Source organism: Arthrobacter sp. AG258 (assembly GCF_004364695.1).
Classification (GTDB): Bacteria; Actinomycetota; Actinomycetes; order Actinomycetales; family Micrococcaceae; genus Arthrobacter.
The window spans coordinates 503,832-561,502 of sequence record NZ_SOBI01000003.1 but is presented as its reverse complement, the minus strand read 5'-3'; the positions used below and the strand labels follow the sequence as shown (position 1 = coordinate 561,502).

The following is a 57,671-nucleotide window of genomic DNA, read 5'->3' as shown; positions in this document are numbered from 1 at the left end:
GCCATCGCCCGCGCCCTGGCCATGGAACCCGAAGTGATGCTCTTCGACGAGGCCACCAGCGCCCTGGACCCCGAACTGGTCAAAGGCGTCCTGAACCTCATGGCCGGCCTGGGCCGCCGCGGCATGACCATGCTCGTCGTCACCCACGAAATGGGCTTCGCCCGGAAAGTGGCAGACCAAGTGGTCTTCATGGATGAAGGCGAAGTGGTGGAGGCCGGGACGCCCGCACAACTCTTCGACAACCCCCGCAGCGAACGCCTCCAGCGCTTCCTTTCCGAGGTGCTCTGATGGGTGCGGTTGCAGCGGCACCCATCCGGACCGCCGTCGTCGGCTTTGGAATCTCCGGCAAGGTCTTCCACGCGCCCCTGGTCGCGGCCAACCCGGACTTCTCGCTGGACGTCATCGTCACGGCCCAGCCGGACCGTGCGGCGGAGGCGGCACGCCTCTATCCGCAGGCACGGATTGCCGGCACCCCGGAGGAGCTGTTCGCCCTGGCAGCGGACCTGGACCTCGTCATCCTGGGAACCCCGCCGCACACGCACTACGGCCTGGCCGCGACAGCCATCGCCCACGGCCTGCACGTGGTGGTGGACAAGCCTTTCGTCCCCACCTCCGCCTTGGGCGCGGAGCTGATCAGCAGGGCGGCCGACGGCGGGGTGCAGCTGACGGTGTTCCAGAACCGCCGGTGGGATGCAGACTTCCTCACCCTCCAGAAAGTGTTGGCGTCCGGAGGCCTTGGCAGGATCACCAGCTTCGAATCGCGGTTCGAATGGTGGCGGCCCGAAGGCTTCGGCAACTGGCGTGACACGGTGTCCCTTTCCGAGGGCGGCGGCATCCTGCACGACCTCGGCGCGCACCTGGTCGACCAGGCCATCCACCTTTTCGGCCCGGTGGAACGGAGCTACGGCGAGACTGCCAATCGCGGTCCGCATCCGGACGCGGCGGATACCGAAGCCTTCGTGTCGTTGCTGCACGCCTCCGGCGTCCGCACGCGGCTCTGGATGAACGGCATGGCCGCCCAGGCCGGGCCGCGGTTCCACGTCCTCGGTTCCCGCGCCGGCTACACCAAGTGGGGCCTGGACGGACAGGAACCTGCCCTCGCTGCCGGGATGCCGCCGTCGGACCCCGCCTATGGCGTGGAATCCCAGGAGCGTTGGGGGCTCCTGGGGGTGGACGGGGCAACCGCGCCGGTCCGCGCCGAACGCGGCGCCTACCCGCAGTTCTACGTCCGGTTGGCCACAGCCCTGCGCGGGAACGGGCCGCTGCCGGTGGATCCCGCCGAACCGCTTGAGGTGTTGAAGGTCATCGAGGGCATCCACGCCCTGGCCTAACGCCACACCTAACTTCCCCTGCTTTCCCTGACGCATCGTCAGCGTCTTCCGCAACCACGAATTCCACAGAAAGGGACACCATGTCCTCTCTTCCAGCCACCAAGCGCGTTGCCGTCATCGGCGGCGGCATCCTCGGGGTCTCCACCGCAGTGCACCTGCTCCGCGAGGGAGCGTCCGTGATCCTGCTGACCGAGCGCGGGCTCGCCAGCGAGGCCAGCGGCCGTTCGCTGTCCTGGCTCAACTCCGCCGGCGAACGGTCCACCCCGTACCACCAGCTGCGGGTGGCCGGTGTTGACCGCTACCGCACCCTCTTCGCCTCGGACCCCAGCCGCGACTGGCTGCAGTTTGGCGGCGGCCTGATGTGGAATGCTGCCGGGCAGGGCGAGGCCACCGCGGGCCGGCACGCCTACGAAAAGTCCATCGGCTACGACTCCCGGCTTCTCGCCCCCAGCCATATCGCAGCCACCACCCCCGGCATTGATGCGGACGCCGTGCCGGAGAATGCCATCTTCAATCCCGGCGAGGGCTGGGTGAGCCTGCCGGACCTGATCGACTTCCTCATGGAGGAGTTCCACGCCCGCGGCGGCGAATTGGTCCTGAACGCCGGAAAAGCCACCGTCATGGTGGAAGGCGGCCGCACCTCCGGCGTGGAGACAGCGTCGGGCGGGACATACCCGGCCGACGCCGTGCTGGTGGCTTGCGGCGCAGCGACGCCCGCCGTCGTCGAACCCCTGGGAGTGCACATCCCGAACGGCTCTCCCGTGTCCATGCTGGTGGTGACCAAGCAGGTGCAGCACGATGTGGCCGCGGTGATGAACACCCCGCGCGCAGCCTTGCGGCCCAACCCGGGCGGGACTTTTGCCCTGGACCACGACTGGTACGAGGAACGCATTACCGAGCACGCGGACGGCTCCTTCAGCATCCCCGATGAGGTGGTCCAGGAACTGGCCGATGAGGCATCGAAGCTTGTTGCCGGCAATCCGGAACTCAAGCCCGCCTCCTGGAAGATGGGCTACAAGCCCATTCCCGGGGACGGCGAACCCGTCCTCGGCGAACTGGGCCAGGTGCCCGGATGCTTCGTTGCCTTCACGCACTCCGGCGCCACGCTGGGACTCATTGCCGGTGAGCTCCTGGCCGGGGAAATCCTGACCGGCAGGAAGCACCCCATGCTGGCCACCTTCCGGCCGGGACGCTTCTCCTAGGCCGGGTCCAAGGGGCGGGGCCGTGCTGAGTGCGGCTCCGCCCCTTTTCCTGTGCCTGCCGGACCGGATGCCGTCCGGAATCAGGCGCCCAAATGCCCCGTGAGGCGGCGGTGGAACCCGGTGCTGCGCTCGTCCAGGCCTTCGATTGCCACTTCGGCGCCATGATCCGCGTACTTCGTCTCGATCGAGTCCAGGGCGGCAACGGTTGAAGCGTCCCAGATTTGGGCCCGGCTGAGGTCAATGGTCACGGAGGCGGGGTCGTCGGCGTAGGCGAAGTGCTCCACGAGGTCATTGCTGCTGCCGAAGAACAATGGCCCCACCACCTCGTAGCGGACGCTCCCGCCGTCGACCGCCAAGGTCCGCTCAACGGTGATGACGTGGGCCACGCGGCGTGCGAACAGCACCATCGCGAGGATGACGCCCACGAGAACCCCGTACGCGAGATTTCCGGTCAGGACCACGACGGCGACCGTGACACCCATGACGAGCGTCTCGGGGACCGGCATCCGCTTCAGCGTGGACGGTTTGACGCTGTGCCAGTCCACAGTGGTCACGGCGACCACCATCATCACGGCCGCCAGTGCCACCATGGGGATCTGTCCCATGATCGAGCTGAGCCCCGTCACCAGGGCCAAAAGGAAGATCCCCGCCACGAATGTCGAAATGCGGGTGCGGGCCTGTCCGGTCTTTACGTTAAGGACGGTCTGGCCGATCATGGCGCAGCCGGCGATGCCGCCATAGAGGCCGGAGAAGATGTTCGAGACGCCCAGGGCCCAGGACTCGCGGCCCTTGTGCGACGGGGTGTCCGTGATGTCGTCCACGAGTTTTGCGGTGAGGAGCGTTTCCATGAGCCCCACGAACGCCACGCTCAGCGCGGTAGGCAGGATCAGCTGGAAGGTCTCAACACTCACCGGGAACAGGAACGGGGTGATCCCGGGCATCTTGCCGGTGAGCGGGCCCTCGTCCGCGACGTTCGGAACGGCGAGGCCGGCGATGATGGCGATGGCGGTGACGACGACGATCGCCACCAGCGGCGACGGGACCGCCTTGGTGAAGCGCGGGAGGATGAAGATGATCGCGAACGTCAGGCCGAACAGGACGTAGGCGAGCCAGGGGACATTGAGGACGTGCGGTACCTGTGCCATGAAGATCAGCACGCCCAGGGCGTTGACGAAGCCGATCATCACCGAACGCGGGATGAACCGCATCAGCCGGGCCAGTCCGGCCAGGCCGAAGACGATCTGGATGACGCCGGCGAGGAGCACCGTGGGCAGGACATACTCGACGCCGTGCTCGTGGACCAGCGGCGCGATCACCAATGCCACGGAGCCCGCCGCCGCCGTCACCACGCCCGGCCGGCCGCCGAGGACCGACATGGTCAGGGCCAGCACGATGGAGGCTACCAGGCTGACCATTGGATCGACACCGGCGACGATCGAAAACGATATGACTTCAGGGACCAGCGCAAGGGTGGTCACCATGCCGGCAAGGACCTCGCGGGAAAGCTGCCGCGGGGAGCGCAGCGCGGTCAGGACCGTGACCGGCTTCCGAAGAAGGCGGGGATTGTCGGCGATGGACAAGGGGCGGCTCCAGGGACGTGGGCCCTCAGGGGAGGGTGGGTGGTCAACGTTTTGCGCGCCACGGTGCGCACGGGTCCAGCCCGGTCATGGAAGACAATGGGGATGGAGAGAGAATGCGCCGGGAACTCTCGGCTGCATCTGCAACACTACCCTAACGTGAGGGTTGAGCCGGATTGGTGACGTGATGGTGAACGAAATGACCGCTGAAGAAGTGGTGGCCACGATGCATATCGGGGAACTGGCCGACCGTTCCCAAATGTCGTTACGGACCATCCGCCACTACGACGAGGTTGGGCTGCTCAAACCGTCGGGGCGCACCGAAGGCGGGTTCCGCCTGTACACCGAGCGTGACTTCACGCGCCTGCTCCTGATCCGCCGGATGAAGCCACTGGGGTTCACGCTCGAGGCCATGTCCGGCCTCTTGCGGGTCATCGACGCGCTGGAGGCGGCCGAACCGGGCGTGGAGGACGCAAGTGTCAGGTCCGAACTGAACGAATTCATCGAGGAGGCTGCCCGGCGCCGGGCCAAGCTGGAGGAACAACTTGGCATGGCCGACGAATTCCTTGCGCTGCTTCGTGCCCGGCAGGATGGCCCGGGGCAGCAATAAGCATGGCTGATAAAATGGCCGGGTTGCAGGGCGGCCTTGAAGCTGGTTGAGCCAGGGCCGTAACAAGGTAGGGGACCACACACATCATGACGGCAGGCGGGTCACACCTCAGGACATCGGACAGCCGGCCGGGCGAACCGGCCGATGCTTCCGTGCCTGCCAAGGGCCGCGCCTACCTGGCAACCATTGAAGGTTTCATCGGCGCCCTGATGATGTTCGTCGGTTCGATCGGCACGGGTTGGATTGCCAACGGCTCGCCCATGATCCGCCAGCCCGTGGTGATCGCGCTCCGCACCGAGGGGTGGGGAGTGGCGGTCTCCACCGTCCTGTTGACCGCCGGGGCCATGCTGCTGATGCGCTCCTGGCTCCGGCTGGGCCAGCGGCTGGGGGACTGGGGCCATTCGTCGCTGCGGTCCGTGGTGGTGGCCATCTCCGCCTGGTCGTTGCCCTTGCTGTTCTGTGTCCCGGTCTTCTCCCGCGACGTCTACGCCTACACGGGCCAGGGCCGGCTGGTGATGGAAGGCCAAAACCCCTACGAGGTTGGCATCTCCACCCTCAACAACTGGTTCGCGCTTGGCGCCGACCCCGCCTGGGCGGAAAACCGGACACCCTACGGCCCCTACTTCCTGTGGCTGGCCCGCGGGGTGGTGGGACTGACCGGTGCCCAACCGGACGCATCCGTCCTGCTGTTCCGCCTGCTGGCCGGCGTCGGTGTGCTGCTCTGCGTCATCTACGTGCCCAAGCTCGCCGAGCTGCACGGCATCAACGGGGCGCGCGCACTCTGGGTCTCCGTGGCGAACCCGCTGTTCCTCATCAGCTTCATCGCCAGCGCGCACAACGACGCGCTCATGGTGGGGCTCGCCGTCGCCGGCGTGTACCTGGCCGCCACCCGCCGCTACCTCCTGGGCATCCTCCTGGTGACCGCTTCAATCGGCATCAAGCCCATCACGGTGCTGCTGCTGCCGTTCATCGGCCTGATGTGGGCCGGCCCGGGCGCCACCTGGCCGCGGAAGTTCCTCATGTGGGCGGCCACGGCGGGCATCAGTTTTGGCGTCCTGGCTCTCAGCGGCATCCCGTTCAACCTGGGCATCGGCTGGACCTGGGCCATCATGGACCCCACCCCCGGCTATACGGGCTATTCCCCCTCCGGCTTCCTGGGCCAGCAGGTGGAGATGCTGGCCAACGCCCTGGGCCTGCCGGGAGGAACCTTGGCCACCCTGCTGCGGACCGGCATGAAGTGGGCGGCCATCGGGCTGGTCCTGCTGCTGATGTTCCGCGGCGACTACTCGCGGGCGGTGCGGCGGATGGCCCTGGCGTTCACCGCCGTCGTGATGCTTTCCCCCATCATCCAGCCGTGGTACATCCTGTGGTTCCTGCCGTTCCTGGCCGTCACCGGCATCCGGGACGACTGGCAGATCCGCTCGCTGTACGTGGGCGTGACGTTCTTCGTGGTGTTCGGCGCCCAGGACCAGCTTTCGGTCTGGTCCTTCGTGGAGCTGCCCATCGACGCCTCGTCCCTGGCATTCTTCACCGCCCTGGCCTTCACGTTCTACCTGCTGGTCCTGGATGTCCACACCCGGAAACTGCTGATCGAAGGCAGGCCGCTGGATGTGGCGCGGCGGGCGTGGACGTGGGCGGTGGAACGTCGGGCTGCGCGACGGGCTGAAGCCCGCGCCGCCGTCGACCGCTCCGAGGCGCCCTAGGCTCCTGCCGGTACCTGCGCGGCGGTTATCCGGCCCAGCTCCGCGGTGCGCTTCACCGACCACCACAGCAGCACCACCAGGAGCACGTTGCGGGTGGTGAGGATGGCCGCCATGACCGGGTGGGCGTGGATGAGCGGCGTGTAGAACAGCGGGTAGATCACGAAGGTGGTCATGGCGATGCCCATCAGCAACGCTGCCGGGACCTTCCAACGCTCCCAGTCGTGGGTGAGGCCGGCGATGATCACCGGTGCCAGCCAGATGATGAACTGCGGGGAGCCCACCTTGTTGAAGACGATGAACGCGGTGACCATCATCAGGGCGCCTTCGAGGAACAATTCTTCCCGCTCGGCGCCGCGCCGCAGGGCACGCACCAGCAGGATGGCAGCGCCAAGGGCGGCGAGGATGAGCAGCGGCTGCATCAGGAACGCGGCCACGTCGGCCCCCGGCCCGTAGACCTCGGTGGAGTTGATGGCGGTGTTGTCCGCCATTTTCGAGCCGGCAATGTGGAAGACGCTGAGCCACACCCAGGGGGTGGAGAACGTGGCCTCGAGCTGCATGCCGCGCTCGCCCTGGTTGGTGAGGAAATCCATGATGTGCGGCAGGCCGCCGGTCAGCCAGGTTCCCAGGCCGACGACGGCGGTCACGGCGGCGCCGGCGAGCACCACCTGGACACGCTTGTGGCTGGCGATCACGATGGGCACCAGCACGGCTGCGGGCCACACCTTGATCCAGGTGGCGATGCTGAGCAGGACGCCTGCCACCACGGGCCGTTCCGCCACATAGAGCAGCGCGATCAGGACGATCGGGGCGGTGATCCCTTCCACCCGGGCAAAGCTGAGGTACCCCATGAAGACCGTGAAGAACAGCCACCACCAGGCCGGGGCAACACCGGTGACGGTCCGCGGTCCGCGGGTCAGGTAGAGCAGTCCGACGGCGTTCAGCGCCGTGATGATCAGGAACCAGACCAGCAGGTAGGGGCCGGGCCCGGCGATGTTGGCAAGGAAGATGGGGATCTGCGCCAGCACCGGGTAGACCCAGGGGCTGATCTTCCCGGTCAGGTCCGCCGGGTTGTAGCCGGCCATCGCCCACTGCCGGTACTGCTCGGTGTCGCTGAACGTATTGCCGTTCAGGAAGAAGGACGCCATCCAGCCCAGGAAATACACGTGCACGACGGCGAAGCCCCACCAGACACTGGACGGGCGGGCGAACCAGTCCACCACCGTGGCCGGGAGGACTTTGCTGCGGACCGTCACCAGGCGGTCAAAGAACCTCGTGGAAATCTCAGGTCTCCTTGAGCGCGGGGGCGGGTGCTGCGGTCTTCCTGCCCAGGGAGTACAGGCGCCGGACGCTCCACAGGAACAGGACCACGAGCAGGACGTTGCGGATGGTCAGGACCAGGGCCATCCACGGGTTGTCGTGGCTGAGGGCGTCGTAGAACAGCGGGTAGATGAAGTACGTGGCCACGGCGATGGCGATCAGCATCGCCGCCGGGACGCGCCATTCGCGCCAGCTGTGCGCCAGGCCGACGGCGACGGCAGGTCCCAGCCACACCATGAACTGCGGGGAGCCCACCTTGTTAAAGACCACGAAGGCGGCGGCCAGGGCGAGGGCGCCGGCGAGAAGCAGTTCAGTGCGGTCTACACCGCCGGCCACCTTGTGCTGCTTGCCGTTGTGCAGCGCCCAGAACGCAAGGCCTGCCACCAGCAGCGCGGCCAGGACCAGGAGCGGCTGCATCAGGAAGGACATGGTGGCGGTGCCCGGGCCGTCCACCTGCATGGAGTTGATGTCCGTGTTCATGTACATCCGGGAACCGCCCGCGTTCAGGACGGACAGCCAGAGCCAAGGCGTGGTGAAGGTGGCCTCAAGCTGCATGCCACGGTCGCCCTGCTGCGTGAGGAAGTTCAGGAGCTTGGGAACGCTGCCCAGGGCGGCCGCCAGCGCCACGACGCCCGCCGTCGTCGCGATTCCTGCCAGCAACACCAGCAGGCGGTTTTTTACCACCGCGAAGAGGGCCAGCATGATGGCTGCCGGCCACACCTTCACCCAGGTGCCGATGGCCAGCAGGACCGAGGCCACGAACGGGCGCTGGACCCCGTACGCCAGGGCTACCAGGACCAGCGGGGCGGTGAGTCCGTCCACGCGGGCGAATCCCAGCCAGCCCATCAGGAACGTGAAGGCCAGCCACCACCAGCCGGCGGGGATGGCGTTGGTGTTGCGGCCCCGCTCCGTGAGTTTCAGCAGCGCCCAGCCGTTGAGGAGCGTGGTCATGAGGACCCAGAGGAAGAAGAACGGACCCGGTCCCGCCACGCCCGCTATGGCCATGGGGATCAAGGCCAGGATGGGGTAGACCCAGGGGCTGGGCCCGCCGGAGAGGTTCGCGTCGTTGAAGCCGGCCATGGCCCACTCGCGGTAAATGAAGGTGTCGCTGAAGGCCTCGCCGCGCAGGGACAAGGATGCGCCGAACACCAGGAAGACCAGGTGCACCACGATGAAGCCGCCCAGCAGCCCGCGCCCGCTGTTCAACGCCGTACGCACCCTCGCCGGGAGGATGACGTCGCGGATCCGGGTGAGTTTGCCGAAGAGAGCGTCGGTGGAAATGGTGGATTCCTTGTCAGGTCGTTGCACTGTCAGCGGCGGCGCAAAATGGCTCGGGTCATGCCCCGAAGCGGGTCTCATGGAGATTGGAGGCCTTGGATTTCGGGTTCCAGTCCCGTTCAACTCTAATTCACGGCGCATCCCCGCCAACAATTGTTAGGACAAGCCAGGGACTCCACGCGCCTGACCTGCGGCCTTTATCTAAAGTTGCTGGCACTTATTTGCTCAGGCACCATGGTGCGAGGCACGTGAGTGCCTACCGCCTATGCAGCCAGGGGGAGCGCAGGGCGTCGTATGACCACCCCAACCCCACGAAAGACATAAGGCGCCATTCAATGAACTTCCCCCTGACCCTGACCGTGTCCGACCGCCAGAGCATGGACAGCGAACTCGACGCCGCCGTCGCAGCCGCCAAGGCCCACGCCCTCACCGGCAAGCGGCACGGTATCCTCGTCACCCGGCACGGCGTGGACAAATTCACCGTTGCCCTCAGCGAGGCGGTCCCCTTCGGCCTCACCCGGGAACACCAGGCCTGGTAGCCGCTTCTTTGCCGCCAATCCAGCGGCGCCGCTCCCGTTTGTGACGCGCGTTCTCCCGCGTTTGGGCTCATCCCGGCATGGGTACCTGCTGTTCGTCTGCCCTGAGAGCAGGGCAGGGTCAGGAGAATAGACGCATGGATAACTCGATGAGCGTGGCGGTGCTGGGGACCGGAATCATGGGAGCGGCCATGGCGCGCAACCTCCTCCGGGCCGGCCACAAGGTGTCGGTGTGGAACCGGGATCCGGCCAAAACTGAGCCGCTCGCCGCCGAAGGTGCCCTGCGGGCGGCCAGCCCCGCCGACGCGGTGGAAGCCGCCGACGTTGTCCTCACCATGCTGTACGACGCCGCCGCGGTGGCGCAGGTCATGCGGCAGGCGGCGCCCGGCATCCGCGCCGGCACGGCCTGGATCCAGTCCACCACCGTGGGAGTGCAGGACGTTCCCGCTCTCGCCGCCTTGGCCGCCGACCTCGGCCTGGACTTGGTGGAAGCACCTGTCTCCGGCACCCGCGCGCCCGCCGAGGCGGGCCAACTGCTGGTCCTCGCCGCCGGCCCCGAAGCCATCCGCCCCCGCGTAGCGCCGGTCCTCGATGCCATCGGCGTCCGCACCCTCTGGACCGGCGAGGACCCCGCCAAGGGTTCGGCCGTCCGGCTCAAGCTGGTGGTCAACAGCTGGGTCATTGCCGCCTCCAACGCCGCGGGCGAGGTGGTTGCGCTTGCCCAGGCGCTGGGCGTGGATCCCGGGCAGTTCCTCAACGTGCTCGACGGCGGTCCGCTGGACCTGCCCTACCTGCGCACCAAGATGGGACTCATCCTTGACGACGGGCTGGAGCCGGCGTCCTTCGCCGTGGACACCGCCCGCAAGGACGCCCACCTCATTGTCGATGCCGCCGCGGCCGAAGGCCTGAAACTCGATGGAGCCGAGGCGGCTGCCGCCCGGCTGGACCGGGTGGCTGACCAGGGCCGCGGCAAGCAGGACATGGCCGCCGCGTACCACGCCAGCCGGTAGCAGGGGCTCCGTTCCAAAGCGCCCCGGCCGCGCGGGATAGCGCTTGCCGTTGACGTTGTCCGCATCACCTTCTATATTGGATGAATCGATTCAAGAGTTGCCGCTCCTGCCCCGATCCGGCTCCGGCGCAGCACATCAAACCCTGAACATTGCCCACCAGCGGTTCCGGTTCCTTGCCAATGAAGACGAAGGACAAGCACATGAGCACCACCCCCACCCGCGCGCCCCTCACCAGCCAAGGGGCTGGAGCCGGCGTTCGGGACCCCAGGAAGGCCGCGATGAGCGGCTGGATCGGAAGCGCCCTCGAGTACTACGACTTTGCGCTGTACTCCCTGGCGGCAACCCTGGTCTTCCCCGCCATCTTCTTCCCGTCCGGGAACCCCACCGTCGCCATCATCGCCTCCCTGGCCACCTACGCCGTCGGCTACGTCTCCCGTCCCATCGGCGCCGTGGTGCTCGGCGCCTATGGTGACCGGCACGGCCGCAAGAAAGTGCTCGTGTTCGCGATGCTGCTCATGGGCTTCGCGACGTTCGCTGTTGGCCTGCTCCCCACGTACGGCCAGGTGGGCCTCCTGGCGCCCGCTCTGCTGGTGATCCTCCGGCTCATCCAGGGTTTCGCCGTTGCCGGTGAACTGGGCGGTGCCAGCGCCATGATCGTGGAGCATTCCCCTGACGCAAAGCGCGGGTTCTTCGCCAGCTTCAGCCTGCAGGGCACCCAGGTGGGCTCGATCCTGGCCACCGCCGTCCTCCTCCCGCTCGCCGCCCTCCTCCCGGCGGACCAGTTCAGCTCCTGGGGCTGGCGCATCCCGTTCCTGCTCAGCGCCGTCGTCATCCTGGCCGGGTACCTGATCCGCCGCCGCGTGACCGAACCCCCTGCGTACGCCGCGCAGTCCGGAGCGGCCCCGGCCAAGCAGCGCTTCCCGCTCATCGAACTCCTCCGCACCCGCCCCGGCGTCCTGGTCCGCTGCGTCGCCATGACGTTCACCAACGTGATCGGCATGGCCACCCTGATCTTCGGCGTCTCCTACGCCACCCAGAAGGGCTACGGCAACGGCTTCTCCAGCAGCGAGTTCCTGTGGGTGACCCTGGTAGCCAACATTGCTGCCGTCATCACCATCCCGTTTTTCGGTGCACTGTCCGACCGGATCGGCCGGCGGATGCTCATGGCGGCCGGCGGGGTCATTGGCGGCGTACTGGTCACCGGGTACCTGTGGGCGATCCAGCAGGGCAGCCTGCCGCTGGTCTTCGTGTGCGTCGTGATCGTGCAGGGCATCTTCTTCCAGATGTGGAACGCCACCTTCGCCACGTTCTTCCAGGAGCAGTTCCCCATGCGGATCCGGGTCACCGGCTTCGCCGTCTCGCAGAACATCGGGCTGATGATCGCTTCATTCTTCCCGAGCATCTTTACCGCGATCGCTCCTCCCGGTTCCACCAACGTGCCGCTCACCATCGGCCTGACCACGCTGGGGATCTGCCTCGTGTCCGCGGTGGCCACCCTGATGTCCTCGGACACGAAAGGCAAGTCGCTTGAGGACCTCGAGGGGCAAAAAGCCAGCTGAGGCCGCACCCGCGTCACGCAGGGCACGCTTTCAGGCAGCGCACGACGGCGGTGGGCAGGGTTTCCGGGGCTTCCCCGCCGATGGCGGGCCGAAAGCGTGCCGTGCGTGACGCCGTCGTACGCGTTACTAGGGAAGCCGCGACGGCCGCAGGAAACTCGACTCCCCGGCCCGGCCCGGATCCAGCGGCACCGGACTGGCCAGCACGGCAGGGCCCCGGTGCAGGAACCCGCCGGTCAGGGCGCGGCACCGGATGCCGCCGCGGCCCCGCATGGCCGGGTGGGCGCCCGGGGCGAGCATCCCGTCCATCCACGCGCAGGGCTGGGCATGCCTGCCGCCATGGAACTCCACCACGTCCCCGCCGGACTCCAGCGAAAAATCGTGGCCCAGCAGCGGCGCCAGCTGCGCCCCGCGGAGCACCACGTTCCGCCGGGTCAGCAGGGGATCGAACGGCTGCGCGCCCAGCTCGGCGGCGATGGCCTCAAGGGATTCGACGGCGAACAGGGTCACCGCTGCGTCCATGTGGGCGGCCTTGCCGAAGAACCGGTCACCCACGATGCCCTTCCCGGCCACCACCTCAGCCTGCGCAGCATCTTCGGTCGGAACATCGGCGGCACCGTCCCGGGCGCGGCCGAAGTAGGCGTGCGCGGGGGACACCAGCAGGTGCAGGATCTCGACGTCGTACCGGAAGCTTTCAGCCATACCGCCAGCGTATGCCGTTCCCCGCAATCCGGCCGCCCGGTGGAAAGATCAGACCCATGGATACCTCACCAACCGCAGCCCGGGTTCTGCCCGCCAGACACAGGACCGTCCTCTTCTGGGCGTCGGTGGCCTGTGCCGCCGCCCTCATCCTGGTTCCCGCGTGGATGCTTGCCGGCAATCCCGCAGTCCTGGGCGGACACCCCCTGCTGCCGGGCATCCTGCTGGTGGCGGCTGCGGCCGGCGTCGTCTGGGCCATCCTGCTGTGGGTGCGCCGCGATGTTCCGCGGCCCCGCTCCCGTGTCCGGGCCGTCGGCGCCTGGGCGGGCAGGATCGCCGTGCTGGCGCTCGCCGCCGGCCTGGCCTGGCTAAGCCCCTTCGCCTACCAGCCGGGCCAGGCAGCGGAGGCGGGCCCGACGTCGGACCTCGCCGTCACCGAGTCAGCCACCGCCATCACCATGTCACCTGAGGGCAGGACTGCCACCAAGGGGTTGGTTTTCTACCCGGGTGCCCGGGTGGACGCCAAGGCGTACCAGGACATCCTGGCCCCCGCCGTGGGGGCCGGGTACCGGGTGGTCATCCTGAAGGAACCGCTGGGGCTCAGCCTGCTGGACGGAAGCCAGGCCAGGAGCGCCATGGCCGACAACCCGGACATCAGGACCTGGGCGGTGGGCGGCCACTCACTTGGCGGGGTATCAGCATCGTCCTTCGCCCTGGCCAACACCGATGTGAGCGGCCTTGTTCTCTACGCTTCCTACCCGATCGAATCCCTGCGCGGGCGGACCGGCCTGTCCGTCCTGTCCGTCTCCGGCAGCCAGGACGGACTCAGCACCCCCGCCAAGATTCAGGCATCCCGGGACCTCCTCCCCGTGGATACGGAGTTCGCCGCGGTCCAGGGCGGGGTGCACGCGTTCTTTGGCGACTACGGGGCGCAGCCCGGCGACGGCGAACCCGGCATCAGCCGGCAGGCCGCACAGCAGCAGATCGCTGCAGCTACCGTGTCCTTCCTGGGGCAGCTCCAGCGAAACTAGGTTTCGACAGGCTCAACCACCCGCAGGCGCAACCGGCGCCGGGGTCAACCGCCGGCGGGCGCAACCGCCGGCACCGCCCGGATCAAGCTCCGACGTAGGCCGCCAGGTGCTGCCCGGTGAGCGTGGCCCGGCCGGCCACCAGATCCGCCGGCGTACCCTCAAAAACGATCGAGCCGCCGTCGTGCCCGGCTCCCGGGCCGATGTCGATGATCCAGTCCGCGTGCGCCATGACCGCCTGGTGGTGCTCGATGACGATGACGGACTTCCCGGAGCCGACCAGCCGGTCCAGCAGGCCAAGGAGCTGTTCGACGTCGGCCAGGTGCAGGCCCACCGTGGGCTCGTCCAGGATGTAGATCTCCCCGGCCTCGGCCATCTGCGAGGCGAGCTTGAGCCGCTGGCGCTCGCCGCCGGACAACGTGGTCAGTGGCTGGCCCAGGGTGATGTAGCCCAGCCCGACGTCGGCAAGCCGCTCCAGGACCTTGTGCGCCGCGGGCGTTTTGGCCTCGCCGTCGGCAAAGTACGCCAGCGCCGCGTCCACGGACAGGTCCAGGACGTCGGCGATATTCTTCCCGCCCAGGGTGTACTCCAGGACGGCGGCCTGGAACCGGCGGCCCTCACATTCCTCGCAGGTGGACTCCACCGTGGCCATGACGCCGAGTTCGGTGAAGATCACGCCGGCTCCATTGCAGGTGGGGCAGGCGCCCTCGGAGTTTGAGCTGAACAGCGCAGGCTTGACCCCGTTGGCTTTGGCGAAGGCTTTGCGGATGGGTTCCAGCAGCCCGGTGTAGGTGGCCGGATTGCTGCGCCGGGACCCCTTGATGGCGCCCTGGTCAATGACGATCACCCCGTCACGCTTCGCCAATGAGCCGTGGATCAGCGAGCTCTTGCCGGACCCCGCCACGCCCGTCACCACGCACAGCACCCCCAGCGGCACGTCGACGTCCACGTCGCGCAGGTTGTTGGTGGAGGCGCCGCGCACCTCCAGCGCGCCGCGGGCCGCCCGGACCGAGTCCTTCAGCCGGGACTTGTCACCCAGGTGCCGCCCGGTGATGGTGCCGCTGGCACGCAACCCGTCGACGTCGCCCTCGTAGACGATCTCACCACCGCCGGCACCGGCGCCCGGACCGAGGTCGACGACGTGGTCGGCGATCGCGATCATCTCCGGTTTGTGCTCCACCACCAGGACGGTGTTGCCTTTGTCCCGCAACTGCAGCAGGAGCGTGTTCATCCGCTCGATGTCGTGCGGGTGCAGGCCGATGCTTGGCTCGTCGAAGACATAGGTGACGTCGGTGAGGGACGAGCCCAGGTGCCGGATCATCTTGGTCCGCTGCGCTTCGCCGCCGGACAGGGTGCCGGCCGGACGGTCCAGTGACAGGTAGCCCAGGCCGATCTCCGCGAAGGAATCCAGGAGGTCCCGCAGCCCGGCCAGCAGCGGGCGCACCGTGGGCTCGTCCAGGCCGCGGATCCACTGCGCGAGGTCGCTGATCTGCATGGTGCACAGGTCCGCGATGTTCTTGCCGTTGATCCGCGAGTCGAGCACCTCCGGCGTGAGGCGCGTGCCGCCGCAGTCCGGGCAGGTGGCGAACGTGACCGCCCGTTCCACGAACCGCTTCACGTGCGGCTGCATGGCCTCCACGTCCTTGGACAGCATGGACTTCTGGATCTTGGGGATGATGCCTTCGAAGGTGAGGTTGACGCCCTCCACCTTGATCTTGGTGGGCTCGGCGTACAACATCGTGTCCAGTTGTTTCGCCGTGAACGTAGCGATCGGTTTGTCCATGGGCAGGCCCATACCCTCGAACAGCCGGCCGTACCAGCCGTCCATGGAGTAGCCGGGGACGGTGAGGGCGCCCTCGGCCAGGGACTTCGAATCGTCGTACAGGGCGGTCCGGTCGATGTCGCTGACGTTGCCCATGCCCTCGCACCTCGGGCACATGCCGCCGAGGTAGGTCACCTGGCGGACCACGTTCTTTTCCACCCGGCCCCCCTTTTCGGTGCTCATGACGCCGCTGGCCTTGCGGGTGGGCACATTGAAGGAGAAGGCGGTGGGCGGCCCGACGTAGGGCTGGCCCAGCCGGCTGAACAGGATCCGCAGCATGGCGTTGGCATCCGTGGCGGTGCCCACGGTGGACCGCGGGTTGGCGCCCATCCGCTCCTGGTCCACGATGATCGCCGTCGTGAGCCCCTCCAGCCGGTCCACATCAGGCCGGGCCAGGCTGGGCATGAAGCCTTGGACGAACGCACTGTAGGTCTCGTTGATCATGCGCTGCGATTCGGCGGCGATGGTGGCGAACACCAGGGAGCTCTTGCCCGAGCCGGATACTCCCGTGAACGCGGTGAGCCGCCGCTTGGGCAGCTCAAGGCTGACGTCCTTGAGGTTGTTTTCCCGTGCGCCCTGGACCCGGATGATGTCGTGGCTGTCGGCCAGATGCATTCCGGTGTGCGCGGCGTCGGTGCTGGTGTCGGTGCTCAAGGTGTCCCCCTGTGTCCTGGGCGGCACTGCGGGGAGGCTGCGCTGGCAGCCTCCCGCGGCGTCGTCCGTTTTATACGTTGCTGGTTATATGCCTAAGGCTGCTGGTTGATGCGCACGGTGTTGCCGGCCGGGTCGCGGAAGGCGCAGTCGCGGACTCCGTAGGGCTGGTCGATGGGTTCCTGCACGACGTCGGCCCCGGCGGCCTCCACCTTGGCGAACGCCGCGTCCACGTCCGGAGACGAGAGGACGATCGTGGCGTAGGTGCCTTTGGCCATCATTTCGGCGATGGTGCGGCGCTCGTCGTCGGTGATGCCGGGGTCCACCGCCGGCGGATGCAGGACGATGGAGACGTCCTTCTGGCCGGCCGGCCCCACGGTGATCCACCGCATGGTGCCCCGGCCAACGTCGTTGCGGATTTCGAAGCCCAGGGCGTCGCGGTAGAACGCCAGCGAGGCGTCGGGATCGGTGGCGGGAAGGAAGGTTGAGGAAATGTTGATGTCCATGGCAGTCATGCTAGTAACGGCTCAGGGGCGGGCGCTTCTCGATTCCTGACCGGTCTGGTGACCTGCTTCGCCACGCAGGCGGGGATCCCCGCCGTCGAGTTCGCTGCCTCCTGCTTGTAGACGCTGGGCGGCATCCCCACCAGTTCGCTGAAGCGGGTGCTGAAGGTACCCAGCGAGGAACAGCCGACGGCGAAGCACACGTCCGTCACGCTGAGGTCCCCCATGCGGAGAAGCGCCATGGCGCGTTCAATGCGGCGGGTCATGAGGTAGCTGTACGGGGATTCCCCGTAGGCGAGCTTGAACCGGCGGCTGAAGTGGCCCGCGGACATGTGCACGTCCCTGGCGAGGGATTCAACGTCCAGCGGCTGCGCGTACTCCCGGTCCATCCGGTCCTTGACGCGGCGGAGTTGGGTGAGTTCCCGGAGGTAGGGATCGGCGGCTGGACTGCTGGTCACAGCTCCGATCGTGCTACGCCGCGGGGGTCTTGTCCACCCTCTTCGGCGGCGGGGAACCGGGCGTCAAAAGTGCTCCGGGGTGCGGGGTATGATTATGCCGCCGGCCAGCGTATGAGGTCCTCGCCCGAACAGGGCTTGAGGCAACGCAGAGCTGGATGTGAGCGGTCCCGCGGGTCCGGCACGCGGCGAAACCAACCCTTGATTCACCATCTTGAGCCCTGCCCGGATACTGCGCAGGCACCACCTTGGAAGGACGCCATGGAACTGCTGTGGGAAATTGCCGGCTGGGCAGGCGCGGTTGCGATACTCAGTGCGTACCTGGCCGTTTCCATGGGCTGGCTGAAGGCAGGCAAGGGCTTCCAGACGGCCAACCTGTTCGGTTCCGTTGCCTTCATCATTAACGGAACCCTGCACGGGGCCTGGCCGTCCGTCGTCACGAACGTGGCCTGGTTCCTGATCTCCGCGGTGGCGCTGGTCCGGATGCGGCAGGAAGACCCGGCCCCCTCCCTCGAACCGGCGCAGGTCCAGTACCCGGGGGTTCCGGACGGCACCGGCCAGCTCGCTGTGGTGGAAGCCCTTACCGGGTCCCTGCCGGTCATGCCGTCGGTCCATCCCGCCGGGGACGGGCCGCGGCTGGCGCTTTAGGCTCATCGGGGCCAACGCCGCGTACACGATCGTCCATATAACCGCGCGTTTTTGCCATGGCCACCGCCTAGGGCGCCTTCATAGCCTTGGGGGGTGACCAACGAACTTACCCCGCCGGGCAGGATTGTGCTGCCCGATGCGCCGCAGGACCAGCAGGACATCCTGGATGCAGGCGGCGTGGCCTGCTGGAGCGAACCCGTCCTTATCGACACCTACGCCCCAGGGGAGCCGGACCGGTATCCGTTGTTCCTTGACCGGCGGGTGTACCAGGGCTCCAGCGGCAAGGTGTACCCCATGCCGTTCATCGACAGGATCGAACCGGACAAGAAGCCCAGGCTGTGGCAGGCCATCCACCTGGAAAACCGGTACGTCCGCCTGATGCTGCTGCCCGAAATCGGCGGCCGCATCCACGTGGGATATGACAAGACCGCAGGCTATGACTTCTTCTACCGGAACAACGTGATCAAGCCCGGGCTGGTGGGACTGGCCGGGCCCTGGATCTCCGGCGGAGTGGAATTCAACTGGCCCCAGCACCACCGGCCCGGCACGTTCCTGCCGGTGGAAACCGCCGTGGAGCCTGCCGGCGACGGCAGCGTCACCGCCTGGCACACGGACCTGGACCCGTTGCAGCGGATGCGCGGAACCCATGGCGTCCGCCTCCGGCCAGGCAGCTCCCTCATCGAGGTGGAGGCCCGGCTCTACAACCGTACGGACGAGCCCCAAACCTTCCTGTGGTGGGCGAACGCCGCCGCCCGCGTGCACGGGAACTACCAGTCCTTCTTCCCCACCGACGTGTCCCACGTGGCGGACCATGCACGCCGCGCCATCACGGCCTTCCCCCGCGCCGACCGGCCCTACTACGGCGTGGACTACCCCGCGCTCGCCGGACAGCATGGAACCCCGGATGCCGACCGGCTCGATTTCTACGCCAACATCCCCGTCCCCACGTCCTACATGGTCACAGACACGGCTGGCAGCTTCTTCGGCGGATACGACCACGACGCCAAGGCCGGCTTCGTGCATTGGGCGGACCGCAGCATTGCACCCGGCAAGAAACAGTGGACGTGGGGGAACGGTTCCGTGGGCAAGGCCTGGGACAAGCACCTAACGGACGACGACGGCCCGTACGTCGAGTTGATGGCCGGCGTCTTCACCGACAACCAGCCGGACTTCAGCTACCTCGCTCCTGGCGAGATGCGCACCTTCAGCCAGTACTGGTACCCCATCCGGCACATCGGCCCGGCGCACCAGGCGAACCTGGAGGCCGCCGTCGCGCTTACCCTTGACGATGCCGGCCGGACCGCCACGGTGGGTGTTGCCGGCACGGGCCATACGGAAAATGCCACGGTGGTCCTGGCCCTGCATGGCGAAACCCTCCACACGTGGACCGCCGGACTATCCCCGGACCGGCCCTTCACCGCCACGGTTCAGCTGCCCGCCCCGGCCGAGGAAACGGACCTGGCCCTCAGCGTCATGGACGGCGCCAGGGAACTCATCTCCTGGACCCCACGGCAGCCAACGGACCGTCCCGCAGAGCCCTGGGCAGCCACCGAACCAGCGCCTCCGCGGGAGATCGAAAGCGCTGACGAGCTCCATGTCACCGCAACCCACCTGGCCCAAAACCGGCACCCCACCAGGAGGCCCCAGCCCTACCTTGAGGAGATGCTCCGCCGGGATCCAGGGGATTCCCGCGCCGCCACCGCCCTTGCTGCCACCCAGTATCGGACCGGGGCCTATGCCGGGGCCCGGAAGCTCCTTGAAACCGCCCTGGACCGGCTGACCGGCCGCAACCTGAACCCTCCCAGCGGGGAGGCAAGCTACCGGCTGGGCCTGGTCCTGGAACGAACGGGCCGGCTCGATGAGGCCCGTGAACGCTTCGGGAAGGCCGCCTGGGACAGGGCCTGGGCGCACCCTGCCCGCCTCGCCTTGGCCCGGTTGGCCCTCCGGGAAGGTGAGCCGGCCACCGGGCTCCGTCATGCCGATGCCGCGCTGGCCCTGGAATCAACCAGCCCGGAAGCCAGGCATCTCCGGTACCTGGCCCTGGAAAACTTGGGCCGCAGGGCTGACAGCGCCCGGCTGCTGCAGGACATCCTGGCCGCGGATCCACTCGATCCCGTGGCCCTCTCGCTCGCCGGATCCCTTGACGTCGCAGACCCCAAGACCGGCCTGGCCGTCGCCTGCTGGCTGGCCCGCGCAGGCCAGTGGCAGCTCGCCCTGGACCTGACCGAAAGCGCGCCGCCCGCGGGTGCTGACCCGGCCTTCGGCAACCCCGCGCCCATCCGCCACTACTTGCGCGCCGGATGGCTGGAAGAACTGCTGGACCCGCAGGAGGCTGCCGCGCAACGGACAAAGGCGCGGCGGGCGGACACCACCCATGCCTTCCCGTACGGCCTGGACGAGTTCGATGCGCTGCACCGGGCCCTCGAAGCCGACCCGCGTGATCCCGTGGCGCACGCGCTGCTGGGTTGCTGGCTGCTTGACGCGGAACGGACCAAGGATGCGCTGGGCCACCTGCAGAAGGCGTTGATCCACGGGTCCACCGATCCCGTGGTGTGGCGCAATGCTGCGCTGGCCACGGTTAATACCGGTGGCGACCCCGCCGCCGCTGATGCGTATCTTGCCCGGGCCCTGGAACTAAGCCCGGATGACGCGCGGCTCGTCTTCGAACGGTCCGTCCTGTCGGAGCTCCGCGGGCTGCCCGCGGAGGAGCGGCTCGCCGCCATCGAACAGCATGGACCGGCCGTCCTGGCGCGGGACGATCTTGCCGTTCTCTACGCCAACCTGCTGACCGACGCGGGGCGGCCGCAGGAAGCCCTGGTGCTCCTGGGATCCCGAACGTTCCAGCCGTTCGAGGGGGGCGAGGGCCTGGTGCTCGCCGCCTACGACCGGGCAGCGGTGCAGCATGCGCGGACGTTGATGGAGCAGGACCCGACGGCGGCCGCCACCTTGCTGCGCACGGGCATCGAAGCGCCCGCGAACCTGGGCGAAGGCCGGCATCCCCGGGACAGCATGGCTGAACGCTTCGTGGCGCTCGGCGATGCGCTGGAACGTGCCGGGGACGCTCAGGCCGCGGTGGAGGCCTGGACTCGGGCCTGCCGGCAGGCGGGCGCCGTGGCAGTTGAACCCGACCCGGCCGGCCCGGCCGACTACTGGCGCGGCGTCGCCATGTCCCGCCTGGGCAGGGGTGGCGACGCCGAGGACGTATGGCGCCGGCTGGAGGAACGGGCCGACGAACTCGAAGCCGCCCCCGCCGCGCCCGACTACTTCGCCACATCCCTCCCGGAACTGTTGCTGTTCGCCACCGACACCGCTGCATCCCGCCGCACGGCGGCTCTGTCACTGCGGGACCTGGCCGGGCGGGGCCGCCTGCTGACCCGCAAGCCGCAGCTGGAAGGAACCGGTGCCCCGTGACGGAAGAACCCCGCTACCTCGGGTCCGGCACGGTGCACGGCGACACGCGCTCCCTGACGGGCGCACCGCCGTCGCACCTTCCGCCCCGCCTGGCCATCAGCCTCTGGGACTTCTCCTGGTACACCCGCGCCGAGGCGGGCGGACCCTACGCGGACCTGGACGCCGCCTGCGCACGGGCCGCCGGGCTCGGATACAACGCCGTCCGCATCTGCGCTGCGCCGCTGCTGCTCCATGGCGGGCTGGGGCTGGAGGCGCTCGCGGAGGACCTGGTGATCGAAGGACTGGGAACGGCGCCCGACGGCGGGATATACGGCAGGGGGACCCGCTGGTATGACGTTCCCGGCGGGTACCGGATCAACCTGCGGACCCGGCTCCTGGACCTGTTCGAGGCCGCCGCCCGGCACGGGCTGGTGGTGATCCTGGCCAGCTGGGAGTACCAGCAGTCACCCGCCTTCGCAGAATCGCCGGAATGGTTCGAAGCCATCGACGCCGTCCCGCTGGAAGGCCGGTACCGTGTCCTGGCCGACGCCTGGGACCGGCTGATCGGCGAGGTGTCAGATGCCGGGCACCGGGACCGCATCGCCCTGGTGGAACTGCACAACGAGGTGGACTTCTCCATCCTCCCGCCGCTCGCCAACGGCAGTGGTGAGGTGGCGCGGCTGCGCTCGCTGCATCCGGACCTGTTGATCACGGCCAGCTACGGCAAGCCGCCACACCTTGCCATGCATACGCTGCCCGATGGCCTGGGTGCGGCGCAGTTTCACGTGTACAGCTACGGGGTGCTGGACGCCCTGCAGCAGCAGATCGACATCCGTTCCGAAGGGAGCGGCGGGTTTCCCAACCGGGCACTGCGGGCTTTGCTGAAGCCTGGTGCTCCGTCGGTCGCGGAGTATGGCCGCCTGGCGGAATGGAAGTACCGCGCCACCGTGGTCACCGGCCAGATGTTCTACGGCTACGACTGGATCGATCCCGATGCCTGGGACACCTGGCTGTACAACGAATACGGGCCCTACCGGGAAGTGATGCGGCGCGAGATTGAATCGCGGGTGACCGCCATCGCCGCGTGGGCCCGCTGGAAGGACGTTCCCGCGGTGGTGGGCGAGGGCTGGATCGGCTACACACCGCTGCTGGGCACCTTCGAGGAGGGGCCGGTGGGCCGCGACCTCGCCGAACACGCCATCCGCACCGCCCTGGAGCACGGCGTGTGGGGCATGGTGCTGTGCTCCAACGCTGCGCCGCACCACCCCCTGTGGGCTGACGAAGACTGGCAGCGCCGCATGAACCACCTGATCCGTACCGCACCCGTGACCTGAAAGATCCGCCATGCCCTCCCCGAACACGGCCCTTGACCTCCTGACCGCCACCCACCGGCCGCACGGCAATGCCTTGCTGCGGCCGGCCATGAGCAACACCGAGGATCCGCACGGCAGGTGGCGGGTCACCAACCACTACTTGGAGTGTGGCGGACGCCCGGCCATCCCGGTCTCCGGGGAAATCCACTTCAGCCGGCTGCCCAGGAACCGCTGGGAGGACAGGCTCCGCCTGATGAAAGCCGGCGGTATCACCGTAGTGGCCTGCTACGTCTTCTGGATCCACCACGAGCCGGTGGAAGGTGATCCGCGCTTTGACGGCAACCTCGATGTTGCGGCGTTCGTCCGGCTCTGTGCCGCGCTGGACCTGGACGTCGTCCTGCGCATCGGGCCCTGGGCCCACGGCGAGGTCCGCAACGGCGGCTTTCCGGACTGGGTGCAGGCGGCCCCCGTCCGCCACCGCACCAATGATCCCGCCTACCTGGACATGGTGGAGCACTGGTACAACCGGCTGGGGGGCGAACTGCGCGGCTTGTGCGGGCCGGACAGCAACGTGATCGGCATCCAGTTGGAAAACGAGCTCTACGACCAGCCGGCCCATCTTTCCCGGTTGAAGGAGCTGGCCCGGGCGGCCGGGCTCGGCGCCCCCCTCTGGACCGCGACCGCGTGGGGCGGGGCGGACCTGCCCGGGGCCGAGGTGCTGCCGGTCTTCGGCGGTTACGGGGACGGATTCTGGGTGGATGCCGGCGCGCCGTGGGATCCGACGTTCCGCCAGCACTACTTCTTCAGCCACCAGTGGGACGATCCCGGCATCGGGGCCGACCTCCGCGAACACCTGTCCGGAAACGAGGCCGCGCCGCCCCGGTCCACCTCCGACCTTTATCCGGCGGCCACCTGCGAGCTGACCGGCGGCATGGCCACGGCCTATCAACGCCGGCCATGGCCAGCGGGCAAGGACGTGGCGGCCGTGTCCAACAACAAGATCGGCAGCGGCTCCGGCTGGCAGGGCTATTACATGTTCGCCGGCGGGACGAACCCCGCGGCCGGCCTGCAGGAGACCCAGGCGACTGGCTACCCGAACGACCTCCCGGAGTTCGACTACGACTTCCATGCGCCCATCGGTGCATCCGGCAGGCCGGCGCCGGGCTTTGCCCTGCTGCGCCGGCAGCACGCGTTCCTCGCCGCGTTCGGGGACCTCCTGGCGCCGATGCCGTCCACCCTGCCGGACCGGGAGCCGTCCGGCGTGGAGGACTCGGAGACGCTGCGCTGGGCGTTGCGCTCCGACGGGACGTCCGGTTTTGTGTTCCTTACCTGGCACCAGCCGCATATACCGCTTCCGGCATATAGTGGTGCGCAGTTCCGCGTGGGTCTGGCAGATGGGCCTGTGACGGTTCCGGACGTGCCCGTCGACATCCCCGCAGGCACCATCGCCGCCTGGCCGGTGAACCTGGAGGTTGGGGGCGTCCGGTTGCTCTGGGCCACCGCGTCCGCGCTGACAGTGCTCGATTCCGGGGGACCGCCGACACTGGTGCTCGCCGCGGAAGCGGGCATCGAACCGCGGCTGTGCCTGCCGGAGGGGACGGTCCTGGAAGGCGAGGCTGCTCCGCGGGGCGGGAATGCCTGGGCTGTCCGCCCCTCCCTGGCTCAGCTGACGGCGACGTGTTCCGGGGGTGCCTTGAAGATCCTGGTCCTCCCCGCTTCCTTCGCGGACCAGGCGTGGGTGCTGGAGACGCCGCGCGGCCGGGAGCTGGTGCTGTCCGCCGAACCGGTGTGGATGGACGCCGTCGGCTTGCTGGCGGGCCGCTCGCTGGGCGCGCCCTCGGTCCGGCGGTATGCACGCGAAACCGGGCGGTTTGAGGCTGTATCTGCCGCAATGCAGTTGAGGGCACCTGCCCGCCGCGACGTTCCCCTGGTGCCGGTCCGCGCTGCGGCCGCCATTCCGGCGTCCTTCGGCTCGCTGGCGGGCCGGGCTGCCGCGCCGGGCCGGGAAGCGATGGCGGAGCTCTCCGCGGAGTACAGGATTGAACTTCCGACGACGGACGCCGCCACCGGCGGTGCGCCCACCGAGCTGGAGGTCACCTGGGCGGGTGACGTTGCCCGGCTGCTCGTGGACGGCCGTGTGGTGGCCGACCGCTTCTGGGACGGATCGGAGTGGGTCATCGACACCGGCGATGCCGGCATCCGCGCCGGCTCGGAGGTCTTGCTCCAGGTCCTGCCGCTTTCCAAAGATGCAGAGGTGGGGCTGCCCGCCGCGGCCCAGCGCCTGCGGGACGCCACGTCTGGGGACTTGCTTGCCGTTGAAAGGGTGCAGCTGGTGTGCTGGTCCGATTGGCGGGAAGACCTGGGCTGAGCCCTCCCGCCGTCGTAGGATGGACGTTTCGTGACGGAGGGGACGCAGGTGGAACGGGCGCATGGATTCCAGAATCAGCGGCTGGTGGTGGTTCCCCGGCCCTTGGTCCTCGAAGCCCTCAACCGTCCCATCACCCGGCGCCTGGTAGTCACCGACGCAGGATTGTTTCCCGCCGCCGCGGACCATGGCCGCTACCGGCCACAGGGTGCGGACGAAACCATCGTCATCCTGTGTGTTGACGGACGCGGGTGGGTGGAAACCGCCGGTGCGCGGACCGACGTCGGCAAGGGGACCGCCGTCGTCCTTCCCGGCGGCACGGGCGAGGCCCACGCGTATGGTGCCGCCGGGGATGATCCATGGACGATCTGGTGGTGCCACGTCCGCGGAACGGATGCGGCGGAGCTGGTTGAGGGAGCCGGGGTCAGGCCCGGCCGGTGCATTGTTCCGGTGGTGGCGGCAGACCGGCTGACGGCGATGCTGGATGAGATCGTCAGCGCCCTGGAGAAGGACCAGTCACCCGCCCGCCTGGTTGCCACTGCGGGAATGGCGTGGAAGCTGCTGGCTACGTTGGCCGTGGACCGCCGGGTTCCGGAGAAGGGGACGCCGCTGCAGCAGGCCATGAATTACCTGGAGGAGCGGGCGGACGGCGCCATCCGGCTGGCTGACCTGGCCGCGCTGGTGGGTGTCTCGTCGTCGCACCTGAGCAAGCTGTTCCGGGAGGCGACCGGCGGGGGAGTGCTGGCACACCACACGTCCCTGAAAATGGCGCGGGCGCGGCACCTGCTGGATACCACGGGCCTGACTATCGCGCAGGTGGGCCGCGAGGTGGGGCTGCAGGACCAATTCTACTTCTCCCGCCAGTTCCGCAGGCTGCACGGGATCAGCCCCAGCGCGTACCGGGCGGAGCGGAAGGGGTAAGGCTGCCTGCGCCTTGCTGGATCCGGGGACGCCGGAGAAACTAAAGGCATCCAATGGCCCAAGCACCATCAGCACCAAGGAGCGCCCGTGAGCGAACAGAACGTTGCCCCGTCACCTACGCCGGCCAAGGGTGTGGCGCTGATTACCGGAACGTCCACGGGGATAGGCCTTGCCACCGCGGTGGAGGCCGCGCGGGCAGGCTGGACCACCATTGCCACCATGCGCGACCTGCAGCGCGCGGACGCGCTTCGGGCCGCGGCCGATGAGGCCGGAGTATCCCTGGACATTCGTCGGCTTGACGTTACGGACGCGGCGGACATCGACCGTGAGATTGCGTATTGCATTAGTTCCTACGGCCGGCTGGACGTGCTGGTCAACAACGCCGGAAGTGCGGCGGTGGGTACGGTGGAAATGCTGGGTCTAAAAGATTTCCGCAGCGCCATGGAAGTCAACTTCTTTGGCGTGGTGGCCCTGACCCGCGCCGCCCTGCCGCACCTGCGTGAGAGCGGCGGACGCGTCGTTACCATCAGTTCGGTGGGCGGGATAGTGGGCCAGCCCTTCAACGAAGCCTATTGCGCCGCCAAATTTGCCGTTGAAGGATTCCTGGAAAGCCTGCAGCCCGTGGCCAGGACCGTTGGCGTCGGGGTGCACGTCATTGAACCCGGTGCCGTGTCCAGCAATTTCGTGGCGAACGCCCGGATCGATGTCCCGGCCCTGCTGGAAACGGCCGGCTCCTACACCCCTGCCATCACGGCCTACCTGGAACGAACCAGCACACAGTTCGCCAGCAGCAGCGCGCAGCAACCGGCGGATGTCGCGGCGGTGGTGCTGGCCACCATGGAAGGCGCTGAGCCGGCCTTCCGGATCCAGACCTCGTCCTGGGCGCACGACTTCGTGGCCACCAAACTGGCCGACCTGGACGGCAGCCGGGTCACCGGGCTGACTGCGGGCTGGGTGGCTGCCCCACAGGAGTGACCTGTTTCGTTCGCCAGGCCGCCTGCTAGGGCTGTTCGAAGGTTGCCACTATCCGGGCCCGCGCTATTGCGTGGGTAAAGAGGTTGAAGCCGAGGTTGGCAGGACTGGCATCGGCCGGGATGTCCAGGTGTTCGACGTCAACGGCGTGAACGACGACGTGATAGTGGTGCACGCCGTGGCCGGGTGGGGGAGCAGCCCCCACAAAACCGCGCATGCCGGCGTCGTTGGCCAACTGCACGGCGCCGGCTGGCAGCCCGGAATCTGCCGCACCCGAGTGCAAGGACGTGGTGGATACCGGAAGATTAAACGCCGCCCAGTGCCAGAACCCGCTGCCGGTGGGAGCGTCGGGATCGAATACGGTGACCGCGAAGCTGCGGGTTTCCGGAGGGAATCCTTCCCAGGCGAGCTGGGGGGACTGGTCTTTGCCTCCCTCTATTCCCATTTTGCCGCTCGCTTGCGCAACCGGAAGCTTCTCGCCGTCGGAAATGTCTGTGCTGGACAGCGTGAACTCGGGAAGTTGAGGCAGGCGGGAATAGGGGTCCTGTTCGAGATTCATGTGTCTCCTGTCGCACTCATTCAGTGGTGTTTCATCAGTATGCTTAGTACCCTGCGATAGGGCAAGCTGCAAAGCCGCGAACCGGGGTTCTGCCAGCGCGAATCTTCAGCCGTTCGCGCCGGAGGCGACGGGCTTGCAGAAGGGGCCCGATGCAGCAGGCAATGAATTGCCTGGAAGGGGATTCTGGTGGCTGACCTGCCCGCGTTGGGGAGGGTGTGCCTTGGTAATTCGTCAGGTTGAGGGCTAAGACCTTGCTTACGACGTGTCAGGAAGTGCCGTCAGTCACTCTATTCTGACGGTTTTCCCTCGGCCGCCTGACGTCAGGTTGGGGTGTACTGGTTCGGCACATCATCGACGCCCAATGTGTGGGAATATGTGCAAACGCAGCAAAGCACGTGGCCCTCAAAACCCGCGGAGCAACCGGACCAGCAAGGATTGGCATAAGGGCCTCGGGCGCTAACGGGGACCGCGTTTACTACCCAAGGGATAAGGAAGTCCTCCCGGGTGAAATCCCTTTGCCGCTTCCCGGAGGACGGACTTCCTGGCGCTGATTCTGTCTGGGACGTCACACTAGCGATCCGCACAACGTGTCAGGGGCCGGACGCTTTCGGGGCCGCAGGTGGAGATTTCGCGAGCCGTTTGGTTTGCGGATAGCAGTAGCTGCAGACTCCGCCGTCGGGCAATCGTGCGACGGTGTGGTGGTGCCGGCCATAGCGGTTTGGGGACCGGCCAGCGGATGGGGTCTCCTGCCTGTGTTGCCTACTCACGGTCCTCGGGTGTGACGAGGCGGATGCGCCTGGCTAGGGGGTTACTTGGCTCGATTCCGCGGTGTTCGCGGCGCCGCGGGGCGTTGGCTCTCACCGCGGCGCGCATCTCAACGCATGGTTCGAACAGGTCGTTCGGCGTCCAGGATGTCGCGTACGGTCCGAAATTCCTCAAATAGCTCAGGAGTAGGCCGCCGGCGATTTCAATCGCACAATCGGCTCGAGAACCAGCCTGTTACTCCAAGAGCTATTTGTCTCAACGATTGATACTTTTCCCGATTCAGTCCGAGGGAAGACTCGCCCATTATAGAGGTCTACTTTAACTGGAACTTGTTCCTCTTGCAGTCTTGACTGCACCGCATTGATGCTGTTTTCGAGTAGCTCCGGCTCTACTTCCATCGCGAAGTGCAGGGTGGCATTGGACGACATTTGAACGGCAGAGATGATGCCAATCTCTTCCGATAGAACGTTCTGAATCCGGAGGGCATCTGCAGATGTCGCTTGCCTGCCTTCGATATAGACGTAACCGCCCTCGTCAACGTACCCGATGTCTCCGGGATACTCGATTTCACGCGGAGCGTTGCCCACGGGGCGGTGCTCAATAATAAGACCGCCCTTGGCGCATCCTGCAGTTGTTCGTACTCGAACACCCGGATACGGTCGTCCCACAGATCCAGGATGCTTGAGCCAGTCATGGCCTGATATCTCGGAGATTACACCAACAGATGTTCCGTAGAACTCTAGAAGCCCATCGCCGAACTGATCAATTGCCACTTCCTTCAAACGTCGTGCCAAATAACTTCCGCCGTGTTGCAGCGACAGGAAGCTGGGCGGCATATCAGGCTCGACTTTTAAGATCTCTATTAGCTGGTCAGATGAAACGAACGCGCTTGAAAGGGCATAATCGTTAGCTAGCTTTGCGAAGGACGATGCATCCCATTGTTCCGGGATGACAACTGCGTTACCGCATTCAAGCGCATATAGTGCGGGGCCGAGGGTTCCTAAGTGGAAAGTCGGGTTGGCCATAAGGTGAGGTCCGCGGTCGCGTCCGACTCCGTACTTTCCCATTACGGCGACACCTCGCATGTTTCTCTCGCGCCGCTTTTGCCTGACTATCTTGGGAACGCCTGTAGTCCCCGATGAAAGGTACGCAATATAGCCACTGCCTGGAGGGTATCGAGATGAAGGCTCCGCAGCGCACGGCGCTACTAGTGTTCGAATAACATCATCACCGCGTAGTTCCAATGTGACGCTGGTCATGACCAGTTCACTTGATCTCGCAAGCTGGTTATGTGTAAGGGGTAAAATTCCTATGCCATAGTTTCGTGCAGCAATGATTGCCGCGAAGCTCGTGTCGTTCGGCGGACCAGCCACGAGAATCAGGTCGTTCGGCGAGGCCTGGGCCGTGGCAAGCGCAGCTTCGATTCGGCGGACCTTCAGAGTGAACTTTGACCATGACGTCGTATCGCTCATGGTGATAATAGCTGGCTCTGAAGGGTGCTGCCGCGACGACAGGTCGAGATTCCAGATATAGGGAGTGGGGGCGCCCACGAGCGCTCTGTCATAGGTCACAAATTGATCCAATCCATGAGGCAATGCATTTTTTACAGTGATCCGGAACTGTTCAACGGTTCTGGAACCATGTCATCCGACTGCTCTTGGCCTGCAAACATCCGCCGGTAAATTTCGCAGCCATGCAGCAACTCCTTATGCGTTCCAATGCCTGCTACAGTCCCATTCTCCATCACGACGATTCGATCGGCATCCACAACGGTCGAGAGCCGATGTGCAATCATCACAGATGCGCGTCCGCGAAGAGCGGAGCGGAGGGCATCCTTAACCTCTCGCTCTGTTTCGACGTCAAGATGCGCGGTTGGCTCGTCCAATACGATGAGTGCGGGATTACGGAGCAGGGAACGTGCAACGGCCAAGCGCTGGCGTTCGCCTCCCGATAGTCGGTGTCCGTTCTCTCCTATCTCTGTTTCGATGCCTTCAGGCATCCCTTGAATGACATTCCACATTTGGGCGGCGCGCAGAGCTTCTTCTATGTCTATCTCACTTGCGTTAGGAGCCGAATAGAGTAGGTTCCGCTTTATAGAACCGTGAATTATGTGTGTGTCCTGAGTAATGAGGGCAACATTTTGCGCAAGCTGCTGGTGGTTCTGGGTACTGGTGGGGGAGCCCGCCAGGGTGACGGTCCCTGAGTCTGGTAGCACAAGGCCGGATAGCAGCAGGGAAAGGGTGGACTTGCCGCTGCCGCTCGGCCCGACAACGCCAATAAATTCCCCGGCACCGATGTCCAAGTCGAGGCCCTTGACGGCCGTTTTCCTCTGGTGCGTGCTGGGTCCGGCCAGCATCACCTTCTCAGCCTTTGCCAAGGGGAGCCCTGCGATTTCTAGCGCTTCACCTGCATGCGAGAGCCCTGGGATCGAATAGGAGGCGGGATCCGGGTACTGGTATGAAACATCTCGTAGAGTGGCGGCGAGACCCTCGTGTACGCTGTCTGCCGGCTCTGGGCCGGTAGCGGAAGTTCGCAGCTCGAAGTCGTCAGTCCACAATTCTGGTGTCGCTTCGACTTCACTATCCATTACCGCAGCGACTCGGTCCCGTGCCATTCGGGCTCGCAACAGGGGGTACCGCGTGTCGATGAGGGACATAATCGGCTCGCGAACCGTCAGTGCATAAATGAAGACCAACACGAGATCGCCTGAACTTACGGAGCCGGATTGGGAGACGTATGCGCAAAGAATTATTGAAGCTGAGGTAACAAGCGCGAAGACCAAGCCGAAAATAGCAGCTATGCGCGCGCGCCACTCTTGCGATTGCACCGATGCGCCTGACAGTTCCCCTGCAACTCTCCGGAACTCTTCAATCTCATCCTGAGTCCGCCCAGACTGTCGTGTCAAAAGAGCACCCCCCAGAGACATCGTTGAGCCCACAACAGATGCCATCTCCCTGGTGGCTGCGAAGGAACGCTCGATGAGTTGATTTATTTTCTTTTCGGCATATCTAATCGGCAGGAGGGCTAAGGGCGCGATAAGCAGAACGAGGACAAATAGGGGATTGACTGTTGCAAGGACCACGGCGACGGAAATGAGACTCACCCCACTCGATATGACGCTGGGCACGACCTGGGTGAGTTTAGTTTCCATACCCAACACGTCATTCGTGACTCTGCTGACAATCGCTCCGGGCTTCACCGTGGTGAAGAAGAAGAGCGGCATAGTGATGAGTCTTGTGAAGAGACTTGCCTGGATCTCGCTAACCTCACGGAATGCTGCCCTCGCGAACAAGGCCCTAGAGAAGAGGTTAGTTACTACCGTGAATACACCAAGAAGCGCGACGATTCCGGCCTGTTGAAAGTAATACGCAAGGTCCTCGTTCCGACCAAATGCATTAACGACGTCTCGGACGGGAATTGCCTGCAAAATTGCGCTAACCGCGCTACAAGCGCATGCTATTGCGCCCCCCGCGAGAAGCATGGTACGAGGGCGGTCAATCGAGTTTCCGCGACGCGCGGCGGGCATTGAGTGCATGGCTGGAAAGCGTATTCCAAAACTAGTCAAAAACAAAGGGCATACATGGCTTGATTTTCGGTCTACAACGCTGTATTTGGCTCGGCTTCCGCGGATGTCTTATCCAAGACCTTTCGAGGAAAGCGCTTTCTCTGTATCGTTTCATCCGCTAGGCTGACCCTTGGTCACCACCGATGGTGAGCCAAGGCACACGTGATGAGAGAGATACTCATTGGCCATGAATAGGGGGTTCTGCAGTGAAAGTTCCTACACCGGTCACCGATCCGAATAGATTTCTGCGCGTTCTCGATGACCCAAACATTCAGTTGCTGGTTCGTCTGCAGGATCAGCTGCTGCACGTCAGTGCAGACTTCTGGAGACGCCGAAAGGCACTGAACATCCATCTGCCGATTACGACAAGCTCCATTTCGAGTCCCATGGGCTTGGGTAGTGATAGCTCGCCTGTTGCTATAGAAATGTTTGGTCAGCACACTTACCTTGCCGACTCCATGCAGTTCCTCCTGGAGTATGGATGTCGAATTGCTCCGGAGGGTGCCTGGTACTTGATGCCCAGCTTCCGAGGAGAAGAAGCGGATAAGACACATCTAAACCAGTTCTTCCATAGCGAAGCCGAAATACGTGGCAGCCTGAAGGACGTTCAAAAGGTCGTTGCTGACTACATCCTCGCTTTATCTAAAGCAGCCCTTGAGGAATTCTCCACGGAGATCGCCGCTGCGGCCGGAACACTGGATCATATTGAGTCAATGATTGACATTGGGTCCATCCCGGAGATGACCCTGGATCAGGCCGTCGAGCATCTGGGAGAAGCATCTCCGTGCGTCGTGCACGACCCCGCCGGCTTTAGGACCATTACCCGTGAGGGCGAGCATCGCCTTATGAACGAAATTAGCCCAATCCTTTGGGTGACTCATTTCGACCAGATGTCTGTGCCGTTCTACCAAGCTGACGAACCCGGCACAGATAAAGCGAGGAATGCGGATCTGCTCTTCGGGATGGGCGAAATCGTCGGCGCAGGAGAACGTCATGTCGACGGCGAGCAAACGCGAAAGGCCTTGGCCCATCGCCAAGTAGCTGAGCAAGATTACGACTGGTACGTACGAATGAAAACGGAACGCCCATTGTTGACTTCGGGGTTCGGGCTGGGAGTCGAACGGTGGCTCATGTGGCTTCTTCGTCACGACGACATACGAGATCTCCAACTTGTTCCGCGCCTCAACGGCATCGCGTTAGCCCCCTAGGCTCTTGGATGCGATTGGTCCGCTGGGAACGGCACGGGAGAGGATCCACGCAGGACAACCAGCGGCGGGAAACGGGCAGACTGCTGGAGTTGTGGCAGGAAGAAGGCGGGTAGCATCGGCATTTCTCGGTGCGTTCGCGGGAGTGCAAATCGTCCCACCGGTCGCTGTTACCTCGGGCTTCGACAAATCTGTGCACCTGGTGGGATCCTCCATCAGTACCCTGAAACCGTTCCTGGCGGAAGGAATCCCAGACAGCGGCGTGGCTACCGCACAACCAGCCGTCAGAACACAGAACCTAAAGATCTTAGGAGACTGCAAGACACCTTTTGCTTGGGGAGGATACTTCACGAACTTCTCGATCCTTCATCCTGCAGTGGATGACAAGGCACTGGCGGCCAACACGCTGTCCTTTTTTCTAGATGACTGCGCCTTTGAAACAGTCGATGTTCTTGTGAGAGCGACGCACCGACACGAGAGTCTTATGCCTGCTTTGCGCGTCTTCTCGTCAGACATCACGGTCGAATGGGACAGCCGACCCGATCGCTACTACACCCACTCGATTGGCACTGCAGGTATTAGCGGGACCAACTTCAACATTGCTCTGCGACACCCACTAACTGGCGAGTTCGACGATGTCGGAAACTTTATTCACTTTGTTTCAGATGGACTTGCCGATGGGCCACGAAGCTTCGCAGAAGTCGGCTTCGGCGATACGACCATACTGCGCGCACAACTTGCTCTGGATCATGTTTTGGACAGCTTCGACTTCCCTTACATTAAGGCGGACTATTGGGCGATGCGCCATATGCAGGACGCATTCCTGATTGCATTGACACTTTGGAATGAAGGACTCAGACCATCTAATAGGGACGCAAGAACGAAGCTGTTGCGCAAGTACTTGGAATCGTGCCGGTCTATCGTAGCAACAGCAAAACTTAGTCAACAAGAAGTTCACGATTGGCTTTTGCTCCTTTGCGAACGGGAGTTCCAGTCTTCGGTAGGCTTTGGCAGTCTCTGGGAGGACTACATGAAGGAGAAATTATGGAATTGAAATATAAAAATGTGGCATCCGTTTATGATCTGGTCTACGAATCACGCATCGAGGACGTGGAGTTCTACCTACAGGAGGCTCTACGCGCTCAGCCTAAACGAGTTGTCGAGCTCGGTTGTGGCACAGGGCGCGTTACACTACCGTTGGCCAAGCTCCTACCGAATTCCCAGGTGTTCGGAATAGATATGGATGCCGATGAAATTGCTGTCCTCGCCGGTTCTATTCAGAACCAAGGACTCGCGAACGTTGATGTTAAGTGCGAAAACATTACTTCGTTTGCTGAGAAGGACATAGACTTGGTTATCGCACCATTTCGCGTGTTCCAGCATGTCCTAAACCTTGAAGAGTTTCGTGCCTGCTTGAGAACCGTGGCAAGTTGCCTAAAGCCTGGGGCCAGCTTTCACTTTGATCTATTCAATCCATCTATTCCATTACTAGCGAAAAAAGGCCTTGTAAACAGCCAAGTATTTGAGGATTCAGAGGGCTATAAGATCGAGCGGACGGTGAACGTCCACGACCAAGACTACTTCGCACAGACGCAACTCATTGAAGAAGACTATGTTATCACCGCGCCTGACGGCAGCACCCATGACCTGCACTGGCACTATCGCACAAGATACTACTTTCTCGGCGAGGTCGTTCCCATAATTGAAGCTTCCGGATTCCGTATTGATCGGGTGAACTCAGATTTTACAGGTACGGCTTATGGCCAAGGCGCTTATCCTGGTGATCTAGTTTTCAAAGTAATTCGTGAAGGCTGAGCCTCCGCCTGCCTGTTGTTCAACACCGCATCGAAATACCGAATGGAACCTAAATGTTGAAAGTATCCTCCCCTGACACGAATACAGTAGGGCTTGTAGTGCAGGACGACGGACCAACCGCACTTGCACAACTGTCCTCGGCGGGACGCACAGTTGGTACCGCCGAGACTGTTGTTGCCGTAATGGCAGCTGACAAAGTTATGTCCCTTGCAGAAGAACTGCCGGTCGGGGAGCTCATGAGTCCTGTCGCTGCAGGAACCAAGGAGGGACTCCGCGTGCTCCGGGATACTGCCGCCTTGATTTTGGCCATGGCGGTCAAGAAGGAGTACCCGGACGCACTGCCTGCAGGGGGCGGAGAATCGGAGGATGGGTTTTACTACGATTTCGCCAACATGGAACCTGTAACCCCACAAGTTCTGCGTAAGCTGGAAAAGCGGATGCGGCGGATAGTCAGCCGGCGTCTTTCTTTTAGCGCGCAATCCCTTAACTCCTTCGACGACTTGCACAACAGGCCCGAAGCTAACAGCTTCATTCAGTCTCTGATCAAAGACGAACTGGCTGATGGCCGCCAGAATGTTCTTCTTGTGACGGCAACCGATGCAAACCTTGGTGCTGTATGGGAAGGCTACGCACCGAGGGTTCTTGCGCCGGGTTCAAGTTACGTAACAGCATTCAAACTGCTCTCATCTTCGGCCGCCTACTGGAAGGGTAACGAAGCCAACGAGAGTTTGCAGAGGATCCGAGGAACAGCTTGGCCGGATGCGGAAGCGCTTGCTCGGTACGAAGAATTATTGGAAGAAGCAGCAAAACGCGACCACCGTCGGCTCGGTACTGAGCTCGACCTGTTCACCTTCGTTGACGAAGTCGGCCCAGGACTGCCTATTCTTCTTCCAAACGGAGCCATCATTCGCGATGAAATGGAACGATACGCCCTCACTAAGCATCGCCGTGCGGGTTACACTCTCGTGAACACCCCGTTCATCGCGAAGGAAGAGCTCTTCCTTCGATCAGGACACTTGCCTTACTACGCCGATACCATGTTTCCCGCCATGGATGTTGATGGAGCAAAGTACTATTTGAAGGCAATGAACTGCCCAATGCATGCTCTCATTTTCAAAAATCGCGGACGTTCGTACAAGGAGCTTCCACTACGCCTTTTCGAGTTTGGTGCAGTCCACCGTTTAGAACGTTCGGGGACCCTTCATGGACTAACTCGCGTACGGAACATGACCCAGGATGATGCTCATATTTTCTGTGCAATGAACCAAATTCAAACCGAACTAAAATCGGTTCTTGCCTTTGTCTTGAATCTTCTGCGGGAATTTGGACTGGAAGACTTCTACTTGGAGTTGTCAACCAGAGACGACTCTGACAAATACATCGGGGCTGCGGAAGATTGGACTGCCGCGACTAGTGCGTTGGAAGAGGCCGCCCACTCTACGGGCCTAGAACTCGTGCCCGATCCTGGGGGCGCCGCATTTTATGGACCGAAGATTTCGGTACAAGTAAGAGACTCTCTTGGGCGAAACTGGCAGATGTCAACTATCCAACTGGACTTCCAAACCCCTGAACGTTTTGACCTGTCTTACCAAGCGGCGGACGGTTCACGCATGCGACCAGTGATGATACATAGAGCACTGTTCGGTTCCATAGAGCGGTTTCTTGGTGTGCTTACCGAACACTACGGAGGTGCCTTTCCGGCTTGGCTTGCACCGACTCAGGTCGTTGGGATCCCCGTGAAGGATGATCCTGCCGCTGGGCACGTCGACTATCTTTCAAACTTCCTGAGCGAGTTGGAAGACGCCGGAGTGCGAACCCATTTAGACGTAACCCGCGACCGTTTGCCCAAGAAAATTCTGAATGCACAAAAGCTAAAGGCACCGTTTGTTATTGTAGCTGGCGACCGTGATGTGTCGGCGGGGACGGCAGCCCTGCGATTCCGAGATGGTTCCCAAATGGTGGATGTGCAGTTAGGTGATCTGATAACTAAAATTCAGCAAATCATCATCGCCAGGGAAGCAAGGGAGAGGCTCTGACCAGTGTTGTTTCCTTCACCGCTGGAGCCAGATGACGAAATACTACTGGTGTCACCTTCCTCGAATACTCCCTTTTTAGTCCCGTCCCGCCTTGCTAGGGGCATGGCGGGACTGCAGGCGAGCGGTTTTCGACCGCGCTTAGGACGCAATGCTGTTACGGCAGAGGAACCCAGTAAAGCGACTATCAAGGGGAGAGTGGCAGACCTTCACGAAGGCTTCTCTGACCCATCGGTTAGGGCAATCGTTTCAACGATAGGTGGTTGGGCATCCCATCAAGTCCTGGAAGCACTTGATGTAGCGCTTATCCGTAAAAACCCCACTTGGTTCATCGGATACAGCGATTCCACTTCCATCCACCTGCTGCTGAACAAATTCGCCGGTGTCGCCAGCGTTTATGGGCCAGCGCTTCTTCCGCAATTTGGTGAGTACAACGGTCCCAATCCCTACTCGGTACACTCGCTGATGGAAGCCACGTCCGGTAAAGGCTTCACCCCCCGTTGGCCCGGGTTTCGTATTGATGAGTGGCTTCGCTGGGATGTCGACGATGACCGCGCGCGACGGATCACGCGGAGCGACGATGTCGCGGTACTTCGGGAAGGTGCCTGCGAGGGATCCGTGATGGCGGCCAATTTTGAGACGCTCATGTCCCATGCTGGCACTCAGTACTGGCCGGATTTGCGGAACAAGGTCCTATTTGTGGAGCTATCCGACAGTGCGCGGCAATGGGAAGCGCTGCGACTCGTTCACCAGTTGGCGCAGCAGCCCGGCTTCAATGAATTAGCGGGGCTGGTGCTAGGGGTGGTCCCAGCAGGAACAGGAATTGCAGCGGATGTCGTCCACGAACGGCTTGCTCAATTGACGAGCTCCCACTCGTTTCCCGTCGTCATTGGTCTCCCATTTGGGCATGTAGACCCAATAATGTCTATTCCCGTAGGGGCGAAAGCAAGACTCTCCGCCAAGGGTCAGAAAGTAGTCAGCTTGTCCTTCGGGGCGTACACATAATCCTCCCACAGTGCCCAATGACGCCCCCCTGCCTCCGACATGATTTGTCGACCAAGGCGATTAAGAAATCACTGAAGGAGAAATGGTGAGAACAGACCCTACCAAGTGCCCCGTTGGCGAAACTACACACCAAGCGACCGACGAGGAGATTAGTCGATTTTTGACGACTGATCCCTACAAAGCCTATGCCATCCTCGACGACGCCAACCGGGGTGCGTACTGGCATGACGTAAGTAAGTCGTGGTACGTAACGGCGCCGGGCCAGGTGCGGAAGATGTTGGGAGACCGACGTTTCGCGGCACGCGGAGCATCGCCGTTGGATGAAAAGGCTAAAGTTTGCTCAAGAGCGCACTACGTCGTTGAACTCGAGCGATTCTTGGGAATGTGGCCGGTATTCTCCGACAACGACGCACAGCGGGCGGCGAGTCAGGCTTTGAGAAAGTTCTTTTCTCCTGGTCGTGCAGAAACCATGCGGAATGATCTAGCAGCGACCTTTCAAAGAGTTGTCAATAAATCGGACTGCACCAAGCTCGTTGCTACTTTTGCTCAACCAATTAGCGAGGCAATGCTCAGCACTCTACTCGGGCTCACGGAAAGTGAAACCGGACGGGTCAGGTCTATGACTGAGGGAACTATTCAGTACCTCTCCAATGATGGACAGGACACCGTCTTAGCGGAGAATGCGCTAACGCAAATAGAGGAATTGGAGGCTTGGCTTAAGGCGCGGACTGAACTGGGGAACGATTGGATTCTTAGTGCATTGAGCGATGCTGGCGTCCGACTAACCTTACGTGAACTGACTGCCGTCTACATGCAAGTCGTAACCGGGGCCCTTGACCCCACTTCGAATGCAATAGCGGGGGGGCTCATTACTATAAGTCGCTCGCCGGAGGCGGCAGGTTTTTTAGAGAGAAAAGACTACAAAGGGCTAACCAACTATTGCCTGGGACAAGACACCGGCTTCCACTTTGCCCCCCGCAGGGCCGCCTGTCCTGTGAGTATGGAAGGCTTCAAAATCGACGAGGGAGACAGGGTGGTAGGTGTCCTCGCTTGGGCGGCCCATGCAGAATCAGAAGGTCGTTCTCAGGCAACAGTAACCACACCCTCACTAGCATTTGGGCACGGCCGACACTTTTGTCTAGGCGCAAACATTGCGCTGGTAACTCTCGAGGAGTCACTTAGGGCGTTTTTTGAAGCATATCGAATCCGCGACATAGATGTTAGTGGGATCGAGCGAATTCCAGCCCTAGGGGCATCCGTCTATACCGATCGCATCAACTTCCGGTAGGTCCCCGCTTTATAACGGGATACGAAGTGCAATTTCGATGAGGTGGAAATCCAGTTTTAGGAGAATCGTATGACGGCATGGGCAGACAAACTACTTCGCACGCGAGGCCGCCGTACGAGTTACGCACCCGCTGAAACGGTGAACCCCTGTCTGGTGGATTGGGACCAGCGGCAGCGCGTACCAAGCAAGGAGCGCCGCACGGGCGCTCCACGTATGAAGTGTCCACTTATCCATCCGAAGGGAACGAGCTAATGGGAAACGCTGAGTTTCGAGTGAAAGCTGAGTTGCGAACTAGGGTGCGGATGGTCATACAGTCTGCGTGGCACAACTACCCAGAGCTCGTTGATGCTGATGACGGATATTTGTCGAGCGGCGTAACGTCGCTCGACATTATGGATTTGATTTTGCGGCTGGAGGAAGAGTTTGACATCGAGTTCAGCGTAGAAAACCTTGAACTTGAAAATTTTGATTCTTTCGAATCGATCTGCGCGACCATAGGCGCGAGTAAGGCAATGAGTTGAGTATGAAGATTCAGCGTGACTTCCCGTCCGGCTTAACTACTGATCAGGAAGAGTTGGTGTTGGAGCGACTGATCTTCAGTTGTACCTTCTTAAAAGGCTTGGCTCGGGAACAGCGTGGCCTCGTTGCAGAATTGTCGGACGCCGAGGACGAGGATATTTTCGACCTGACGCTGATACGGCTGGCTGACGACGCGCGTGCAGAGCGACCAGGTGCACCCTTGGAAGTGGTCAGTAATCTCTCCGGGTCCTGGTCTGCAGGCGCCTCAAGGTTCGGCGCTGATTACGCGCCCTCCCCTGCCCTCCTAGGCGCCTTGAACTCAACGCTTCGCGCAATGGCGATCGACGCCGGGGCAAGCGAACGAACTTATTCACCGTTAGTGTCCGTTGAGGACCTTCAAAGGTCTAACTACTTATCGCGCTTTGCACACAACGTCTTGTTGGTTGGCGCGATTCCTCACGATCTCAAGCAACTGGAGGCCTGGCGCGCGAACAGTGACGTTGAGGCGGTATGGCGTTTTCAGGACATGGCGCTTCGCACTGCACTCTGCTTCAGCGCGTACATTGAACACGCCGACGAAATCGTCGGCGAACGCTTGTTGCTCACGACTAGCGGAACCTGCTTTCGGCATGAGGCTCCCTGGCGGCTGTCTCCGACAAGACTAACGGCCTTCGAGATGCGAGAGATCATATTCGTCGGAGCACCAGAGTGGGTCGAAGCTCAGCGTCAGACCTGGCTTCAGGCGACTTGGCAGTTGTTTTGCACGCTCGGCTTAGAGGGCCACATCGTCTCGGCTACAGATCCCTTCTACTACGCAGAAGACCGGCAGATTTCTCGATACCAACAATTGACGCGTGCCAAATACGAGCTGGTTGCCCGCGCTGACGGGGGCGAGGTGGCGATCGCCTCATTCAACAATGTGCGCGAAGGACTTGCTCGCTCCTACGGACTCCAGTCTCCAAGTGATTCTGGAATCCATTCCGGTTGCGCCGCATTCGGCCTTGATAGATGGGCGTTTGTTCTGACGGAGAGGTATGGCGCTGACTGCGAACGCTGGCCCACCGAGATCCTCAGCACGCTAGGTATGGAGCGATAGTGACTTCGCTGCGGATATCAGAGCCGGCGGCGATGCACCGAACTACCTGGGTTCCGGGCAATTGACATACTTGGCCGCAGTTGACCGCATAGTTCGTACTCCAGTATCGGAACGTGAAGTGATCTCAGTTGAGAAAGCCGGAGCAATACTGCGATGTGCCCAATCGGACCTTGAAGAGATAGTCGCTTCCCTTGGTGGCGCTGATGTATTGGATCACTGGGACGTTATGAACGTCGCTTTATACTCTCGAAGCAGGGTTAGTGTGCCCGAGCTTGGTCTGCGGATCCTGAGCCGGCTCATTGGGGGAACGTCCGAAACGTGGTCGCGTCCGTTGGAAATCGACGCGGTGGTCAGTGCGGTGTGCCCAAATGGACGGTGCCGCGGCGGCTATTGGAAGGCGCCCTCGTTTGAGGGAACTGTCCAGTCAGGGATGGAATCCGACGGTCAGCGTTTTCGCGCGAGAATAAGGGGACGCACACTTGGCCAGCATGTCAGCCGCATTGCCGACCCATCACTTCAGAAGGTATGGCTCGGCTTCTTGAGTTCGTTCAATTACCAGTATGTCCCGCATGCGCTTTCGGCGAATATCGAGCGCACACGCTTCACCGGCACCGGAGACTGCATTGGCGCTTCTGCACTAATCATCCATTCGATGCTAGAAGCTGGCTTTCAGGCCCGAATACGCAAAGGGTTTTGTTGGGCGGGTACCAGACCCACGTACCATAAGTGGGCAGAAGTTGTCGTTGAAGGAGAGACGAAACGAGTTGACCCGAGTATGGCGGCCCTAGCGCGCGCAGGATTCCTCCCAACCGGAGTTGAGGACTATTGCTTTGGCAACTTGTTGGGTCGAGTTCTTCCACTCTGCTCAGGAGATGAAGAAATGATTCACAAGTGTGATCTGTTCGCTGGTCCGGTTGATTTCGACATCGTTAGTACAGAAGAGGAAACCCGACGCCAGGTACGAGGCTTCGTGTCGCGGCCACCGCATACCCAGTAACTTATTCAATCAGGTCGGGCAGTCCAAGCCAGACAATTTGCGGTCCCGGGACCTCCACGGCCACACAAACGTCGCCGCCGCCAACTGATCTTTCGGAAATATTGAAAGATCGCCCACCCACGTTGAGAACCTCGGTACTCCTGCTCGCGAACGCAATCGGTTCTCCCATAGCATCCAGTCGGAACACCTCAGGCAAACTGCCGAGCCCGGCCTTGACGAGCGCCTCCTTTCGAAGCCAGAGATGGCGAGCAAGCGAATCGCCGTCCTCGTGTGAACGCAAAAACTCGAATTCCGATTTTGTGGAGGCCACCTTCTGAACGGCGACTCCAATTTTTCTGCCGTGAAACTCAATGTCCACTCCACATGGCCGGCCGGAAACCACCGCGGCGGCGTATCCAAAAGAATGCGACCAGCTGACGTATGTGTCGCTAGAACCCACGACTTCCGGGCGCCCATGAGAACCGCCACATCGGGAGCAGCGCTGACGAATGCTGACGTCACCGAACGGCACCCCGAGACAGTGCGAAACGCAAAGCCTGGCGAGGAGGTGGGCGGCAAGGAAGTCTTTGCGGGCGCGCTCATGTACCAAGCGCTCGGCGCGAACGATCTCGTCGGGGGTGAGGAACGTTTCGGGAAATGGGAAGCGACCGAGGAGTTGATCGCTTTCAATTGCTATGGCAAAAGCCGCGCTCTTCCGGGGCGCCGTCATGGACCACGGGCCCGTTGCTGGTTGGTTATCCAACTCGGTGAGTGTGGCGGACTGCGCCGCCACACCATCGCGACTGCGCTCATTGGCGTAGGGCAAAGCAAAGTCCTTGGGTATGGCTGGAAGGGCCAGCGTTGTGTGGTCGGTCTCGCGCAGCGTACTCTTAGACCATTCTCCTCGTTTGTATCCGTGCTGTGCAACGAATAGGTTCAAGTAAGGACGCTTGATTGTTCGATCAACTCCAGATCAAATTTGTTGGCGAGTTTGGCGGCGAATCGCCAATGACCTGGGCGCAACGAGAGCAGTGGCAAGTTCAGGTTGCGACAGCGCCATTCGACGCAAGACTGAATCCTCGATTTAGGATGCGGCTGCGAAGTGGGACGACGTTGGACTCGATCCAGAGCGCCCTGGCGAGGCTTGTGGAACGCTACGAGGCGCTTAGGACGACCTACCCCGTGGTAGGAACGACACCCATACAGCGTATAGAGCGCAGTGGCACCTTTCACGTGCAAGTCTGGAAAGCTGAAGACTTTAGCGAACTATCGGCGACCGCGCAGCTAGAGCTCGAAAGCCGCAGTTTCGAGCTCGAGACTGAGTGGCCGTTTCGTTTTGGCATTGTGATTGACCACTCTGGCCACGTGAACTGGCTAGTTGGAGTTGTTTCGCACGTCTCCGCTGATGCTGCCGCAATCTTGCTGCTTCGTGCAAGTTTAGAAGATTTCCTCTACGGCGACGCTTCAATTTCAAAACGGAGTCCGTTGCAACCGCGCGAACAAGCCTTGTTTGAGACTTCAGACGCAGGACGCAGCGTCCTCAAGAGATCACTCAGCGAATGGCGAAGTGGGCTCGGCGAATTCGATTCCTTGCCCCGTGCGGGGAACGTCAACGATAAGAACGTTGTGCCCTTCCCGAGTGTCACGTTATTCGCTCGTGGGTATGGTCGGCGGGCATCCCACTTGGCGGAGGAACTTCACATCCACCAATCGGTCGTTTACGTTGCTGCCGCTGCTGCGGCGGTGGCCAGGGCCCTCGGAGTTGATGCTTATGCCCTGAAAGTTAGTTGCTCCAACAGGCGCCCCACGCATGGCGACTACCTCGGTATGCTTGCGCAGCAGGGGCTAATTCCTTTGAGACTGGGGCAACTTTCGTTTCGCGAGTTGGCAAGGAATGTCGGACGGGGCATGCTCGGGTCATATCGGAGTAGCAGGTACGATCCTGACGCATTGTGCCAGCAATCGAGCGGCAAGCACGGGTGGTATGGAAGTGATGATCCAGTAATCGATCATTGGATAAATTACATGCCATCCGCCCATGCCCCAGCATTCGATGGAGGCGCTGGCCTAAAAGATGGCCAGTTTACCATCGACGAATCAGGCAGCGTCGACTACACAGTTGTCAAGTTTGGTTTCGTGGTAAGCCCAATCGGCGACGACCTCAGCCTTCGCATTTTCGGTAACAGTCATCATTTGTCGCGTGAGACCATGGGCCTTGTATTGAAGGAGAATATCTCTCTTATTGACGAAGCAATCGAGTCAGTAGGGAGTTCGACCGTTCTTAGCTAGGAGCGCAGTCAGCAGCGCCTCGCCTATCCCCGCGCCGAATGAAGCACGCGCCTACCCAGGGTCCGGGCCACCGCCAGACGCGCTTGGTCCACAGCAGCCGCTTCGGCATGCCGAAAGACGGACTGTCGTGTAAGGCGGACCTGGAGGGCCACAGTTAATCGCCAATCGCTGATACCCGCGCTGCCTGGCAGCAAGGACTATTGCCACACCTTTAACCCGCTTGGCTTTTTCCTATGTTCGTGCTGGCGATGTTCAGAGCGATGTCGCTTATCGATCGAGATCCGAATATCACATCTACCGTTAGAAACCTGCCAGTTTCTTTCGCAAGAATGTCAAGGAGTGCGACCGTATCAAGTGAATCCGCTCCTAAGTCATAGAAGTCATCACTCAACTCCACTGAATTACGATTGAGGACCGACTTGACACTGTCTACAACTAGGGCTTCAATTCCACTTTGGTCCATCGTATGGAAACTATCATTGGTTGCCAATGGGTTCTCCTGTTCACGTTTGGTGTATTTTGAATTGTTCGTCTATGGTACTCCAAGCTAGCGGACGAGTCAGTCCTCGCGGCACTGGCCTCAAGTCCGTTTGCACAGTCGAATGGGTTAAATACGTCGACAGAGGGTTATATTCGACACCGTCGGTACTCTCACCGCAATTGTTCCTGGCCATCGCTCAGCCACGTTGGGTTTCTTGTTCTACGACTTCTTTCGACTTAGTCTCCGTTATTGACAATGAAAAATGGAAGAGCAACGAAATCCGGAACCGCACCACGTACAACGACTCCTAAACCATGGCAACAAGCATTAGATGGGGGAAACCTGCGGTCTTAGCGGTGCGAGGGCAAATTTAGCCGTTTGCTTGAGGAGAGGGTGGCGTAGCAGGTAACCGACGGAAATGCCGCATTCGTCGCGGCACGTAAGTTCTCGCTTCCACTTCTACTCCCGTTATTTTGGCGCCGGTAATGGATATTCCTTCAGGCATACGAGGCCGCTTCCAGGTTGGGAGTACTTCGAACTGACCCCCTTCCTGCCTGTGGCATTCACCAATTGTGTGAGTCGAGGATGGCGCGATTAAGCCTGCAAACAACCGCGGGCGCTAGCTCTTGGCAAGAAATCGGTTCTGATTTCTGATGATGGTACTTGTCGTTTCTACGAGGTCCGTTCCCCATGCCTGGGCTAGTGCCCAGGCGACGTCATTGAGTTCGTGGGGATGGGCTGTGCGGCCCTGGACTTTTGCGAAAGGGCCATCTGTTTCCAACAGGACACGTTCGCGCGGGACTGCCCGTATCAATGAGGGGAATTTCCGAGAGCGGGTCATGGCGACATTGAACGAGAAATACAGGCCCGCCTCGACGGCCTCTTCGCCGCCCAGCATCGCAGTGAAAGCTCGCTCATCGGCCCTGAAAAGCCCGACATCCGGATCCATCAGCATCCGCGGGACGAAACCCGGAACGGTACCACTCACTGCAACCCCTAAACCATGGAAACATGCATTAGATGCAGGAAACCTATGGCATCAAGGCTCAACGCGGCAAATCCAAATGTCACGGGCGAAGACTCCCAAGCATGCAAAGCGCTTCTGACCTGCGAAGACGTCCGGTTCGTCTACGCGCGGGAGTATTCGCAGCTACTTCTATTCCCGTGGGTTGAACGCCGATAATTATGATTCTGTAAAGCTGGGCCGAGGGAGAGAGCCGTTAGGCGGACCCTACTGACGTCAAATGCGACTCCTAGGTGGTAAGGGGATGGCGCTGTCCTGGCTCCATGAAAGCCGTGGAGCTCTCTCGCAACGGATGTCCTTGACGGTGGCCTATCTTTGCACCCTTTTCGAGATCCGGCACGAGCATAGGCACGCTTTGGCTGCCTGGCCGTTGTCAGATCCAGAGGCTGTCTCGCAGGTCGCAAAGAAGACTCGACCATGTTGTGCCTCTGAGCCACTCCCGGTGGGCCAGCGCATCACTTCTAATAGAGTTCGTCCAGTGCACCACTAGATATCAGTTCGTCCAGATTGCGGTAGAGGCTTATAGTACGCTTCAGGCGTTTGGACGCCTGCTTTAACTGGGAAATTGCTGAGCGTTCTGCGACAACATGGTCGGCATAACCCGCAGCGCAGGTGAGGTACATCAAATCGGTGAGGTCGTTGGTGTTCCAACCAGTGCCACCATTCACCTGTTTTTCGTGAAGGACTTCGCGGTACAAGCCGAGGCAGGGCATTTGGGCGACGTCATCTTTCCACGGGCCGTGGATCCAATTTTGAAGCTGCTGCACTGTCAGTCCGGCATTCCTTGCTTCTTCCGCTATCTCCTTTCTGGCGTCGTCTAGGAAGTAAACGTCGGTGCTTCGCCTCTTTTGTTGGCCGTTATGTCCCTGCTGAGCCAGCCAGTCTGTAATGAATTGGAACTTCTCGACCCACCCCGGAGTCTTGCCCTGCTCTATGTGCTCCCTATCGAGCATCACTGAAAAGTGGCTGGATATGGAAGACATTGCATCAGCCGCAAGTTGCAAATCGGGCGGCAGTTCTTCATGCGCCTCCAGGGGGCGATTGCGGCCACGTGATGAATGAATAGCGTTTGGCGCCAGCGTAAAAACGTCCTGCATGGCTCCGCTCTGGGCGGGGCCGTACCTATACCTGAGGCTTCGCCGAAACTCATCCCTCCTTACGGTTAGTGGATCGTGCATCTGCCATCCGCCGCTGAGTTGGGAGATCGTCAAGGCGAGCCGGTACCTGCGTGAGCTGTCGGTCCATTTGCAGGTTTCAGCCATATGCGCCGAGGACATGGGGAGGATAATCTTCCTTGCACGAGCGAGTTCTATCAGCTCGTCAGCCGCCCTCCGCTCGGCCGGAGCCAGTCGGTCACGGCCATGTATGGCATTCGCAAGGGAGCTCCAATCCTTCTGATCAAGATAGATCACCGGGCGACCGTTCTTCGGAGACATGCTGTCGAGGGTCGGGAGCTCTGCCCCAAGCAGATCGCCCCGCTCAGTTTCCAGCATGATGCGGTTGATCTTCATGAAGTAGGTGCTCTTCACGATGACATCACTGAAGCGAGGGAATGGACTATTGGAAAGTACCGCCTCCTTTCCGTCTGAACGCACGAACCGGCAGGTGCCGTGGGCCCAATCCATCTCAACGAAGATAAGGAATACCCCTTCGGGTAGCGGGCTTCCGAATCGTTCGCCTTCATTCATGGCCCGGCTAGTCACCAGCTGCGAGAGGTTCCAAGAGTTCCGGCTACTGCCGAAACCTTCACGTCCGGCTTGAATTTAAAGTCTCGATAAGACTTCTGTGGAATTAACCGACGCCCAGCTTGGGCCTTGGTTACAAGTTCCTGGATCTCTTGTACGTCCTCATGCCTCATCCCGAGATCCTGGCACCGCTCGGAAACAGACTGGACTGACACTCCGAGCCAACGATGCGGGACGTTCATTAGATCAGCCTTAAGTTTGGCCACTTCATTCCACTTCAGGTTGTTGCCGTAGCCCGATGCCATTTCAGCTAGATATTCCAATATTCTGTCGATACCGTTTGGTAGTTCTTCCATGAGCCGAACATACTTGGTGACACCGACAAAAGTTCTCGCGGCAAAGCGCGGTCAACCTACATCCGGGGCTGGCGCCTCGCCCGCCGCTCTTTTAGAAGCCGATAAATGGAGACTCCGTAATCCTGCGAGTATCAGGTGACTCCCCCTATGTATAGGAGGCATCGCGGCGGGACTCTGGGAAGGCGACGAGATGCTACGAGGCCGTCTGATTCAAAATTCCTCGGCTGCGAGCTCCAGTCGCACGAAAAGTTCGGCGCCGAGTTGTGTAGCCCTCAGCTCCTCATTCAGAGCGTCAGGAGTGTAAACACTGTCAGGCGTCCCCCCATCGATGCCACCGGGACGCATCAGCAGCCCGCACCGCAAAAGGTCCTGTACCAATGGGAGCACTGCGTCCTCCAGCCCGATGCCCTCACTGACAGTCTGCACCGATACCTCAGTCCCGGGCGTCCAATAGGTTCCGTCATTTCCAAGCTTTTTGCCGCTGACGAAATACCTCAGAACCCGAATGTGGGGGGACTCAATGACGGAAAGAATCCTGATCCAGATGCTTTCCCTATCGATGAGCGCGTCATCTTGTAGAAGTGCCCCCAAAGAGCGGCCCAAACTGGCCACCTTGCTATCGAGCCTGGTACGGGCTGCGGCGTCGAGTGCTTCCGCGGCTAAGAGTGCATATGTGTCATCTTCGGTGATTCGCCGGACAACATCTTCGGGACTCGTGTCTGCTCTCTCAGACGCTGCCTGGAGAACGGTGCCCTGGCGCCGTTTTTGCTGCTTATGAACCCTTTCGCGCAAGGCATCTAGTGCGGCCACCCCAGCCGCGATAGGTACGCTGATTGCGGGGGCTGCTGCCCCAAGCCCTGCACCCACGGCAGCGAGGACAATCTTTCCTCCGTCACCGGTACCGAACTGTTCTGATAGGGGCTCGAAATCCGGTTCGACATCCTCCACTTGATAGTCAATTCGCTTCACAGTTCCACCTTGTTCAAGCTTTCTCCAACTCACCATGCACTGGAACATCCTGCCACGGCCAGCCGACTTCTATCATCGGTGAGTACAAGTGAGGACGCTGAAGCATTCGCCGATAGGGTACGTTACGTAAAGCTCAAGCTGCCTCGCCGCCAGCAGCCAAGAGCGGGAAACAGCATCTACCGCTTGCCGTATTTACGGTGGACGGCCTGCTTGCTCACGCCCAGGCACAGGGCGATGGCTTCCCAGGAAAGGCCGGCCTGCCGGGCTTTCCGGACCAGGGACGCTTCCGCGCGCCCGACTTCCTTTTGCAGCTGGGCGACTGCCTGCAGTGCTTCAGCCGGTCCTTTCCCGTCCATGGATGCAACCAAGGTCTTCATCTGCTCCACCTCCATGCGTCAACATTAGTTGACGCATGGAACTCTGGTCAACATGTGTTGACGGCATGCCGCGGGCCGACGCCGTCTCGTGAAAGCGACTGCGCCCGCACCCGAGAGCGGGTGATCACTTCTACCGGATGCCGAGGGACACCTTGCGCCGGCAAGCGGTCCCACGAGAAACTCGAGGAACGCATGCTGAATTGATGAAAATTTGGACGGCGGGATCTACCAGGGAAAACGAAGGCAACGATGCCTCGTGCCCCTCTGGCGGCAACGGTGCCGCCTCAAGATCCCGCAGACGAAAGGATCGCAATGGCAGGAATGTTCGAACTATTTATCGACGCAGAATCAGCGTTCAGGTTCCGGCTGACAGCACCCGACGGAACCGTTATGGCAGTGTCCAAGCCCTTCGATACCAAGACCGACGCCGTTGCCGGCATCGCCGCTGTACGCGAATACGCCGGCATGGGACTGATCGCCGACCACAGCACAACAGCCGCCAAAGCGGCACCGCCCCCCATCTTGAATGATCCCGGCAGTCGCGCTGACCCTTCTCCGCGAATGCCAAAAATCGACTTCCACGCCCGCGCCCGGGCTGTCCGCCGGGCCGTCTCCGGCCCCCGCTGGGCCGGGGCAGTCCACAACCTTTCTTGAACGGCCTGGGAAGAGGGTTTCGCCCCATGGAGCAGCAAAATGCTCCTAACACGAACCCCTACGTCTTCGTCATCCTGTACCGCTCGATCTGCCGCAGCCGCCGCAGGAGGCTGTCGCGCCGGGGGTGCGGGACGGCGTCGGCCGGTTCTGCGGTGAGGTCGATGTGCTTGGTGCCGTACTGCCACAGCAGGAGGTCATCCATCAGCCGGTCGGGGCCGGGGGAGTAGCGGTGGTCCAGGGCCTTGCGGACCTCGGTGATGCGGTTGGCGCTGAGCAGGCCCGCCAGTTGCACAGTCTGGTTGAGGCCGTGGGCAGCCAGGAGTTCCGCGGCCCAGCCCCAGTCGTCGTCCACTTTCCGGTCAACGTGCGGGAGCAGGGTCCGCCAGACGTCGCGGATCCGGTTCGGGGTGAGGGCTGCCGCGCCTTCCCCGTCCATGTCCCAGAAGCTGCGGACTTCCTCGTACCGTTCATGCAGGTCCGCGAAAGCCGTCTCCACGGTCTCCAGCATGGCGGCGGTGGCCGTGAATTGCCGGTCGAAGTGCGGTGTCCACGCGCGCGGATCCTCGGCCTTGAACCTGATGTCATGCTCAATCTCGCTCCACGCATGGGCGAAGATTGTACGGATCTGGCACTCGAAGAAGTAGCTGCCGTTGGGCACGGCGTCCGGGTTGAAGACCTGCTGGTACTCCTTGACGGCCTCGTTCTGGATGGTCCGCAGGATCAGGTGCCGGCTGGAGTATCCGTAGGTGCCGGATTCGATGGAGCCGATGTCCTTCTCCCGGTCGCCACGGCAGTCGAAGAGTTGCCGCTGGCGCTTGATGATGTTGGCCACCACGGCGTTCTCCGCCGGGAGCTTGGTGATCACCCGGATGCCCACCATGTCATTGAGCGTCCGGAACGGGTCCGGGAACTTGAGCAGCCGCGGGCCGCCGGGCTCCAGGGGCTCCTCGGTCCGAGAGATCTTCTCCTTGAAGGACTCCACGGTCTTGGTGCGGCCGCTGACGAACAGCGGCGTCACCTCGCTACCCTTGAGCATGTCACGAAGGGTGAGGAGGACGTCCCGGGTGATGAGCTTCAGGGCAGGGCGGACGCGCTCATAGATCTCCACATTGTGCTGTACCGACTCACGCTGCGACGCGTCCAGACTCTCCCAGTTACTCGGCATAATCCCAGCTTACGGCCGGGGTCCGACATGAACCCGCCGGCGCCGCTACGTTTCGCCTGCCGACGTGGAGCCGCGCACCACCAGGGAACTTTCCAGGACGAGTTCCTCCTGTTCCAACGCCCGCCCTTCCATCAGCCGGCGCAGCTGTTCACCAGCCTTCAGCCCCAGGCTTGCCGCCGGCAGGTGCACGCTGGTCAGGCCCGGGCTGCTGGTCGCCGAATACGGCAGGTCATCGAACCCGGCAACGGCCAGCTCCGCGGGAATGCGCACCCCGGCCACGCGGGCTTCCTGCAGCACCCCGTACGCATGGGTGTCCGTGGCGCAGACGACGGCGGTCACCCCCGCGCGCTGCCAGTCCGGCCACGCGTCGGCGAAGACAGCCGCCGCGGCACCCACATCGATGGTGGTGGCGGGCATTTGGTCCGGATCCACGGTCATGCCCAGTGAGGCGGCTTCGGCCAGGAAGGCCTCCCGGCGGATGGAGAACGTGGCGGTTCCGGTAACGCTGTCCAGGTAGGCCACGCGTCGGTGGCCCGCCCCGGCAAGGTGCGCGGCCAGCTCCCGCGCACCTTGGGCGACGTCAAGGTTCACGGCCGGCGCAAACGACTCCAGGCCGGGAGCGTCCAGCAGGACCAGGGGGCCGGCCACGGAAAGGTCCGCCAGGAACCCGGCATTCGGGGCATCAACCAAAAGGCCTGCCGGCCGCAGCGACATCAGCTTCCGGACGTCCGCAGCCTTGGGAAATTCACCTGAGTCCGTAACCGAGAGGAGCAGCTGGTAATTGGGCCCCAGCGATTCCCGGACCCCGCTGATTACCTTGGCGAAGAATGGGTTGGAGATATCCGGTGCCACCAGGATCACGATCGAACTGACGCCCTTGGCCAGCGAGCTGCCGATGCCATCCACCACGTAGCCAAGCTCGGCAATTGCCTCCTGCACCCGGGAAATGTTGTCCTCGGAGACCCGGCCGGCCGTCTTGCCGTTGGCCACCAGCGACACCGTGGCAACCGAAACACCGGCCCGCGCGGCCACCATGGCCGCCGTCACCCTCCGGGGTCGCGCCCGCTGCTGCACTCGTTCCCCGGAATCCATACCTCGATCGTAGTGCGACCCGGTGCCGGCAGCTGATCGGGCCGCCCACCACGGACGCGCCGTCGCGGTACGGCGCCGTTCCCGCTACAGGGTCCTCGCAACCAACGCAGCCTGCAGGCGGGATTCCACCTGCAGCTTTGCCAATACGTTCGAAACGTGGGTCTTGACCGTTGCTTCCGAGATGGACAGGTGGCGTGCGATGCGGGCATTGCTGAGGCCATCGCCCAGGCAGTCCAGCACCTCCCGTTCCCGGGCGGTCAGCTCACCGGCCGGCGCTGCCGGGGTGGGTGCCGCCGCTGCTCCATTGATGGCCGCCGACACCAGCTTCCCGGCCACTTCGGGCGCGATCACAGTCCCGCCGGCGTGGACGCGGCCCAGCGCATGGAGTATTTCTGCGGGTTCAGCGGTCTTCAACAGGAAGCCGGCGGCGCCGGCGGACAGCATGCCAAAAAGATAGGAATCGTGGTCAAAAGTGGTCAAAGCCAAGACTTTCGACAACCCGGCAGAGACTATTTCGGCAGTAGCCGACACTCCATCCCTCACCGGCATCCGCACGTCCATCAGGACGATGTCCGGCCGCAGGGTCCGGGCCATGGCGACGGCGGTGGCACCGTCACCTGCCTCGCCGACCACATCGAACCCGGGTGCCCCGTGGAGCACCATCCTGATCCCCACACGGATGGCGGCATGGTCGTCCGCGAGCAATACCGAGATTCGTCCGCTCATGGTGCCTCGTTCTCCACCGTGCCCGTGCCGTTTGTCGGAAGGAACGCCTCTACTCTCCAGCCGTGGCCTTCAGGGCCGGCGATCGCATACCCGCCCAGCTGCTCAGCCCGGGCCCTCATGCTGGGCAGTCCCGTCCCTGTTCCGGCCGTGTTTCCCTGCGGTTCCTCGGTGCCGCCATCGTCAGCAACCCTCAGCCGGATGCCGGAAGGAACTTCCTCAAGGCTGGCCCGGACGCTGGCTCCCGCGGCATGCCGCCCGGCGTTGACCAGTGATTCGGCAATCAACCGGTGGATGGCAGCCTGCGTGCCGCCGGGAAGGTCCTCGCCTCCGCCGGGGAGGGCGTTGTTCCATTCGAGGTCCATCCCGGCAGCGCGATGGCCGGCAATGACGGCGTCCAAATCCCCGACATCGCCGGCCAGGGCCCGCGGCTCCCCGGCGTTCAACATCCGGATCATGGCGTTCAGGTCGCGCAGCCCCGCTACGCTTTCGCGGCGCACGTGGGCCAGGACCTCCCGGTCCAATGCCGGGTCCGCGGTGTTCAGCGCAGCAGCCGACTGCAACGCGATCGCGGACAGCCTGGACGAAAGGACGTCGTGAAGCTCACGCGCCATCTCCTGCCGCGCGCCGGCGAGCTCAAGTTCGTGGTCACGGGCCGCCAGCCGTGCCTGGTCGCGTGCCGCGCCCCGGATTGCAGCGGCACGCGCCCCCTCGCTGACGGCCAGTTCCCTGGCCTTGCGGACATTCCCTGCCCATTCGGCCGGCAGCAGCAGCACCATGGCACCGGCGAGCAGCGCTACAACGCCATCGGCGAAGGACCCACCTGCCAGCCATGCCGCCGCCCCTCCGGCCGCGCACAGGAGAAGGACCGCCACCTCCGCCGTCTTGGCCGCTTTCGCGGTGCCGAACAACACCAGTGAGAAGACGGCTTCGAACAGCAGGAAGAACCCGCCGGCCGCCCCCGCCAGCAGGAGCACCACCGCTGCGAGGAGGGAAACCGGAACCATTACCCGGGTGGTGCTCCGGCGCAGCACCACGACGGCGGATCCGGCCAGCGCCAGCGCGGGCCACCATGGCTCCAGCGAAGGGACTGCCGGGGCTTCGGTAGCGGTAATGCCCAGTGAGTGCAGCAGCCAGGTGAGCCCCGCGTAAGCCAGGGCCAGGACCACGTCCTCACGGCGGATGGTGCCCGGTGTTGAATGCATGGTCCCATCCTGCCGCAGAGGGGAGCGCCGGCCTGTCTCAAGCGCAGTTTCTGCGACTAAAGGATGAGTCCGCCCTCCCCCCGATGCCTGACGCGCCAGGAGGCAGGTTGGCGAAGACTCTTCCTGTGACTGCAGAACTCCTGGCCCAGTTGGCCATCCTCGCCCTGATCGACAGCACCAGCATCGGCACGCTGGTGATTCCCGTGTGGCTGCTCCTGCGCCGGGACTCCGGGGGGCGGGCAGCCGTCACCGGAAAGGCGGCGGCCTACCTCGCAGCCATCGGGCTCTTCTACTTCCTGCTCGGACTTGGCCTGCTGACAGGTGTGGCCGGGGCCGCCGGGGCGTGGGGTGCGGACCTCGGGGCCCTCGGCGGGTTGCCTGCGGTGCAGTGGGGAATGCTGGTGGCGGGCGGCGGCTTGCTGGCGTGGGCCGTATTGGGAGGAAGGCCCGGGCGCGGGGTTTCCACGGCGACGGAGCCGCCCTTTCCAAGCAGGATGACCGGTTTCCCGGACACTGCACGCCTCCAGGGCCGCGGCGCCCGTGCCGAGCGGTCCAGCGGGGTGGCCGCTGCGCAGGAGCCCGGGCCATCACCGGTCGAGGCCCGGTGGCAGCGGAGGATTGGCCGTGCAGTGGGTACCCCCGGCGGACTGCTGGGCCTGGCGCTGCTCGCGGGATTGCTCGAGGTGCCCACCATGCTGCCGTATGTCGGCGCAATTGGGCTGCTGACGACCTCCAGTGCTGGCTGGGCCCTTTCCGCTGCCCTGCTTGGCGCCTACTGCCTGGTGATGCTGCTGCCTGCCGGGCTCCTGGTGGCCGGCAGGCTTGCCCTTGGCAGCGTGCTGGATGCCCCGCTGGCGCGCCTTGGCGCGTGGCTGTCGCGGGTGGCCGGAGAGGCGGTGCTGTGGGTGGCAGGCATTGTGGGGTTCCTGATGCTCCGGGCCGCACTGGCGGCACTCTTCCCGGATGCGGCCTGGAATCCCTTCGGTTAGGCAGCCGCTGGGCCAGTCAGCAGCTGCAAGGCATCAAGCGTTTGACGTGGGCAAACGCCATCGCCACGTTAAGCGCTTGACGCAGACCACAAAACGGTGCCATGATCACTCCCGGAATACTGGACCCCTGCCTCCCCGGCAGGCCCCAATGACGTGGAGAACCATCGTGGAACCAAACCCGCAAGAGAGTCAGGACCAGCCCCGGAAGATCATCCTGGACTGCGACCCCGGCCACGACGACGCCGTAGCCCTGCTGCTCGCGCACGGCAACCCGAACATCGAGCTGCTGGCCGTCACCACGGTGGTGGGCAACCAGACCCTCGAAAAAGTCACCCGCAACGCCCTGGCCGTAGGCACCATCGCCGGCATCACCGGCGTCCCCTTCGCCGCCGGCTGCCCGCGGCCCCTGGTCCGCAGCATCGAAACCGCCCCGGACATCCACGGCGAGTCCGGCATGGACGGCCCCGCCCTGCCCGAGTCCACCATCGAGCTGGACCCGCGCCACGCCGTGGACCTCATCATCGACACCGTCATGGCCCACGAACCCGGCACCGTCACCCTGGTCCCCACCGCCGGCCTGACCAACATCGCCCTGGCCGCCCGCAAGGAACCGCGCATCGTGGAACGGGTCAAGGAAGTGGTCCTGATGGGCGGCGGCTACCACGTGGGCAACTGGAGCGCCGTGGCCGAGTTCAACATCATCATCGACCCAGAGGCAGCCCACATCGTCTTCAACGAGAATTGGCCCGTGGTGATGGTGGGCTTGGACCTCACCCACCAAGCGCTCGCCACCCCGGACGTCGTGGCGAAAATCGCCGCCATCGGCACCACCCCGGCGAAGTTCGTCACCGAACTGATGGACTTCTTCGCCCACACCTACAAGGACGCCCAGGGCTTCGACTATCCGCCCGTCCACGACCCCTGCGCCGTGGCTTACGTGATCGATCCCAGCATCGTCAGCACCCGCAAGGTGCCGGTCAACATCGAACTGCAGGGCACCCTCACCCTCGGCATGACCGTGGCCGACTTCCGCGCCCCCGCTCCCGCCGATTGCCACACCAGCGTTGCCGTGGACCTGGACCACGCACGGTTCTGGGATCTTGTCACCGACGCACTGGTCCGCATCGGCGAGCCCGGCGCCGGTGACCTTAAGGACAACGGCACCGCGTCCGACGTCGAACCCGGCCGCAGTGCCCACCTCACCGCCGGAGGGGTCAAGTAAATGACTGCCACGACCACCGAAACCGCCACCGGCCGCGGCAATACCGCAGCCCTCATGACCGCCCTGCTGGCCGCCTGCGTGGCGTTCCAGCTCAACGCCTCCATGCTCAGCCCCGCCCTGGTGACCATGGGCGAGGAACTCAAGACCGACCAGGCCGTCATCGGCCTCTCCCAGACCTGGTTCTTCACCGCCGCCGCCCTGTTCTCCCTGTTCCTGCCCCGCCTCAGCGACATTGTGGGACGCAAGAAGGTCCTGGTGGGCATGATGGTGCTGATGGCCGCGGGCTCCGTCATCGCCGCGCTCGCCCCGGACGTCACCTGGCTCTTCGTGGGCCGCATCATCCAGGGCGTCAGCGGACCCACCGTCCCGCTCTGCCTGATCATGTTGCGCTCCGCGGTGAGCAACCCGCGCAAATACGGCACGCTCATGGGCCTCATCACCGCCGTCAACGGCGGCGTGGCCGGCGTCGACTCCTTCGTGGGCGGCTACTTCGCCGAGCACTTCGGCTTCCGCAGCATCTTCTGGCTGATGGTGGTCCTGGCCGCTGCCGCCACCGCCCTCGTCCTGGTCCTTGCCAGGGAGAGCAGGCCCGCCGCCGGCACCACCATGGACTGGCGCGGCGTCTTCTTCATCGTCGTGGCCGTGGGCGCCCTGCTGACCGCCCTGAACGAAGGCTCCAAGCTGGTGGCCGGCTTCTCGGCCGCCACGCTGAGCCTGAGCCTGGCGCTGGTCCTCGTCTCCGCCGTCGCCTTCTTCGCCTTCTGGCGCACCGAACAGCGGGCCGCCCAGCCGATGGTAGAAACCGTGCACCTGCGCCAGCGCGCCACCTGGGCACCCCTGCTCACCACCACCCTGACCATGACCGGCATCTTCGCCGTCATCAACGGCATCGTCCCGGCCTACGTCCAGGCCGCGGCGCCCGGCTTCAGCATCGGCCCCACCGAAATGTCGCTGATCATCCTCACCCCGTACGCCCTGCTCGGCTGGCTGGTGGGTCCGCTCAGCGGGCGGCTGGCCCCCGTCCTCGGGTACACCAAGGTGCTGCGGATCGGGCTCCTCGGCAGCATCGCAGCACTGGCCGTCATCGCCTTCTTCGGCCTGGGCAGCCTGCCGATGATGATTGCCGGCACCGTCTTGCTGGGCATCATGTACGCCGGTACCGTCAACATCATGCTCAACGGACTCGGCGTTGTCCTCTCGCCCGCCGGCAACCCCGGCTTCCTGCCCGGCATGAATGCCGGCGCCTTCAACCTGGGTGCGGGCCTGAGCTTCCTCATCCTGCCCGCGGTCCTGGTGGCCACGCAGGCGCTCGGCGATGCGAAGGCCTCCTACCTGACCGTCGTGCTTGTCGGGCTGGCCCTCACCGTGGCGGCGTTCGCCGCCTCGCTGTTGATCCCCAAGCCGGTTGAGGCCGAGGTGGCCCCGTGAGTGCCGCGGCGCAGAACACCGGCCGGATCGTCGTCGTCGGCTCCCTGAATGCAGACCTGACCATCTACTGCGAACGCCTGCCGCAGCCCGGCGAGACCGTGCACGGCAACGGATTCGCCGTGAACCCGGGCGGCAAGAGCGCCAACCAGGCCGTGGCCGCGGGCCGTCTCGGCGGACACGTCAGCCTGGTGGGTGCCGTGGGGGATGACGCCAACGGCAACATGCTCCAGGCCTCGGTTGCCGGTGCAGGGGTGGACGTAGGGCACGTGCGGACCTCCAGCGAACCCACCGGTGTCGCG

50 protein-coding genes (2 of these 50 cut by a window edge) are annotated in these 57,671 nt (G+C 63.2%); 29 read left to right on the top strand and 21 right to left on the bottom strand.

All coding sequences use genetic code 11. The annotated features are described in order from the left end of the window. The 3 genes from DFO47_RS09005 to DFO47_RS08995 all read left to right on the top strand — a co-directional run. Nucleotides 1-288: the 3' end of an amino acid ABC transporter ATP-binding protein gene (locus DFO47_RS09005; protein WP_133831402.1), read on the top strand. Its footprint begins 495 nt before the window's first position; 288 of the gene's 783 nt are visible here — the last part of the coding sequence; the start codon falls outside the window, past its left edge; its stop codon occupies nt 286-288. Beyond that, nucleotides 288-1,331 (top strand): Gfo/Idh/MocA family oxidoreductase, encoded by a 1,044-nt coding sequence (locus tag DFO47_RS09000; protein WP_133831401.1) that lies wholly within the window; start codon nt 288-290, stop codon nt 1,329-1,331. The genes DFO47_RS09005 and DFO47_RS09000 overlap by 1 nt, the downstream gene beginning before the upstream one ends. 80 nt (nt 1,332-1,411) lie before the next feature. Further along, nucleotides 1,412-2,533: an FAD-binding oxidoreductase gene (locus DFO47_RS08995; protein WP_133831400.1), complete on the top strand. Its 1,122-nt coding sequence runs from the start codon at nt 1,412-1,414 to the stop codon at nt 2,531-2,533. An 80-nt stretch (nt 2,534-2,613) separates the two neighbouring features. Here the strand turns inward: DFO47_RS08995 and DFO47_RS08990 are convergent, their stop codons facing one another. Further along, nucleotides 2,614-4,113: a SulP family inorganic anion transporter gene (locus tag DFO47_RS08990; protein WP_133831399.1), complete on the bottom strand. Its 1,500-nt coding sequence runs from the start codon at nt 4,111-4,113 to the stop codon at nt 2,614-2,616. Between the two features lie 196 nt (nt 4,114-4,309). On the opposite strand from DFO47_RS08990, the gene DFO47_RS08985 reads away from it, so the two are divergent. Further along, nucleotides 4,310-4,720 carry a MerR family transcriptional regulator gene (locus DFO47_RS08985; RefSeq protein WP_026265034.1) on the top strand — a complete coding sequence of 137 codons (411 nt, stop codon included), beginning with the start codon at nt 4,310-4,312 and terminating at the stop codon, nt 4,718-4,720. Nucleotides 4,721-4,806: 86 nt separating this feature from the next. Then, complete coding sequence (gene mptB, locus DFO47_RS08980) at nt 4,807-6,423, top strand: polyprenol phosphomannose-dependent alpha 1,6 mannosyltransferase MptB (RefSeq protein ID WP_018763352.1); 1,617 nt, start codon at nt 4,807-4,809, stop codon at nt 6,421-6,423. Here the strand turns inward: mptB and DFO47_RS08975 are convergent. Continuing rightward, the gene (locus DFO47_RS08975) at nt 6,420-7,676 is read right to left on the bottom strand and encodes a glycosyltransferase 87 family protein (protein WP_133831398.1); all 1,257 of its coding nucleotides are present in this window, start codon (nt 7,674-7,676) and stop codon (nt 6,420-6,422) included. The genes mptB and DFO47_RS08975 overlap by 4 nt on opposite strands. Before the next feature lie 28 nt (nt 7,677-7,704). Continuing rightward, nucleotides 7,705-9,099 carry a glycosyltransferase family 87 protein gene (locus DFO47_RS08970; protein WP_243835403.1) on the bottom strand — a complete coding sequence of 465 codons (1,395 nt, stop codon included), beginning with the start codon at nt 9,097-9,099 and terminating at the stop codon, nt 7,705-7,707. A 254-nt stretch (nt 9,100-9,353) separates the two neighbouring features. On the opposite strand from DFO47_RS08970, the gene DFO47_RS08965 reads away from it, so the two are divergent. From DFO47_RS08965 to DFO47_RS08955, 3 genes are all read left to right on the top strand, one after another. After that, nucleotides 9,354-9,557, top strand: a complete 204-nt coding sequence (locus tag DFO47_RS08965; protein WP_018763349.1) for a hypothetical protein — start codon at nt 9,354-9,356, stop codon at nt 9,555-9,557. 134 nt (nt 9,558-9,691) lie between these two features. Further along, nucleotides 9,692-10,564 carry an NAD(P)-dependent oxidoreductase gene (locus tag DFO47_RS08960; RefSeq protein ID WP_133831397.1) on the top strand — a complete coding sequence of 291 codons (873 nt, stop codon included), beginning with the start codon at nt 9,692-9,694 and terminating at the stop codon, nt 10,562-10,564. Between the two features lie 200 nt (nt 10,565-10,764). Beyond that, complete coding sequence (locus DFO47_RS08955; protein WP_133831396.1) at nt 10,765-12,123, top strand: MFS transporter; 1,359 nt, start codon at nt 10,765-10,767, stop codon at nt 12,121-12,123. A 126-nt stretch (nt 12,124-12,249) separates the two neighbouring features. Here DFO47_RS08955 and DFO47_RS08950 read toward each other — a convergent pair whose 3' ends face one another. Continuing rightward, nucleotides 12,250-12,822, bottom strand: a complete 573-nt coding sequence (locus tag DFO47_RS08950; RefSeq protein ID WP_133831395.1) for an MOSC domain-containing protein — start codon at nt 12,820-12,822, stop codon at nt 12,250-12,252. A gap of 56 nt (nt 12,823-12,878) precedes the next feature. Here DFO47_RS08950 and DFO47_RS08945 point away from each other — a divergent pair, with 56 nt between their 5' ends. Beyond that, complete coding sequence (locus DFO47_RS08945) at nt 12,879-13,850, top strand: alpha/beta hydrolase (protein ID WP_133831394.1); 972 nt, start codon at nt 12,879-12,881, stop codon at nt 13,848-13,850. An 82-nt stretch (nt 13,851-13,932) separates the two neighbouring features. On the opposite strand, the gene DFO47_RS08940 is transcribed toward DFO47_RS08945, so the two are convergent. The 3 genes from DFO47_RS08940 to DFO47_RS08930 all read right to left on the bottom strand — a co-directional run bounded on the left by DFO47_RS08940 (nt 13,933) and on the right by DFO47_RS08930 (nt 17,281). Continuing rightward, the gene (locus DFO47_RS08940; RefSeq protein ID WP_133831464.1) at nt 13,933-16,284 is read right to left on the bottom strand and encodes an excinuclease ABC subunit UvrA; all 2,352 of its coding nucleotides are present in this window, start codon (nt 16,282-16,284) and stop codon (nt 13,933-13,935) included. 131 nt (nt 16,285-16,415) lie between these two features. Then, a complete protein-coding gene (locus tag DFO47_RS08935) occupies nt 16,416-16,835 on the bottom strand; it encodes a VOC family protein (RefSeq protein WP_018763334.1) in 420 nt (139 codons plus the stop codon). Then, nucleotides 16,832-17,281: a helix-turn-helix transcriptional regulator gene (locus tag DFO47_RS08930; protein WP_133831393.1), complete on the bottom strand. Its 450-nt coding sequence runs from the start codon at nt 17,279-17,281 to the stop codon at nt 16,832-16,834. The genes DFO47_RS08935 and DFO47_RS08930 overlap by 4 nt, the downstream gene beginning before the upstream one ends. A 258-nt stretch (nt 17,282-17,539) precedes the next feature. Between DFO47_RS08930 and DFO47_RS08925 the strand changes: the two genes are divergently transcribed. From DFO47_RS08925 to DFO47_RS08900, 6 genes are all read left to right on the top strand, one after another. Then, nucleotides 17,540-17,926 carry a YgjV family protein gene (locus DFO47_RS08925; RefSeq protein WP_018763332.1) on the top strand — a complete coding sequence of 129 codons (387 nt, stop codon included), beginning with the start codon at nt 17,540-17,542 and terminating at the stop codon, nt 17,924-17,926. A gap of 93 nt (nt 17,927-18,019) precedes the next feature. Further along, nucleotides 18,020-21,337: a DUF5107 domain-containing protein gene (locus DFO47_RS08920; RefSeq protein WP_243835401.1), complete on the top strand. Its 3,318-nt coding sequence runs from the start codon at nt 18,020-18,022 to the stop codon at nt 21,335-21,337. Next, complete coding sequence (locus tag DFO47_RS08915; protein WP_133831392.1) at nt 21,334-22,650, top strand: cellulase-like family protein; 1,317 nt, start codon at nt 21,334-21,336, stop codon at nt 22,648-22,650. Before DFO47_RS08920 ends, DFO47_RS08915 begins: the two co-directional genes overlap by 4 nt. 10 nt (nt 22,651-22,660) lie before the next feature. Beyond that, nucleotides 22,661-24,997 (top strand): beta-galactosidase, encoded by a 2,337-nt coding sequence (locus DFO47_RS08910; protein WP_133831391.1) that lies wholly within the window; start codon nt 22,661-22,663, stop codon nt 24,995-24,997. Nucleotides 24,998-25,027: 30 nt separating this feature from the next. Further along, nucleotides 25,028-25,915, top strand: a complete 888-nt coding sequence (locus tag DFO47_RS08905; RefSeq protein ID WP_240617661.1) for an AraC family transcriptional regulator — start codon at nt 25,028-25,030, stop codon at nt 25,913-25,915. An 87-nt stretch (nt 25,916-26,002) separates the two neighbouring features. Then, nucleotides 26,003-26,890 carry an SDR family NAD(P)-dependent oxidoreductase gene (locus tag DFO47_RS08900; RefSeq protein WP_133831390.1) on the top strand — a complete coding sequence of 296 codons (888 nt, stop codon included), beginning with the start codon at nt 26,003-26,005 and terminating at the stop codon, nt 26,888-26,890. A gap of 25 nt (nt 26,891-26,915) precedes the next feature. Here the strand turns inward: DFO47_RS08900 and DFO47_RS08895 are convergent, their stop codons facing one another. The 3 genes from DFO47_RS08895 to DFO47_RS08880 form a co-directional block, all read right to left on the bottom strand. Continuing rightward, nucleotides 26,916-27,446, bottom strand: a complete 531-nt coding sequence (locus tag DFO47_RS08895) for a YbhB/YbcL family Raf kinase inhibitor-like protein (protein WP_133831389.1) — start codon at nt 27,444-27,446, stop codon at nt 26,916-26,918. Nucleotides 27,447-28,390: 944 nt separating this feature from the next. Beyond that, nucleotides 28,391-29,683, bottom strand: coding sequence for an AMP-binding protein (locus DFO47_RS08885; RefSeq protein ID WP_133831388.1), 1,293 nt, complete (start codon nt 29,681-29,683; stop codon nt 28,391-28,393). Nucleotides 29,684-29,814: 131 nt separating this feature from the next. After that, a complete protein-coding gene (locus DFO47_RS08880) occupies nt 29,815-31,692 on the bottom strand; it encodes an ABC transporter ATP-binding protein (protein WP_243835400.1) in 1,878 nt (625 codons plus the stop codon). 290 nt (nt 31,693-31,982) lie between these two features. On the opposite strand from DFO47_RS08880, the gene DFO47_RS08875 reads away from it, so the two are divergent. The 8 genes from DFO47_RS08875 (at nt 31,983) to DFO47_RS08840 (ending at nt 40,737) form a co-directional block, all read left to right on the top strand. Beyond that, nucleotides 31,983-32,984 (top strand): amino acid--tRNA ligase-related protein, encoded by a 1,002-nt coding sequence (locus DFO47_RS08875; protein ID WP_208294381.1) that lies wholly within the window; start codon nt 31,983-31,985, stop codon nt 32,982-32,984. Nucleotides 32,985-33,075: 91 nt separating this feature from the next. Next, nucleotides 33,076-34,035, top strand: a complete 960-nt coding sequence (locus DFO47_RS08870) for a hypothetical protein (protein WP_166651693.1) — start codon at nt 33,076-33,078, stop codon at nt 34,033-34,035. Then, the gene (locus tag DFO47_RS08865; protein WP_133831384.1) at nt 34,026-34,796 is read left to right on the top strand and encodes a class I SAM-dependent methyltransferase; all 771 of its coding nucleotides are present in this window, start codon (nt 34,026-34,028) and stop codon (nt 34,794-34,796) included. Before DFO47_RS08870 ends, DFO47_RS08865 begins: the two co-directional genes overlap by 10 nt. Nucleotides 34,797-34,849: 53 nt before the next feature. After that, complete coding sequence (thrS, locus tag DFO47_RS08860) at nt 34,850-36,832, top strand: threonine--tRNA ligase (RefSeq protein ID WP_133831383.1); 1,983 nt, start codon at nt 34,850-34,852, stop codon at nt 36,830-36,832. 3 nt (nt 36,833-36,835) lie between these two features. Next, on the top strand, nt 36,836-37,834 hold the full coding sequence (locus DFO47_RS08855) for a S66 peptidase family protein (protein WP_133831382.1): 999 nt from the start codon (nt 36,836-36,838) through the stop codon (nt 37,832-37,834). A 160-nt stretch (nt 37,835-37,994) separates the two neighbouring features. Beyond that, complete coding sequence (locus tag DFO47_RS08850) at nt 37,995-39,122, top strand: cytochrome P450 (protein WP_133831381.1); 1,128 nt, start codon at nt 37,995-37,997, stop codon at nt 39,120-39,122. A gap of 251 nt (nt 39,123-39,373) precedes the next feature. After that, nucleotides 39,374-39,643, top strand: a complete 270-nt coding sequence (locus DFO47_RS08845; RefSeq protein WP_133831380.1) for a phosphopantetheine-binding protein — start codon at nt 39,374-39,376, stop codon at nt 39,641-39,643. 2 nt (nt 39,644-39,645) lie between these two features. Beyond that, on the top strand, nt 39,646-40,737 hold the full coding sequence (locus DFO47_RS08840) for a hypothetical protein (protein WP_133831379.1): 1,092 nt from the start codon (nt 39,646-39,648) through the stop codon (nt 40,735-40,737). A gap of 998 nt (nt 40,738-41,735) precedes the next feature. Here DFO47_RS08840 and DFO47_RS08830 read toward each other — a convergent pair. Then, a complete protein-coding gene (locus DFO47_RS08830) occupies nt 41,736-42,653 on the bottom strand; it encodes a hypothetical protein (RefSeq protein ID WP_133831377.1) in 918 nt (305 codons plus the stop codon). Nucleotides 42,654-42,667: 14 nt separating this feature from the next. Between DFO47_RS08830 and DFO47_RS08825 the strand changes: the two genes are divergently transcribed. Beyond that, nucleotides 42,668-44,002, top strand: a complete 1,335-nt coding sequence (locus DFO47_RS08825) for a condensation domain-containing protein (protein ID WP_133831376.1) — start codon at nt 42,668-42,670, stop codon at nt 44,000-44,002. Between the two features lie 211 nt (nt 44,003-44,213). On the opposite strand, the gene DFO47_RS08820 is transcribed toward DFO47_RS08825, so the two are convergent. The 6 genes from DFO47_RS08820 to DFO47_RS08795 form a co-directional block, all read right to left on the bottom strand. Then, nucleotides 44,214-44,492, bottom strand: coding sequence for an acyl carrier protein (locus DFO47_RS08820; protein ID WP_133831375.1), 279 nt, complete (start codon nt 44,490-44,492; stop codon nt 44,214-44,216). 610 nt (nt 44,493-45,102) lie between these two features. Beyond that, complete coding sequence (locus DFO47_RS08815; RefSeq protein WP_166651691.1) at nt 45,103-45,471, bottom strand: TatD family hydrolase; 369 nt, start codon at nt 45,469-45,471, stop codon at nt 45,103-45,105. 497 nt (nt 45,472-45,968) lie between these two features. Continuing rightward, complete coding sequence (locus DFO47_RS08810; protein ID WP_133831374.1) at nt 45,969-47,195, bottom strand: hypothetical protein; 1,227 nt, start codon at nt 47,193-47,195, stop codon at nt 45,969-45,971. An 11-nt stretch (nt 47,196-47,206) separates the two neighbouring features. Then, nucleotides 47,207-47,548, bottom strand: a complete 342-nt coding sequence (locus DFO47_RS08805; protein WP_133831373.1) for a hypothetical protein — start codon at nt 47,546-47,548, stop codon at nt 47,207-47,209. 210 nt (nt 47,549-47,758) lie between these two features. Then, the gene (locus DFO47_RS08800; protein ID WP_133831372.1) at nt 47,759-48,517 is read right to left on the bottom strand and encodes a hypothetical protein; all 759 of its coding nucleotides are present in this window, start codon (nt 48,515-48,517) and stop codon (nt 47,759-47,761) included. 176 nt (nt 48,518-48,693) lie between these two features. After that, nucleotides 48,694-48,909 carry a transcriptional regulator gene (locus DFO47_RS08795; RefSeq protein WP_109044167.1) on the bottom strand — a complete coding sequence of 72 codons (216 nt, stop codon included), beginning with the start codon at nt 48,907-48,909 and terminating at the stop codon, nt 48,694-48,696. Nucleotides 48,910-49,206: 297 nt separating this feature from the next. Between DFO47_RS08795 and DFO47_RS08790 the strand changes: the two genes are divergently transcribed. Next, nucleotides 49,207-49,548 carry a DUF1508 domain-containing protein gene (locus DFO47_RS08790; RefSeq protein ID WP_133831371.1) on the top strand — a complete coding sequence of 114 codons (342 nt, stop codon included), beginning with the start codon at nt 49,207-49,209 and terminating at the stop codon, nt 49,546-49,548. Between the two features lie 58 nt (nt 49,549-49,606). Here DFO47_RS08790 and DFO47_RS08785 read toward each other — a convergent pair whose 3' ends face one another. The 4 genes from DFO47_RS08785 to DFO47_RS08770 form a co-directional block, all read right to left on the bottom strand. Beyond that, complete coding sequence (locus DFO47_RS08785) at nt 49,607-50,713, bottom strand: RelA/SpoT domain-containing protein (protein WP_133831370.1); 1,107 nt, start codon at nt 50,711-50,713, stop codon at nt 49,607-49,609. A gap of 45 nt (nt 50,714-50,758) precedes the next feature. Beyond that, on the bottom strand, nt 50,759-51,805 hold the full coding sequence (locus DFO47_RS08780) for a LacI family DNA-binding transcriptional regulator (RefSeq protein ID WP_109044164.1): 1,047 nt from the start codon (nt 51,803-51,805) through the stop codon (nt 50,759-50,761). 84 nt (nt 51,806-51,889) lie between these two features. After that, nucleotides 51,890-52,531 (bottom strand): response regulator transcription factor, encoded by a 642-nt coding sequence (locus DFO47_RS08775; protein WP_133831369.1) that lies wholly within the window; start codon nt 52,529-52,531, stop codon nt 51,890-51,892. Next, nucleotides 52,528-53,733, bottom strand: a complete 1,206-nt coding sequence (locus DFO47_RS08770; RefSeq protein ID WP_133831368.1) for a histidine kinase — start codon at nt 53,731-53,733, stop codon at nt 52,528-52,530. Before DFO47_RS08770 ends, DFO47_RS08775 begins: the two co-directional genes overlap by 4 nt. A gap of 125 nt (nt 53,734-53,858) precedes the next feature. On the opposite strand from DFO47_RS08770, the gene DFO47_RS08765 reads away from it, so the two are divergent. The 4 genes from DFO47_RS08765 to DFO47_RS08750 form a co-directional block, all read left to right on the top strand. Beyond that, complete coding sequence (locus DFO47_RS08765) at nt 53,859-54,722, top strand: GAP family protein (RefSeq protein WP_166651690.1); 864 nt, start codon at nt 53,859-53,861, stop codon at nt 54,720-54,722. A 148-nt stretch (nt 54,723-54,870) separates the two neighbouring features. Continuing rightward, nucleotides 54,871-55,944: a nucleoside hydrolase gene (locus DFO47_RS08760; RefSeq protein WP_133831366.1), complete on the top strand. Its 1,074-nt coding sequence runs from the start codon at nt 54,871-54,873 to the stop codon at nt 55,942-55,944. Then, nucleotides 55,945-57,372 (top strand): MFS transporter, encoded by a 1,428-nt coding sequence (locus DFO47_RS08755; RefSeq protein WP_133831365.1) that lies wholly within the window; start codon nt 55,945-55,947, stop codon nt 57,370-57,372. Then, on the top strand, nt 57,369-57,671 hold the start of the coding sequence (locus DFO47_RS08750) for a ribokinase (protein ID WP_133831364.1). Its footprint extends 666 nt past the window's final position; only the first 303 of its 969 coding nucleotides appear in the window; it begins with the start codon at nt 57,369-57,371; the stop codon falls past the right edge of the window. The genes DFO47_RS08755 and DFO47_RS08750 overlap by 4 nt, the downstream gene beginning before the upstream one ends.

What these genes read in the sequence shown, in the direction of transcription:
- DFO47_RS09000 (WP_133831401.1), top strand. Translation starts at nt 288, where the DNA reads ATGGGTGCGGTTGCAGCGGCACCCATCCGGACCGCCGTCGTCGGCTTT.
- DFO47_RS08995 (WP_133831400.1), top strand. Translation starts at nt 1,412, where the DNA reads ATGTCCTCTCTTCCAGCCACCAAGCGCGTTGCCGTCATCGGCGGCGGC.
- DFO47_RS08985 (WP_026265034.1), top strand. Translation starts at nt 4,310, where the DNA reads ATGACCGCTGAAGAAGTGGTGGCCACGATGCATATCGGGGAACTGGCC.
- mptB (WP_018763352.1), top strand. Translation starts at nt 4,807, where the DNA reads ATGACGGCAGGCGGGTCACACCTCAGGACATCGGACAGCCGGCCGGGC.
- DFO47_RS08970 (WP_243835403.1), bottom strand. Translation starts at nt 9,099, where the DNA reads ATGAGACCCGCTTCGGGGCATGACCCGAGCCATTTTGCGCCGCCGCTG.
- DFO47_RS08965 (WP_018763349.1), top strand. Translation starts at nt 9,354, where the DNA reads ATGAACTTCCCCCTGACCCTGACCGTGTCCGACCGCCAGAGCATGGAC.
- DFO47_RS08960 (WP_133831397.1), top strand. Translation starts at nt 9,692, where the DNA reads ATGGATAACTCGATGAGCGTGGCGGTGCTGGGGACCGGAATCATGGGA.
- DFO47_RS08955 (WP_133831396.1), top strand. Translation starts at nt 10,765, where the DNA reads ATGAGCACCACCCCCACCCGCGCGCCCCTCACCAGCCAAGGGGCTGGA.
- DFO47_RS08950 (WP_133831395.1), bottom strand. Translation starts at nt 12,822, where the DNA reads ATGGCTGAAAGCTTCCGGTACGACGTCGAGATCCTGCACCTGCTGGTG.
- DFO47_RS08945 (WP_133831394.1), top strand. Translation starts at nt 12,879, where the DNA reads ATGGATACCTCACCAACCGCAGCCCGGGTTCTGCCCGCCAGACACAGG.
- DFO47_RS08940 (WP_133831464.1), bottom strand. Translation starts at nt 16,284, where the DNA reads ATGCATCTGGCCGACAGCCACGACATCATCCGGGTCCAGGGCGCACGG.
- DFO47_RS08935 (WP_018763334.1), bottom strand. Translation starts at nt 16,835, where the DNA reads ATGACTGCCATGGACATCAACATTTCCTCAACCTTCCTTCCCGCCACC.
- DFO47_RS08925 (WP_018763332.1), top strand. Translation starts at nt 17,540, where the DNA reads ATGGAACTGCTGTGGGAAATTGCCGGCTGGGCAGGCGCGGTTGCGATA.
- DFO47_RS08910 (WP_133831391.1), top strand. Translation starts at nt 22,661, where the DNA reads ATGCCCTCCCCGAACACGGCCCTTGACCTCCTGACCGCCACCCACCGG.
- DFO47_RS08895 (WP_133831389.1), bottom strand. Translation starts at nt 27,446, where the DNA reads ATGAATCTCGAACAGGACCCCTATTCCCGCCTGCCTCAACTTCCCGAG.
- DFO47_RS08885 (WP_133831388.1), bottom strand. Translation starts at nt 29,683, where the DNA reads ATGAGCGATACGACGTCATGGTCAAAGTTCACTCTGAAGGTCCGCCGA.
- DFO47_RS08880 (WP_243835400.1), bottom strand. Translation starts at nt 31,692, where the DNA reads ATGCTTCTCGCGGGGGGCGCAATAGCATGCGCTTGTAGCGCGGTTAGC.
- DFO47_RS08865 (WP_133831384.1), top strand. Translation starts at nt 34,026, where the DNA reads ATGGAATTGAAATATAAAAATGTGGCATCCGTTTATGATCTGGTCTAC.
- thrS (WP_133831383.1), top strand. Translation starts at nt 34,850, where the DNA reads ATGTTGAAAGTATCCTCCCCTGACACGAATACAGTAGGGCTTGTAGTG.
- DFO47_RS08845 (WP_133831380.1), top strand. Translation starts at nt 39,374, where the DNA reads ATGGGAAACGCTGAGTTTCGAGTGAAAGCTGAGTTGCGAACTAGGGTG.
- DFO47_RS08840 (WP_133831379.1), top strand. Translation starts at nt 39,646, where the DNA reads ATGAAGATTCAGCGTGACTTCCCGTCCGGCTTAACTACTGATCAGGAA.
- DFO47_RS08810 (WP_133831374.1), bottom strand. Translation starts at nt 47,195, where the DNA reads ATGAATGAAGGCGAACGATTCGGAAGCCCGCTACCCGAAGGGGTATTC.
- DFO47_RS08805 (WP_133831373.1), bottom strand. Translation starts at nt 47,548, where the DNA reads ATGGAAGAACTACCAAACGGTATCGACAGAATATTGGAATATCTAGCT.
- DFO47_RS08795 (WP_109044167.1), bottom strand. Translation starts at nt 48,909, where the DNA reads ATGGAGGTGGAGCAGATGAAGACCTTGGTTGCATCCATGGACGGGAAA.
- DFO47_RS08790 (WP_133831371.1), top strand. Translation starts at nt 49,207, where the DNA reads ATGGCAGGAATGTTCGAACTATTTATCGACGCAGAATCAGCGTTCAGG.
- DFO47_RS08785 (WP_133831370.1), bottom strand. Translation starts at nt 50,713, where the DNA reads ATGCCGAGTAACTGGGAGAGTCTGGACGCGTCGCAGCGTGAGTCGGTA.
- DFO47_RS08780 (WP_109044164.1), bottom strand. Translation starts at nt 51,805, where the DNA reads ATGGATTCCGGGGAACGAGTGCAGCAGCGGGCGCGACCCCGGAGGGTG.
- DFO47_RS08775 (WP_133831369.1), bottom strand. Translation starts at nt 52,531, where the DNA reads ATGAGCGGACGAATCTCGGTATTGCTCGCGGACGACCATGCCGCCATC.
- DFO47_RS08770 (WP_133831368.1), bottom strand. Translation starts at nt 53,733, where the DNA reads ATGCATTCAACACCGGGCACCATCCGCCGTGAGGACGTGGTCCTGGCC.
- DFO47_RS08760 (WP_133831366.1), top strand. Translation starts at nt 54,871, where the DNA reads ATGACGTGGAGAACCATCGTGGAACCAAACCCGCAAGAGAGTCAGGAC.
- DFO47_RS08755 (WP_133831365.1), top strand. Translation starts at nt 55,945, where the DNA reads ATGACTGCCACGACCACCGAAACCGCCACCGGCCGCGGCAATACCGCA.